The organism is Ruminococcus flavefaciens, from assembly GCF_900143025.1.
Lineage (GTDB): Bacteria > Bacillota > Clostridia > Oscillospirales > Ruminococcaceae > Ruminococcus > Ruminococcus flavefaciens_I.
Genome location: NZ_FRCT01000006.1, coordinates 1 through 57671 on the forward strand (window position 1 = coordinate 1; position 57671 = coordinate 57671).

Here is a 57671-nt window from a genome sequence, read left to right on the forward strand (position 1 = left end):
AACTGAAAGTTTTAGGGAGAGAGTTTGAGAGAAGCCCCTTTTTCAAAAGGGGTTCTCTCAATAAATACTACAAAACTGCTATATGGGTATCGAGGTTATGAGGGCTTTTTCCATGTTAACCTATATTTCGTCAATATTCCCGATATGTAATCTTATGTAACAGTTTTTTTACTTGACATATATTTCCTTTTGACTTATAATGATAACAGTATTACTTTTACCCTTAAAACTATACTACAGGAGGGATATTATGATCTGTAAAAAATGCGGAAGCGAGCTTCCCGAGGACGCTCTGTTCTGTACGGAGTGCGGAGCATCGCTTAAAGAAGAAGAAAACAACGACACCAACACCGAGAAAAACGAAATGACCATAGAGAATGAAGCTGTAAACACTGAGTCTGCCCAGACAGATAACGAAGCAACTTCCATTCTCCCACACCTTGAAAAAGTAATTGCCGACAATGAGGAGACTCTCAGTCTCACACAGGAGCAGGTGCAGATGCTCAATGACGAGCCAACAGAGATACTCAGCACTACCGAAAAGATCGAGATACCTGAGCCGTCACCAATTCCCGAGCCTTCGCCAATACCGCCTGTTGAGACAAGCTTTGAAAAGCCTGCTGACTTCCCGAAGCAGGAAGCTCCTGCACCTGAGGTGAACAGCTCCGAGAGCTTCAACGACAACAGCAATACGATAAAAATACCTGTACAGCCTGAGCCTGTAAATACAGACGCTAACACAGGCGAGCACAAGTACAGCATAAATGATACGCCTCAGCCGCCTGTGAACGATGTTCCGCAGCCACAGTATCAGCCTCAGCAGCCTGCTGCCGAGCCTGTACCTGCACCAATGCCTGTGCAGGAGGAACAGCCAAAGGTTCGCAAGAAGGTGGGCGGCGGACGTATTTTCGGAGCTTCTATAGTTTCTATATTTACGGTACTGTTCCTGCTGATATGCAGCCTGCTGGTAGCTGTAAAGTTAGGTGCTAACGGCAATGTCATAAGAAAGAGAGCTGCTAAGCTTGACGGCGAGACAGTACTTTCTGCTCAGTATGACGGCAAGGAGCTTTCAAGAGCTTTCTATAACTCAATGGGATTCAGGACAGCAACAAGAGGCAACGCCGATGAGGCAGGCTTCAAGAGATATATGCTCAATACCGATTTCCGCGAGTATATGGGAAGAATTGCCGATGATTACCTCGATTTCATCATTGACGGCGAGGGCGGCGACCCTTCACTTACCTCCGAGGACTTCGTTAACGACTTCATCAAGGTGAACAAGGGAGCAGCAGTAAAGGAATTCGATTACGACTTTACGGACGAGGATTACGAGCTTATCGCTAAGAACCTCGACAAGGACGATTTCACAGACTCTCTCAACATAAGAAAGTGGAACAGAAAATCGGGCTTCAGCATAGACAAGCTCAGCTATATCTTCTCATTCATAACAATAGGCACTATCGCTGCATTAGTTCTGCTTTTCCTCATCTGGATAGCTTCAATAGTTGACAGACGCGCAAAGCACGTTACAGGCTTCTTCGGATTTATCTTCACATTTACGGGAGCTCTCCTGACTCTTGGCGGACTTGCAATACTTATCGGTTCGGCAATCGGCTTCACATTCACTCATAAGGTAGGATATTACCTTGCAGAAAATCTGCTCCTGCCGTTCACTCTGCTTATCCTTATAATAGGTGTAGCACAGCTGCTTATAGGCTTTATTTTCAGAAAGACCTATCTGGGCATAAAGAGAAGAGCAAAGAAAGCCGCTGCCGCAGCAGCAGCCGAAAACGCAGCAAATACTGCTAACTGAAAATGTCAACAGGCGGATATGACAAAGTATCCGCCTGTTTTTTGTATATATTTACATGGGAGTCAGCCATTGACAGAAACGCCTGTATATGGTAAAATATGTTTATCTTAGACTGGGGGGTATAAGATAATGACAGCGGAAAGATATTTAGTTAATATATATATAAGTAAAATAACTAATTATGCCTTGTCAAAAATTTCATACTGTAAACCAGCGTATCACGCAGGATAACTATGTCCTGTGAGATGCGCTTTTTTTATTTAAAAATAAGGAGGATATGTATTATGAAACACACATGGAAGAAAGCAGCGGTTTTCACACTGGCTCTGGCTCTTGTAGCGGGTGGATTACCTGCAAACGTAGGAGGCGGAGGACTTTTCGGAGGAACGGCGATCGTGGCGAATGCGGTAGAAACTTCAGAAACGGTCACATTCTCCGAATTGGGCTATGACAATCAGGAGACAGTGGAATCTGTCGAAGCTCAGAACTGCACGATTACTTTTTCACGAGGTACGAACAGTAATCCTCCCAAATACTATAATACCGGCAGTGCGATCCGTGTTTATGGCGGGAATACCGTGACGATCTCGTCTACAAAGGATATTTCGGAGATTCGGCTTTCTTTTGGCTTAAGCGATGGTACGAATGATATCACAGTTGATACCGGTGAGTATGATTCCGGAGAAGCAACATGGACCGGAAATGCCAAAAGCGTTGAATTTACAGTTGGCGGAACAAAAGGTCATAGAAAAATTGCGTCTGTTACTGTAGTTTATAATGAGGCAGCGACTGTTTCAAAAACCAACATTTCAACCGCAACCGTTACTTTAGCCGCAGACAATTCAGTTTCTTCTATCACTGTCGGCGAAAATAATATAACAGACCTTTCGGGCTTTGATATCACATACGGTACTGACGATTCACATACAGCAGCAACACCTCCCACTGCCGCAGGCAAGTATTATGCCTATGTTACTCCTAATAGCACAAATACAGACTATGAGGGCACGGCTAAGAGTGCACAGTTTATCGTAAACGGTACGCTTGCCGACGGCAAATACGAGCAGTACGCAACAAAAGACGGAAAAAACTATACAAGATTTGTATTTGTGAAGCCAAAATCTGAGATAGCAGGCAAGAACAAGGGCGTTTTCAGCGCAACTCTCGGCGAAACTACTAAGACCTTTGACACAACTACATATTATACAGGTGTAACCTCAAACGGTATTCACTATACCGTCGCAGACGAGGACAGCGTTATGTTCGTTGTTACAGTTTCGAGCACCGGTTCGCTTGACGGGCTTACCTGCGAGCTTGATTTTGAATAATGGAGGATAAAATAATGGAAAAATACATAGCTCCCCGAACTGGAGATGATCGAATTTGACGCAGAGGACGTTATCACGACCTCACTTACAAGCGGCGGCGATGCTTCCGATTTCGGCGGAAACGGCGATATACAATTCTAAAAGAAAATGCGGCAGGTAAAACTGCCGTCTTTTTGTTATTTATAGCACAAAAAAACAATGAAAATTTGTATTAAACGATAGTTGATACTTAATGTGAAATATGCTATAATGATTTTTGAACGAATTATTAACGGAGGAATATTATGAAAGCGGGTATCATTGACAGTCCTAACAAATTTGATTTCTGGAACTCTTCCATAGGTGAAACTATTGATTTTGTGGTCGCTGCTGATATAAGCGAGCTTTCCGAGTGCGATGTTCTGCTGGTTTCGGAGGAATACTGCGGCGGTGCTATCGGCACGGTCATGGAAAATATCCGCGCGTCCGAAAAGCTTGGCAGGATACCTGCGGCTGCTGTGACCTATGAGCGCAGCTGCGAGGATCAGGAGATACTCTTCGGGCTGGGATTTGACGATATAATACTCCTTCCTGCCTGCCCTCAGCTTTTGCAGCGCAGGGTGTTCTCTCTTGCGAAAATGGCTTCGTCTTGCAGTTCCGACAGAATGATAACCCTTGACAGCCTTATGAGAATGAAGGACGGCGACTGCGGAGCTTACTACGTATGCACAGACGATTTCGAGAATATATACAGATTTGTGCTGAGGATACTGGAGCGCACTAAAAGGAGTGCGCAGGTGCTTGTGCTCACCCTCGAGGACAGCAGGAACTGTGATGCGCTTGCTTGCAGGAGCGAGATAGGCACTCTTTCCCATGCGGTCAAGCTTTGTCTCAGACGCGGCGATATGGCGACAGTCTGCGGCGATAACCGTATGCTGGTGCTGCTCATAGGAGCTGACGACGAGGGCGGACACCTTGTTGCAAACCGTATAGTCAGCAGCTTTTACAGCGAGTGCGATGACTCAGACCTGGAGCTTACATACGATATCCGCGCAGTAAGAACGTGATATTACCTATGTGTGGAATGCTGATAGCGACGTTCCATGTGAATTATTCTTGCGCAGAATAGTTAAATTGTAAGGGCTGACGCCCACATCAGCACGTATTGGTTTTATGCAGAATAAAGGCTTCCTTGATCGGAAGCTTTTCTTATGCTGATATTATGCTTGATATTTTTGAACCGTTGCTGTATAATGTAATATAGAACCATTCTGAACGGAAGTCAGGAGGAGTGTTATGAAAAAAATAAAGATATTTGCGGTATTGTCAGCGGCAGTTCTGTCTGCTTCATTTTTAGTAGGCTGCGGCGACAATAACAGCGACAGCTACAAGAAAAGTCCTAATGCCTCGGTAGTGACGACAGAAAAGGTCGTCACTGAGCAGACTACAAAAGCTCCCGAGACTACTACAACTACCGTAAAAAAGACCAAAAAGGACAAAACTACATCTACAACGGCTGAAAAGACCGAAAATGTAACTTCAAGGAATAAAAAGAAGGATAAGTCCGACAAAAAGACCCCATCTGCCGAGACTGAGAACGCAACTATCGAAACAGAGTCCGTATTTCAGGGCGATGACGGTACATACGTTGAGTACCATTTCCGCAGTGCGAAGCTCCTGAACCAGCATTTCGAGAAGCACGGCGCAGAGTTTGACGGTGATTTTAACTACGAGACCGCAAAGGACTACGAAAAAGGCGCAAGCGACGTTATCAATAACTCCGAGGCTCTCCACAAGACCGAAGCCGAGGACGGTGACGGCGTTTACTATATCGAAGCTACAAATGAATTTGTTATCCTTTCCACAGACGGATATATAAGAACATATTTCCGTCCAAACGGCGGGATAGATTACTATAACAGACAATAATTGAAGGGAGCGGCTTGAAATGAAAAAAGCGGCCATAGCAGCTTTTTCGATAATTATGGCAGGAATGATGTTTGGGTGCTCGGGAAAGAGCTCCAAAAGCAGGAGAGCCGATGCAAAGGAAAGACCTACATCATGGTCTGTGGAGCAGCGCAGCCTTGAGGATATAACTCCCCGTGACGGCGAAACACAGGTGTTTATCAAGCGTGACGAGGAGGACGAGGATATCATATACCTGATACAGGGTACTCTCAGTCCCGACCCCGTAAACAATGAAGAGGACGCTCTTGACGTTATAGCTTCATATTCCGAGGTCATGGGCTTTGATGATGTATATTCCGAGCTCCGTTTGCGCGACACTTTGACATATGACCGTGAGATAGACTATATTTTTGACCAGTATTGCGATAATATGAGGGCAGGCAAGGTAGAGCTTACTGTAAACATTTTAAACGGCAATAAGGCAGAGGTGCTCAAAAACGATTATATGGATCTCTGGGGCTTCAGCACAAAGCCGAAGGTAAGCGAGGCAGAGGCAATAAAGTGCGCAGAGGCAAAATACACTGTCAAAAAGGGCACAAAGGCTGAGCTTAAAATATTTGAGGGACCAAAGCTTGTTTGGGAAGTTCCCGTTGCTCATACCTATGTTACCGATGTTTATGTAGACGCAAATAACGGCGACATCGTGCATGAATGTGAGATAGTATACTGATATATAAAGAAAAAGGGGATACATTCCTTGCGGAACATATCCCTTTTGCTTTGTTATTGGTTTTTATCTTACTTAACAATAAACTTGTCGATCTCTTTAAGGAACTTGTCAGCATCATCTGTGTGCGCATTAAGCTGGATTGGCTTTGAGAGGTCGAGGCTGAAGATACCCATGATAGACTTAGCGTCTATAGCGTATCTACCGGAAACGAGGTCAATATCGAAATCATACTTCATAACGATATTAACGAATTCCTTTACGTCGTTGATTGCCTGAAGATTAACAGTTGTTTTAGTCATACTATACCTCCTGTTTTCAGATGTCTGGGTTTGTGATTTTTTCTTGTTTATTTCTTTTTCTGCGGCTTTTCCCTTCCGCAAATATATAATAGCACTAAAAAACGGCGGTGTCAAGCCATTTTCTGAATTTTCGTCATAATGGTGCAATAGATTGACACGGAAATAGCAATTTTTATTGATAGCAGATAACTATTAACAGTGCATAAAAACGCAAAGTAATAATTGTGCAAACTATACACACAGCAGAATGTGCGTTTTTTATTAACTATGGGTGAGATATGTATAAAGTATATTTTATAACTTTTGGCTGCAAGGTCAATCACTACGAGACCGAATGTATGAAGTCGCTTTTTCGTGAAGCTGACTTTGAAATAATTGAAGCTCCCGATAATGCAGACGCAGTTGTTATAAACTCCTGTACTGTCACTTCATCGGGTGACAGTCGTGCGCTGACAGCTCTGAGAAAGACAAGGGCTGCACTTCCCGATGCGGTCATAGCTCTTACGGGCTGCTATCCGCAGGCAAACAGGGAGGAAGCCGAGAAGCTCTCCGAGGCGGATATAATCGCAGGAACTAAGTTCCGAAGCCATATTGTGGGCATGGTGAAAAGCTGTCTCGAAACGCGCTCACATATTGTAAATATAGAGGATTACGGCTCGGACGATGTGTTCGAGCCCCTTAAATGCACTCGTTTCGACAATAATACAAGGGCTTTCGTGAAGATACAGGACGGCTGCAACCAGTTCTGCTCATACTGTATGATACCATACGCGAGGGGGCGCTGCCGCTCAAAATCTCCCGATATACTGCGTGATGAAGTGAGAGCTATTGCGGAAAGCGGCAAGAAGGAGATAGTCCTTTCGGGTATAAACCTTGCCTTTTACGGTAGGGAATGGGGACTTGACCTTGCTGATGCGGCGGAGATATGCGCTGCCGAAAAGGGCATAGAGCGCATAAGACTGGGCTCTTTGGAGCCTGAGATGATGTCGGAGGAGCTGCTCCTGCGCCTGAAGGCTCTGCCCCAGTTCTGTCCGCAGTTCCATTTGTCACTGCAAAGCGGCTGCGAGAGGACTCTCAAAGCCATGAACCGCAAGTATACTGCCGCGGAGTACCTTGCTCTTACTGAGCGTATCCGCAGTATTTTCCCCGACTGCTCCTTTACCACGGACGTAATGGTGGGATTTCCGCAGGAGACGGACCAAGACCACACAGAGTCGGTGGAGTTCATACGGAAAATAGGCTTTGCAAAGGTACACGTATTCCGTTATTCGCGGAGAAAGGGCACAAGAGCTGACAAAATGAGCGGACAGGTGCCCGAAAGCGTCAAGACTTTGCGCTGGCAGGAAATGACTGCCGCAGCCGAGGAAACGAGGGAAAAATATCTCAGCTCACTGGTAGGCAAAACAGTGCCTGTGCTGTTCGAGCGTGAAAATTCTACAGAATTTCACCGCGGATATGCACCTGATTATACACAAATAAAGATTTCTCGAAAAAATCCCGAAAAAAGTTTGCGTAATCAGATAATTAGTGTTATAATAGAAGAGTATGGTCACGACTGCTGCATTGGCAGTCCCATTGATGAACTTTAAATAAAATTCGGAATGCGGAATTAGGAATTAGGAATTGATGTATCGCCTTACGGCGATGAATTAAAAAAGATTAATTCCGAATTCCGAATTCCGAATTCCTAATTAAAATTGAAGGGAGACTGAATTATGTCCGTATTCAGAATTTACGTTGAAAAAAAGCCTGAATTTGCAGTTGAAGCTCAGTCTGTGCTCAGCGATATCAAGACCGCGCTCAGACTCAACATTTCAGGTGTGCGTATCCTTAACAGATACGATGCAGATAAGCTCAGTGAGGAGGATTTCAAGGCAGCTATAAGCACTGTTTTCTCAGAGCCTGCCGTTGACGTTGTATATGACGAGCTTCCTCAGATATCGGAGACAGACCGTATTTTTGCTGTTGAGTACCTCCCCGGACAGTTCGACCAGAGAGCCGACAGCTGTGAGCAGTGTATCCAGATACTTCGTCAGGGTGAGCGCTGCCGCGTAAGAAATGCGCGTATATACATTATTTCGGGTATCATCAGCGATGATGATTTCGCAAAGCTCAAGTCCTACATCATCAACCCTGTTGAGAGCCGCGAGGCTTCACTTGAAACAGTAAAGACTCTCGATACAAATTATGATATCCCTACAACAGTTGAGGAGCTTGAAGGTTTCATCAACCTCAATGCACTGGGACTTCATGCATTTGTTGACAAGTTCGGTCTTGCTATGGACTATGATGATATCAAGTTCTGTCAGGACTATTTCCGCAACGAGGAAAAGCGTAATCCTACTATCACAGAGATACGTATGATAGATACTTACTGGTCTGACCACTGCCGTCATACCACTTTCCTCACAAACGTTGAGAACGTAAAGATAAATACTCCTTATATAAAAGATACATATGATATGTATATCAATGTACGTGAAGAGCTGGGCAGAACGGACAAGCCCATTACTCTCATGGACCTCGGTACTCTTGCAGCAAAGAAGCTGAAGGCTGACGGAAAGCTTCCTGACCTTGACGAGAGCGAGGAGATAAATGCCTGCTCTGTAAAGATAAAGGTTGACATAGACGGCGAGCTCGAGGACTGGATACTCATGTTCAAGAACGAGACTCACAACCACCCTACTGAAATAGAGCCTTTCGGCGGCGCAGCTACCTGCCTCGGCGGTGCTATTCGTGATCCGCTTTCGGGACGTTCATATGTATATCAGGCTATGCGTGTAACAGGTGCAGCAAATCCGCTGGTACCTGTTGAAGATACTATCGCAGGCAAGCTCCCACAGAGAAAGATAACTCTCGGAGCTGCAAACGGCTACAGCTCATACGGCAACCAGATAGGTCTTGCTACAGGTCATGTTGCTGAGGTTTACCACCCCGGCTATGTTGCAAAGCGTATGGAGATAGGTGCTGTTCTCGGTGCTGCTCCTGCTGAGAATATCCGCAGAGAAAGACCTGTTCCGGGAGATATCGTTATCCTTCTCGGCGGCAAGACGGGACGCGACGGCTGCGGCGGTGCAACAGGTTCATCAAAGTCTCATACACTGGAGTCTCTCGAACACTGCGGTGCAGAGGTACAGAAGGGTAATCCGCCCGAGGAGAGAAAGCTCCAGAGACTGTTCCGCAATCCTGAGGTAACAAAGATGATTAAGCGCTGCAACGACTTCGGTGCAGGCGGCGTTTCAGTTGCTATCGGCGAGCTCACAGACGGTCTGGTTATCAACCTCAATGCAGTACCTAAGAAGTACGACGGTCTTGACGGTACTGAGATAGCTATTTCCGAGTCACAGGAGAGAATGGCTGTTGTCATCGCTCCCGAGGATAAGGAGAAGTTCATGGAGGAGGCTGCAAAGGAAAACCTCGAAGCTACTTTCGTTGCTGATGTTGTTGAAGAACCAAGACTCAAAATGGTTTGGAACGGCAATACTATCGTTGACCTTTCACGCGAGTTCCTCAATTCCAACGGTGCTCCTAAGTTCACAGATATCGAGGTAGAAGCTCCTCTCCCGCGTGCTGAGGAGGAAGTTGCAGACAAGGCTGAGTCATGGACACAGCTCATGTCTAACCTCAATGTATGTTCACAGAAGGGCCTTATCGAGAAGTTCGACTCTACTATCGGTGCAGGCACAGTCCTCATGCCTTTCGGCGGTGTATATCAGATGTCACCTTCACAGGCTATGGCTGCCAAGATACCTGTACTCAAGGGTGAAACAAATACCTGCTCACTCATGGGCTGGGGCTATAACCCTGATATATCCGAAAAATCGCCTTATCACGGCGCAATGCTTGCTGTTATCGAGTCTATCGCAAAGGTAGTTGCAGCTGGCGGTACATATAAGAAGTGCTGGCTCACATTCCAGGAATACTTCGAGAGAACACAGAACGACCCTCTCCGCTGGGGCAAGCCTATGGCTGCTCTTCTCGGTGCTTTCAAGGCACAGCTGGAGCTGGAGTGCGGTTCTATCGGCGGTAAGGACTCTATGTCAGGTACATTCGAGAATATTGACGTACCTCCTACACTTGTTTCCTTCGCTGTATCTACTGCTATGGCAGACAAGATAGTATCAACAGAATTCAAGGGCGCAGGAAATACAGTAATTTCCATAGTTCCCGAATATGACGAGAACGGTCTTCCTAAGTTCGACAGCATCAAGGCTTGCTTCGACAAGGTAGAAAAGATAATTGCCGACGACCGTGCAAACGCTGTATGGACAAACGGCTACGGCGGATTTGCAGAGGGTATCGCTAAGATGTGCTTCGGTAACAAGATAGGCTTTGAGTTTACATCACATCTCAGCAGCAATGAGCTCTTCAAGCCATGCTACGGCGCATTCATCATCGAGCTCAAGGGCGATGCAAAGGCTGACGAGAACGTTATCGGTAAGACTATCTCCGATTACAAGATAATCTGCCGCGATTATACACTCAGTCTCGACAACCTCCAGAGAATTTGGGAGGCTAAGCTGGAGCCTGTATTCCCATGCCGCATAAAGACTACAGATACAACTCCTCAGACCTATTCTTCACCTAACCGCATACAGCTTTCAGCTTCTACAAAGATAGCTAAGCCGAGAGTTCTTATCCCTGTATTCCCGGGTACTAACTGCGAATACGATACTGCAAGAGCTTTCGAGAAGGCAGGTGCAAAGCCTGAGGTAGTAGTTATACGCAACCTTTCCGCAGGCGATATCGAGGAGAGCGTAAGATACTTCGAGAACGCTGTAAGACGTTCTGAGATAATTATGATACCGGGCGGATTCAGCGGCGGTGACGAGCCTGAGGGAAGCGGTAAGTTCATTACTGCATTCTTCCGCAATCCTAAGATAAAGGACGCTGTTCACGACCTCTTAAAGAACCGTGACGGACTTATGCTGGGTATCTGCAACGGCTTCCAGGCACTTATCAAGCTGGGACTTGTTCCTTACGGCGAGATAATCGACATGGCTGACGATGCACCTACACTTACATTCAATACTATCAACCGCCACCAGTCCATGATGGTAAATACACGTATCGCTTCAAACAAGAGCCCGTGGCTCTATGGCTGTGAGGTAGGCGATATACACACAGTTGCTATCTCACACGGCGAGGGACGCTTCGTAGCTCCTGCAAGCCTTATCCAGCAGCTTGCAAAGAACGGTCAGATAGCTACACAGTACGTTGACCTTGACGGCAATCCTACAATGGATATCCGCTACAATCCGAACACTTCTATCGAGGCTATCGAGGGTATCACTTCACCCGATGGACGAGTATTCGGTAAAATGGGTCACTCGGAGCGTAAGGGCAGCTATATCTGCAAGAACGTTCAGGGCGAAAAGGATCAGAAAATCTTCGAGAGCGGTGTTAAATACTTCACATGATAAAAAAGCAGGCTTTTAGCCTGCTTTTTTGCCCTTAGCCCCTACCACTACTCACTAACCACTGTGCTGCCCTATTGACAAATGATATAAAGTGTGGTATTATTATAAAAATTTTATATTGGAGGTTTAACATGAAAATCAAAAAATTAACAGCATTGGTTATGGCGTTTACTGTTTCTTGTGGGGTAATAGAGACAGTAAATAACTATTCTCCCGTAAGCTTTACGGCTTCGGCAGAGGAACAGAATACTGCAACAGCGGTCTTTGACAGCAAAACGAGTACTCTTACTTTAAGCGGAAATGTTGTCAAGGCTGACGTACTGAAGTATCTGGAATCAGGTGTAAAGTCTGTAGTTGCCGAGGAGGGAACAGTTCTCCCTGAGAACTGCTCAGAAATGTTCCGACGCTTTCAGAGTGCTGAAACAATTGACCTCAGCAAAGCTGATACAAGCAAGGTAACTAATATGAGCGGAATGTTCAGCGAATGTATTGCTCTGAAAACTCTTGATGTGTCTGGATTTGATACTTCAAATGTTACTGATATGAGCTCTATGTTCAGTGAATGTTTAGTGCTTGAGAGCCTTGATGTATCCAGATTCAATACCTCAAAGGTAACTGATATGAGCACTATGTTCCTTGCGTGCAGAGCTCTGAAAACTATTGATGTTTCGGGCTTTGATACATCTGCTGTAAAGGATATGCAGGGAATGTTCGATGATTGTATGGAGCTTGCTTCTCTTGATCTGAGTAAATTCAATACTTCTAACGTAACAAATATGAGAAGTATGTTTTATGGCTGCAGGAGCCTGATTTCTCTTGATCTGTCTGCTTTTGATACATCAAATGCGGAGAATATGTGCGGAATGTTCGGCTACTGTGACAAACTTGAGTTCCTTAAGGTGTCCTCTTTTAATACGTCAAAGGTCAATGATATGGAAGGAATGTTCTATCAATGCAACTGCCTTAAAGCTCTTGACCTGCACTCTTTCGATACATCAAAGGTCAAGGGTATGAAATCGATGTTCAGCGAATGTACAAAGCTTTCAGAGCTTGATCTGTCTGCTTTTGATACGGCTAATGTGGAAGATATGACAAATATGTTCTGGGAATGTGATGCCCTGACAAACCTTGACCTGTCGGGCTTCGATACTTCCGGCGTAAAAAGTATGCGCAGAATGTTCGGTGAGAGCAATAGCCTTAAAAATCTTGATATTTCAGGTTTCAGCATTAAAAAGGACTGCGAAGTAGGAGCTATGTTCACAGGCTGTGCAAGTCTGGAAACAGTTTATGTCGGTGACGGCTGGAAAATTGAAAATATAGCAGATAAGGTCTCAATGTTTGACGGCTGTATCAGCATTGTCGGCGGCAACGGAACAGTATATGACGAAAACAAGCTTTCAAGCGATTATGCGCACATAGATGCTCCCGATGCTCCCGGATATTTTACCTCGGCAGAAGCTTCTCCCAGAAAAACAGCCGTTTACGATGAGGAAACAGGTACTCTTACTCTGAGAGGCAACGTAAATAAGAACGCTGTTAAAAGGTACAGAGATGCTGTAACGGTAATTGCAGAGGAGGGAGCTGTTCTTCCCGAGGATTGCTCATTCCTTTTCAATAATTTTTCGCGGGCAACGACTATCGACCTCACCAAAGCAGATACGAGCAAGATCATGGATATGGAGGCTATGTTCATGGGTTGCAGAAGCCTGAGGTCTATTGATCTTTCAAAATTCATTGTTCCAAATGCGAGCTGTATGAAGCAGATGTTTTATGAATGTGAAAAACTTGAGTCTATTGAACTGTCAGGTATTGATACATCTGATGTGAAGCTGATGACTTTCATGTTTGCAGGGTGCAGTAGTCTGGAAACTGTTGATATTTCGGGCTTTAATACCGTAAATGTTTACAGCTTCAGCAGAATGTTCTATAAATGCTCAAATCTGAAAACCGTATACGTTGGCGAAAAGTGGATAACTGATGGCGCAAAGGCAGATGATGACGGTTTGTTTGAGAAGTGTGAGCATCTTGTAGGCGGAAACGGTACAAAATACGATGCTGACAAAATCTCTATAGATTATGCCCGTGTAGATGTACCTGATGCTCCGGGATATTTTTCCGTACATGAAGGTGCTTCCTATGAAACACCTGCGGAGCTTAAAAGCACCCGAGTTACAGAGGGAAAGCTTACTTACAGAGTGTTTGCAGACCATGCAGAGGTTCTGGAATGTGATAAAAAAGCAGAAGGCGAGGTAGTCATTGCAGATAAGATAAATGGCGTACCTGTTACGAAAATAGCTCCTGCTGCGTTTGGCAGCTGCTTTAATGTTAAGTCTGTTGTTATGGCTGATACAGTTAAAGTAATAGGCGATGCTGCATTTATAGGCAGTTCTCTCGATAGCATCAAGCTTTCAGACAGCCTTGAGGTCATTGGTGATTCTGCATTTGTCGGCTGTAAATTAACGGGTATAGAATTCCCCGATACACTGAAAAGCATCGGTGCAGAGGCTTTTACATACTGTCCACTGAAGAAAGAGGTAGTTATCCCTGCTTCTGTTGAACAGATAAAGACATACGCTTTTGCAAAAAGCGGCATAAGTAATATAACTGTCTTAAATCCCGATTGTGAGATATCTAATGTTAAGGATACAATTGGCGATGTAAGATATATCAAAGGTCACAAGGGCTCGACAGCTCAGGCTTATGCAGACAGATACGATATCAAATTTATTGATATCGATGAAAAGCTCCCTGTATGGGGCGATGCGAACTGGGACGGTGGAGTTGATATGGCAGATATCGTACTCATAATGCAGAGCCTTGCAAACCCGAACAAATACGGTCTCGAAGGAACAGACGAGCATCATATAACCGTTGAGGGACAGACCTATGCTGATGTAAGCAGAGGTTCGCAGAATGAAGCCAACGGAATAACAGGTGAGGACGCATTGCTTATCCAGAGGTATCTCCTCGGCGAAATATCTTCAATAGTTCCCAAAATGCCATAAAAGCATATTTCATATCGGCACGGTTTTTACTGTGCCGATTTTTTATGCCCTTCTATAAAGGGGCTGAAAAATGACAAAAATCAACGGAAAACCATTGATTATTGAAAAAAATTTTTGAAAATCGGCTTAACATACAAAATTCTGCGAATACTATTGTTGATTATCACGGATTTCTGCTGGCTGTGCAATGTTCATATTTTTGTGTTGACTAATAACGTAAATTAGTATATAATAATAGGTAGATAATTCGTAATGCTTAATGCGTATTGCTTGGTTGAGGTATCGCATTGCGGCGATGGATTTAAATAGTCGTTTTTGATCAATTACGAATTACGCATTAATTATGAAAAGGAGATATGCTATGAACAATATTCTATTTGCCGCATCAGAGTGCGTTCCTTTTATAAAAACAGGCGGTCTTGCTGACGTTGTGGGAGCACTTCCGCAGTATATCGACAAAAATCAGTTCGATGTAAGAGTTATCATGCCATATTATACCTGTATACCCGATAAGTACAGGAATGAATTCAAATATGTTCACCACTTCTACATGGATTACGGTATGAGAAGTGAGGGCGTTCATGTCGGTATAATGGAGTATGAGTATAACGGCATCAAATATTATTTCGTTGATAATGAGTATTACTTCAAGTGCGATACTCCGTATTCTCCTGATCTGAAATGGGATATCGAGAGGTTTACCTTCTTCTGCAAGGCTGTACTGGCTATCCTGCCTGTTATAGGCTTCCGTCCCGATATTATCCATTGTCATGACTGGCAGGCATCGCTTATCCCTGTGTTCCTCCATTCTGCCTTTGCCACAAATCCGTTTTTCAGCTCAACAAAGACCATAATGACCATTCACAACCTGAAATTCCAGGGTGTATGGGATATTGATACATTCAAATACAATACGGCTCTGCCCGATTATATGTTTACCTCGGATAAGCTGGAGTTCCACAAGGACGCAAATATGCTCAAGGGCGGTCTTGTGTATTCGGACTATATCACCACAGTTTCCGAGACCTATGCTCAGGAGATAAAGTACCCGTTCTACGGCGAACAGCTTGACGGACTTCTCCGTGCAAGGTCTGCTTCACTGAGAGGTATACTCAACGGCATCGACTATAAGGTGTTCGACCCTGCAAACGATGACAAGATACCTGTAAAGTTCACTCACAAGAATTTCAAGACCAAGAAGGTTGAGAACAAGGAGAAATTGCAGGCTGAGCTTGGACTTCCCGTTGACAAGAGCAAGTATATGATAGGCATAATCTCCCGTCTTACCGACCAGAAGGGACTTGACCTGGTTAATTATGCTATGGAGCGTATCTGCGATGAGAACACACAGTTCGTCATCATCGGTACAGGCGACCCGAGATATGAGAATATGTTCAGACATTATCAGTGGAAGTACCCCGAGAGAGTTTCGGCTAATATCCTCTATGATGATACTCTGGCACATAAGCTCTATGCGGCAGCTGATGCTATACTCATGCCATCGCTGTTCGAGCCATGCGGACTTACTCAGCTTATCGCGCTGAGATATGGTACTCTGCCTATAGTTCGCGAAACAGGCGGACTCAAAGACACTGTACAGCCCTACAACGAGTTTGACGGAACAGGAAACGGCTTCTCGTTTGCAAACTACAACGGCGACGAGATGCTGGCTACTATAAATTACTCAAAGCACATATTCTTCAACCACCGCAAGCAGTGGGACAATATGGTGCAGAGAGCAATGGAGCAGGACTTCTCATGGAACAGCTCCGCTCGTCAGTATGAGGGTATGTATAACTGGATGATAAATTGGTAATAAGACAATAATATAGTGGAGTGAGGGCGGATATGTTCCGCCCTTGCTGATTAATTAGCCGTTAGCCTTTAGGGGCGGATAGCATTCGCTCGAAAGTTGAGAGTTAAGAGTTAAGGTGTCTGCCTGCGCAGACGGATTAAAATGCGGGGTACGGCGTCTTTGACGTTGCCACTACAAACTAATTACCAACTGTTTTACGGAATGCCGAGGGCGGCGTTCCCTACAAAACAACTACTAACAACTGGCGGGACGTCGAGGATGCCGTCCCCTACAAAAATCAAAAGGATAAGATACAATGTTAAAAGGTGCAATATTCGATATGGACGGTCTTATGATAGACACCGAAAAGCTCTATCTGAAATTCTGGATACTGGCGGCAAAGGACTACGGCTACGACATGAAGCCCGAGCACGTTTACGCTATCCGCAGTATGGCGAGAAAATTTTCCATACCCAAGATAAAGAGCTTTCTGGGCGAGGACTGTCCAACAGAGGAGATACGTGCTCACAGAACAGTGCTTATGAACGAGTACATAAAGGAGAACGGTCTGGAAGTAAAGAAGGGACTGTTCACACTGCTGGACTATCTCCGTGACCGCGGTATAAAAATGGCTGTAGCTACAGCAACTCCCAGCAACAGGACTAACGAATATCTGCGTACTATCGGTGCTTATGATTATTTTTCGGCTATGGTCTGCGGTGATATGATAACTAACGGCAAGCCTGCTCCCGATATATACCTTACGGCAGCTAAGGAGCTTGGACTCCCACCGCAGGAGTGTGCTGCCTTCGAGGACTCGCCCAACGGCATCACAGCGGCTCATGCGGCAGGCTGTCACGCAATAATGATACCCGATATGACTCAGCCCGATGAGGAGATAAAGCCGCTGCTTTCGGCAGTATATGACAGTCTCGATATGGCGGTGGAGTATTTTGAGAGGAGCATGGACTAATGAGCGTTTCGGAGATATTTGAGATACCAAAGTTCTATTACTTTGAGAGCGGCAATGATTTTTCGGGAAGCAAGGGCGATTTTGCCTATAAGATATGCAACGGCGAGAAGCTGAAGTGCATGACGTGGCACGGCAGACTATGCTCCATGAAGGCTGAGATAGAGCATGAGGCGGAGTTCGAGCGCACACAGGAAGGCTTCGATGAGATGATAAAATGGCTGGAGGAGCAGTATAGTTAGTAGTGATTAGTGAGTAGAAAGTAGTAGGGGCAGAGTGAGAGCCGTTAGCCATTAGCCTTTAAGGGCGAGTTTTGCTCGCCCACGGGCTCCCGAGACTAAATAGAAGCGGCTTGCGGGCGAACACTGTTCGCCCCTACAATCTTAGTTCTACTTACTACTTTCTATTCACTAACTTATAGGCGGTGAAATATCGGATAATGGGAAAAAGAGAATGTGCCGATGCGGAGTCGGCGGCGAAGCATCTGAATGAGCTTTTATCAGGTACAGATATACTGAAAGAGATATGCACCATTAGGAAAGGGCAGCATATAGCCACAGTAAATAAGCAGATAGAGGCTCACACTTTCAAATCTGTGAGTGACAACAACAGACTCCAGACAGGACAGCTCTGGCTGCTTACGGGCAGAAACGGAGATTCGATAAAAGCTCTGAACGCAGGGCAGAGCCTTGATATACGCTCCGAGATAGAGTATGATGTGGGAGTTATGTACGGAATAATAAGCGGTAAAAATGTAAAGTGTCCTTACAGAAAGCTCAGGGAGTCATATGAGGAGCTCACCTTCTATGAGGTGGATACAGACTGCTATCTTGAAAGAGTATTTGGCAGTATAGGCGAGTGTGACGGCATTGTGAGGATAATGTATGAAATGTCAAGAGAATACATGGCAGAAGCCTTGATCGCATATAAAACAGGAGCAGAATACTGGGATTTCAACAGGTCGGGCATGGACAAGAGGTCATATTACCGTATACTGGATATGCCTGATATACTGAAAAAGTAAAAATAGCCAATCGTAAGGCGTTTTTTTTCGGCTTTACACAAAGATATTTCTATTGACAAATCATCATGGCGGGATTATAATTATATTGAGTAAATGTATCTGCTCAACATATTACTTTTTATGGAGGAATTATGGACATTATAATTGTTGGCTGCGGCAAGGTTGGAAGTGCCCTTGCGCAAGTCCTCAGCGATGAACACAATGTTACTATTATAGATAAGAAAGAAACTCTTGTAGAAACTGCAATAAACGATTTCGATGTAATGGGAATATGCGGCAACTGCCTTCAGACCAATATTCTTGAAGAGGCTAATGTTGACAAAGCCAATATCTTTATTGCCGTAACTACTTCCGATGAAGTAAATGTACTGTCATGTCTTATTGCAAAGAAAATGGGTGCCCGTCACTGTATTGCCCGTGTGCGCAGCCCCGAATTCGACAAGCAGCTTGTATTCATGCGTGAGGAGCTTGGCATCAGCATGATGGTAAACCCCGATTATAATGCAGCTAACGAAATAGCTAAGGTGCTCAGATACCCCGAGGCTATAAATATAGAGTCTTTCGCAAAGGGCAGAGTCGACCTTGCGGAAATACGCATCACCAGCGGAAGCATACTTGACGGCGTTGCCCTCAGTCAGCTTTCGAGAAGAATGAGGCTCGATGTGCTTATCTGCGCTGTACAGCGCGGCGATGAGCTCACTATACCTAACGGAAACTACGTGTTGCGTGCAGGCGACAAGATACACATGACGGCTTCACATAGCAATATGGTCAAGTTCTTCAAGAGCATAAGTGCGGCTTACCGTGAAAAGCGCGTAAAATCGGCTGTACTCATAGGCGGCGGAAGAGTTGCTTATCATCTTGCACAGCAGCTCATCGAAATGGGCGTTAAGGTCAAGATAATCGAGATAGACCGCGAACGCTGTCTGGAGCTTTCCGACAGGCTCAACAAGGTGGATATCTCCTGTGCTGACGGTACAGACCACGATATCCTCGAGGAGGAGCGTGTTTACGACGCAGATGCTGTCGTTACCCTTACGGGCATAGACGAGGAGAATATCCTTCTCTCGCTCCTTGCAAAAAACAACGGCGTTGAAAAGGTGGTAACGAAGGTAAACAGAATGTCTCTTATGCAGCTTTCCGATACCCTCGACCTTGACAGTATCATCTCACCAAAGACTATAACCGTAAACCAGATACTTCAGTATGTCCGTGCAAAGCAGAATTCACTCGGCAACAGTGTTACCACACTGTACAGACTGGTGAATGACCGCCTTGAAGCTATCGAGTTCGTTGTGCGTGACAAGAAGGAATATGTGGACGTTCCGCTGAAAAAGCTGAAGCTCCGCAGCGGTATACTTATCGCAAGTATCGTAAGAGGAAACGAGCTTATTATCCCTAAGGGCGATGACTGTCTGAAGGTAAACGACAGTGTTGTTGTCGTTACCACAACAAAGGGTATGCACGACCTCAGCAATATTTTTGACTAAGGAGTGCGCCTGGCTTTATTATGAATTACAGAATGATATCTTACATTATGGGACAGATACTCAAGGTCGTGGGACTTTGTATGCTTCTGCCCATAGTAGTAGGTTTTATTTACGATGAGGACCATGTTGTTGCCTCATTCGGAATACCCTTTCTGATAACTATGGCTGTAGCTATCGGATTTACGATAAAAAAGCCGAAAAACAATTCGGTATACTCTATGGAGGGCTTTGTGAGCGTTGCGGCATCGTGGATAATGATGTCCTGCATAGGAGCTCTTCCCTTCATTATCTCGGGAGAGATAGACGATTACCCCAGTGCGCTGTTTGAGACCGTATCGGGCTTTACTACCACGGGTGCAACTATCCTCGATGATGTAGAGGCAATGTCAAAGTCGTGTCTTTTCTGGCGAGCCTTTACTCACTGGCTGGGCGGTATGGGCGTACTGATGTTCGTTATCGCCATTATGTCCAGCAACGATTCCCGTACCATGCATATGATGCGTGCAGAGTGCGCAGGTCCTAAGGTTGGACGACTTGTTTCAAAGTCGCGTTTTTCCGCACGTATACTTTACGGAATATACATAACTCTTACGGTATCTGAGGCGGTTCTGCTGCTTTGCGGCGGTATGCCGCTGTATGATGCCATTATCCACGCCTGCTCGTCGGCAGGTACAGGCGGCTTCTCCATATGGGGAGACAGCATCGGTCACTATGACAGCGTTTATATCGAAATGGTAGTTGCAACATTTATTATCCTTTTCGGTGTAAACTTCAACCTTTATTTCTATCTTATCATCAAGAAGTATTCTCTTGCCTTCAAAAACGAGGAGGTAAGGACTTATTTCGGCGTTATAATCGCAGCTACGGCTATTATAGCGATCAACGTCCACAAGCTCTATGACGGTGTGGGCGATACTCTGAGACATACCTTCTTTATGGTAGCCTCTACCATAACCTCGGCAGGCTTTTCGACTACGGATACTGCCAAATGGCCTGTATTCTCGCAGACGCTGCTGCTGATGCTCATGTTCGTGGGCTCCTGTGCAGGTTCTACGGGCGGCGGTATGAAGGTATCGAGAATAATGATACTCATAAAGACAGGTATCAAGGAGCTGAAATATATCACAAATCCCCGTGCCGTATCCTCTGTAAAAATGGACGGCAAGCCCGTTGAAAAGGACGTTGTGCGCGGTGTCAGCAATTACCTGATACTTTTTCTTATGCTTATGTGCATATCCGTACTTCTGGTAACTCTTAACGGCTTTTCTATTGAGGAGTCGGCTTCGGCAGTTATCACTTGTATGAATAATATCGGCTTCGGTGTGGGACGTTTCGGTCCTGCGGGAAATCTCAGCGGACTCAATGCATTTTCAAAGGTAGTTCTATGCTTTGATATGCTTCTTGGCAGACTTGAGATATATCCGCTCATTATGCTGTTCGTACCGAGAAGAAGATAAGCTTTTAAGCCTGCATATGCGTGGGGTGCTGTGCAGGTCTGAAATATAATATTAAAATGGGAGGAATAAAACATGAAGAAGGTCGTAGCGGCTGTTGTGTCGGCAGCGGTATGTTTATCGTCTATGGCAGCATTTCCCGCATTGGCGGCAGGAGTACAGCTTGAAAGCCTTGTTATCGAGGATAATGTGGGCGAATCTGGCAAGTGCGGAACAGATGCATACTGGGAGCTTGAAGGCGGAAAGCTTTCTATCACAGGCTCCGGAGCAATGGCGAGATGGACATCAGGTTCAAAGGTACCGTGGGCGCCTCTGGCATCACAGATCAATTCTGTTGAGATCGGAAAGGGCATCACAACTATCGGTCAGTATGCTTTTATCGGCTTCTCGAATCTGAGGACCGTAAGCTTCCCTGATACCTTAACGGATATCGGCATGGGGGCGTTTAATTCATGCACATCGCTTAACTCTGTGGATATCCCTGCAAGCGTTACAGTTATAAGCCGTGATGCGTTCAAGAACTGTTCTTCACTCAGTTCTGTGACTATCCGAAACAGGACTTGTAAGATAGTAGGCACAGGCGAGACTATCTGCAATTCTGTCTCAAACGATAAGGGCGTTTTCAATGGAACTATCATAGGTACTGACAATTCATGGGCGCAGTCCTTTGCGGAGTCAAATGGATATAATTTCAAGCTCCTCGGGGATCAGCCTGTACAGACTACGACCACTTCAAAAACAACGACAACTACTACAACAACCACAACCACTACAACAACTACTACCACAAAAGCAACCACAACAACAGCTAAACCAACTACTACCTCTACTGTTTCTACAACTGTTCCGGTAACGACTACAACACCCGGTCCTCACACTGAAGATTATATTTTAGGAGATGTGAACGGAGACAAGCTTATTGATTCTGTTGATGCAAGCAAGGTGCTTGCGGAATATGCTGCCGTATCATCAGGCAAGGAGCCTAAGTTCAGCGCATTGCAGCTGAAGGCTGCCGATGTTGACCTCAGCGGCAAGGCAGATTCTGTAGACGCTTCAAAGATACTGGCATACTATGCTTATTCATCTTCTGAAACAGGAAACGTAAAATCATTATCGGAATTCTTAAAGAAATAAGACAAACGCATAGATAGGGAGTGCATAGGGGAAATCAAAATAACACCCTTCGGAGGGGCGAAGGGTGCTTGAGAATGGAGAAATATGCATGAAAAAAATTGCAGCCGCTGCTATTGCGGCGATAATGAGCGTTTCATCAGCTTTCTGCTGCCCTCTGACAGTGTCTGAGGCAGCTGTTTCTCAGCTAATATCGCTTGAGGACAATAATGTCAATGAATCGGGTAAATGCGGAAATACTGCTTACTGGGAACTGAATGGCGGCAAGCTTACTATCACAGGCTCGGGAAAGCTCGTAAACTGGATGTCGTCCGATAAAGTCCCGTGGGCACCTTACAGGAGCCGTATCTCATCTGCTGAGATAGCAAGCGGGATAACCACCATAGGTTCATATGCGTTTATGAACTGTAACAGCCTTTCATCGGTGACTATCCCGAATACAGTTACCGATATAGGACTGGGCGCATTCAACACCTGTACGTCACTGGGCTCTGTTGAGGTGCCTGCAAGCGTTAACGTTATCGGCAGAGATGCCTTTAAATCCTGCTCATCGCTCAGAAGTATCACTATATACAATAAGAGCTGTAAGATAGCAGGTTCTTCCGAGACAATATGCAACAGCTCGTCGGGCAACGGCGGTTCATTCAACGGAGTTATCAAGGGCTACGACAACTCAACGGCTCAGGCGTATGCAAGTGGTAACAATTACCGTTTCCAGCAGCTGAGCGGTCAGCCTCCTGTGGCTACAACGACTACTGCAAAGCCGACGACTACAACTACTACCACAACATCAAGGACGACTACCACCACGACTACCACTACGACCACCACAACAACGACCACTACTACAGCGGCTTATGTTGTTAGCGTAAGTGCAAATGTGGAAATAGGAAGAAGTCCTTTCAAGACCACCTATACGATGGGCGAGACTCTTGACCTCAGCGGCGGTACTGTCCTGCGCTCGTACAGAGAGTTCTACAGCGACGGTACATACAAGGACAATACCCTTGAGCCTCTTGATATGAAGGAGGCTGCTTTCTGGAGAGACGGAGTATACATAAATACGGAAGGCTTCAACAGCAATGAAGCAGGCAGACACAAGATAAGCGTGGGCTATACCTATTCGGACTCTACAGCCTTCACAGAGTTTGAGGTCGAGGTAGAGCCGCCGAAAACAACTACTACCACCACTACAACTACCACCACTACCACTACAACTACGACGACCACCACATCAACGACTACTGAGACTACTACATCTGTATATGTTGTGAGCGTTGATCCTAAGATCGACATAGATCATCTGCCAAATAAGACCACATATACAATAGGTGAGGACCTGGATTTCAGCGGCGGTTCCGTAATACGCTGGTACACAGAGTATTACAGCGACGGTACACACGCCGACATCTTCCTTGAAAGTCTGGATATGGACGAGCTTTCCTTCTGGAGAGATTCGGTATATATCAATACTTCAGCCTATGATAAGAACCGTGAAGGAAAATACGTTATAAATGTGGGATACACGGTGCAGGGAAGCGTTGTGTATGCGGATTTTGAGGTTGAGGTCGTAAAGCCTGCCGAAACTACCACAACAACTACTTCGACCACTACTACCACCACAACAGAGACTACTACCACCACCACAGCCGTTTATGTGGAAAGGATTGCCGCAGGTCTCAAAATAGGCAATATGCCGCATAATACCACATTTACCGCAGGAGAAGAGCTTGATCTCAGGGGAGGTACTCTTATACGCTCCTACAGAGAGATATTCAGCGACGGCACATATGAAGATCATTTCTTCGATGCTGTTGATATGAATGACGTTTCTCCGAGAAAAAACGGCATACGTCTTGATGACATAGAATATGCGAACACAAATGAGGGGGACTGTAAAATAAGATTTACTTATGTTTATAAGGACTCCGAGGCGTTCGTAGAGCTGCCCATAAAGGTAATAGCTCCCGTAACAACAACGACAACTACCACTACCACCACCACAACAACTACTACAACTACCACCACCACAACGACTACCGTACCTACACCGCCTAAGCCTGTAAAGCCGTTCATTCGTATAGAAGCTCTGCCTGATGTGGTCGAGTATGAAATGTTTGAGAACTACGATCTCACGGGCGGCAAGGTAAGGATAGGTCATACAGATGCAAACGGAAAGGAAATGTCAGAGATCGTTCCTATGAGCGACCCGAGAATAGTCAAGAAAACCGACTATAGGAGCTGGGAAAGAGGAGAATACACCTTTATCCTCAGCTATACAGAAAACGGCATTACCGTAACGGATTCCTTTGCTATGACTGTCGGTCTGATAAAGCATACAACGACTTCAACAACAACAACTACTACCACAACGACCACTACGACCACCACTACAACTACCACCACCACAACGACTACTACAACAACCACGATCCCTGTGACTACTACTACTTCGGATCCGCGCTATACAGCCTCTGTTGAGATAGTCAGCTTCCCGCACAAAATGGAATACGAGGTCGGAGAGGCTCTTCAGCTTTCGGGACTTTATGTATCTGTTTATCACATAAAGGACAATATTGAGCAGAGAGTTTATAGAAATGACCGTGTTGGTTCACACCCTGAACGCTATGAGGTAAGCGGATTTGACAGCCTTACCCCGGGCGTAAAGCTCATAACGGTAACGTATAAGTCGTTCAACGAAGCTGCTGACGAATGGGTATATGCAACAGCAGATTTCAGTGTTGAGGTAAAGGAGAAGGAAACAACTACCACAACGACAACGACTACTACTACCACAACCACAACCACAACAACAAGTACAACGACTACCACTGTAACTACAACTCCTTCAGAGCCCGATATCGTCATCGGCGATGTGAACGGCGACGGCAAAATAGACTCTGTCGATGCCAGCAAGATACTTAAAGAGTATGCAAGCATTTCAACGGGACACGGCTCTGTGCTGGACGAAAAGCAGAAAAAGGCAGCCGATGTTGATGAGAGCGGAAGGATAGATTCTATCGACGCATCTAATGTACTGGCGTTCTATTCCTATATGTCAAGTGACGGAACGATCACCGATATTAGGGAATGGTTGAAATAATAGCTAAGTATATATGGCTAAATCCCATGTAATAATGGGAAAAATCACAAAAAATCATGAAAAAGGACGGCTTTTTGAGGATCACCCTTGACAAGCCGCCCTTTTTTGGGTATAATATATCAGTGCGCAGACTCTATACCTTTTTATGGAAGGTCTGACGCTGATATTATTGAAAAGGAGGAAAAATATGCCTACATTTAACCAGCTCGTTCGTAAGGGAAGAAAGGATCTTGAGACAAAGTCTACAGCTCCTGCACTTCAGAAGGGTTACAATGCAAAGAAGAAGACACAGATCAACCAGAGCTCACCTCAGAAGAGAGGCGTTTGCACTGCTGTAAGAACTGCTACACCTAAGAAGCCTAACTCAGCTATGAGAAAGATCGCCAGAGTTAAGCTCACAAACGGTTATGAAGTAACATCTTACATTCCTGGTATCGGTCACAACCTTCAGGAGCACAGCGTTGTTCTCATCAGAGGCGGACGTGTTAAGGATCTCCCTGGTGTGCGTTACCACATCATCAGAGGTACTCTCGATGCACAGGGCGTTGCTAACCGTAATCAGGCTCGTTCCAAGTACGGTGCTAAGAAGCCTAAGCAGAAGTAAGATACTTCTGAGCAGTCAGCGGCAGACTGCATGAGACAAGCCGCACATTATCAATTGAATAGGATAACTACTACCGCAGGGTAATGCGGAGATCATATAGATTTATTCGATAGATCCTCTGCATTGGCTCCTGACACACCGATCGGCGAAGCAATGCCGACGTACGGCAGTAACCGATCAGGTTTGAGTACCTATGAATTCATCAATCTATATGAAGGAGGGAAGCGAAAATGCCAAGAAGAGGTAAAATCGCAAAGCGTGATGTATTACAGGATCCTGTATACAATTCAAAGCTCGTTACACGTCTTATCAACAATATCATGTTAGACGGTAAGAAGGGCGTTGCGCAGAAAATAGTTTACGGTGCATTTGAGATCGTAGCTGAAAAGACAGGCAAGGACGCTCTTGAGGTGTTCGAGCAGGCTATGGAGAATATCATGCCTGAGCTCGAAGTAAAGGCTCGCCGTCTTGGTGGTGCTACTTATCAGGTTCCTATGGAGGTTCGTCCTGAGAGAAGACAGACTCTCGGTCTCCGTTGGATAACTAAGTACTCCAGAGAGAGAAACGAGAAGACTATGAAGGAAAGACTTGCCGGTGAGATCCTCGACGCACTTAACGGTACAGGCGGTGCTTGTAAGAAGCGCGACGATACACACAAGATGGCAGAGGCAAACAAGGCGTTTGCTCACTACCGCTGGTAAGCGTCATTGTAAAAGGAGTAAATTATGTCAAGAGATTGTTCACTTGAAAATACAAGAAATATCGGCATAATGGCCCACATTGACGCAGGTAAGACCACAACCACAGAGCGTATCCTTTTCTACACAGGTGTTAACCACAAGATCGGTGAAACACATGAAGGTTCCGCTACTATGGACTGGATGGAGCAGGAGCAGGAGAGAGGTATCACAATTACTTCCGCTGCTACTACTTGCTACTGGGCAGGCCACAGACTTAACATCATCGACACACCTGGTCACGTTGACTTTACAGTTGAGGTTGAGCGTTCACTTCGTGTACTTGACGGTTCTGTAACAGTTCTCTGTGCTAAGGGCGGCGTTGAGCCACAGTCAGAAACAGTTTGGAGACAGGCTGATAACTATAAGGTACCACGTATGGCTTATGTAAATAAGATGGACATTATGGGTGCCAACTTCTATCGTGTTATCGACATGATGAAGGACAGACTTAAATGTAATGCTGTTCCGATCCAGCTCCCTATCGGTGCTGAGGACGATTTCAGAGGTATCATCGACCTCGTTGAGATGAAGGCTTACATTTATACAAACGATCTCGGTACAGATATCAAGGTTGAAGATATCCCTGATGATATGAAGGAGATCGCTCAGAAGTATCATGATGAAATGGTTGAGCACGTTGCTGAGCAGGACGAAGCACTCATGGAGAAGTATTTCGAAGAGGGCGAGCTTACTCAGGATGAGATCAAGAGCTGCATCAGAAAGGCTACAATAGCTAACCACATGGTTCCTGTAACCTGCGGTACTTCATATAAGAACAAGGGCGTTCAGAAGCTCCTCGATGCAATCATCGACTATATGCCTTCACCGCTCGACGTTCCTGCTATCAAGGGTGTTAACCCTGATACAGAGCAGGAGGAGGAGAGACCTTCTTCTGACAACGAGCCATTCTCAGCTCTCGCATTCAAGATCGCTACTGACCCATTCGTTGGTAAGCTTGCGTTCTTCCGTGTATATTCAGGTGTTGTTAATCAGGGCGACTCAGTTCTCAACGCTACTAAGGATACTAAGGAGCGTTTTGGACGTATCGTTCAGATGCACGCTAACCACAGAAAAGATCTTACAACTGTTTACTCAGGCGATATCGCTGCAGCAGTAGGTCTTAAGAATACAACCACAGGTGATACACTCTGTGATGAAAAGCATCCTATCATTCTCGAGTCTATGGAATTCCCGGAGCCTGTTATCCAGCTCGCTATCGAGCCAAAGACAAAGGCTGGTCAGGAAAAGATGGGTATCGCTCTCGCAAAGCTTGCTGAAGAGGATCCTACTTTCAAGACATGGACAGATGAGGAAACAGGACAGACTATCATCGCCGGTATGGGTGAGCTTCACCTCGATATCATCGTTGACCGTCTCCTTCGTGAGTTCAAGGTAGAGGCTAACGTTGGTGCTCCTCAGGTTGCATATAAGGAAACAATCAAGGGCAGCGCAGACATCGACTACAAGTACAAGAAGCAGTCAGGTGGTTCAGGTCAGTACGGTCACGTTAAGATCAGAGTTACTCCTAACGAGTCAGGTAAGGGCTATGAATTCACAAATGCTGTTGTCGGCGGCTCTATTCCTAAGGAATATATCCCTGCTGTTGACGCAGGTATCCAGGGCGCAATGAAGGCCGGTATCCTTGCAGGCTACGAAGTAGTTGACGTTAAGGTTGAGCTTTACGATGGATCATACCACGAAGTTGACTCGTCAGAAATGGCATTCAAGATCGCTGGTTCTATCGCATTCAAGGAAGCTCTCAAGCAGGCTAACGCAGTTCTCATGGAGCCTGTTATGAAGGTTGCAGTTATCGTTCCTGATGAATATCTCGGAACAGTTATCGGTGACCTCAGCTCACGTCGTGGACAGATCCAGGGTCAGGAGTCAAGATCTGGTTCAATCCAGGTTGACGCTCTCGTACCACTTTCAGAAATGTTCGGTTACACAAGCGACCTCCGTTCAAATACACAGGGTCGTGGACAGTACACTATGGAACCACACAGCTATGAGGAAGTTCCAAAGAGCATTGCTGAAAAGATCATGGCTAACAGAGCTAAGAACTGATAGCGGCCATAAGGTACAAAAGTATGCCTGAATGGTTAATAAGATTATTATTCGGCAGCAGCGGCGGTGGAGCAAGTCACGGCTTCTGATGTTAAGCAATAATAAATAATTTTGCTCAAAAACATTTACAAAATATTGTGCTTCAGCGAACTTTTTTTACTGAAACACTTGAATTTACAGAAATAATCTGATATAATACTAATATACAGATTTCTGAAATCTATTCTAAGGAGGAATTTCCCAATGGCTAAGGCTAAATTTGAAAGAACCAAACCCCATGTAAACATTGGTACAATCGGACACGTTGACCACGGTAAGACAACTCTTACTGCTGCTATCACAAAGACTCTCGCTATGAAGGGTCAGGCTCAGTATGAGGCTTACGATATGATCGATAAGGCTCCAGAAGAGAGAGAGCGTGGTATCACAATCAATACAGCACACGTTGAGTACGAGACAGACAAGCGTCACTATGCTCACGTTGACTGCCCAGGTCACGCTGACTACGTAAAGAACATGATCACAGGTGCTGCTCAGATGGATGGTGCTATCCTCGTTGTTGCTGCTTCTGATGGTCCTATGGCTCAGACAAGAGAGCATATCCTTCTTGCTCGTCAGGTTGGTGTTCCTGCAATCGTTGTATTCATGAACAAGGCTGACCAGGTTGATGACGAAGAGCTCCTCGAGCTCGTAGAGATGGATATCCGTGATCTTCTCTCAAGCTATGATTTCCCTGGCGACGACACACCTATCATCAAGGGTTCAGCTCTTGCAGCTCTTAACGCTCCTGATGATCTTAACGATCCAGCTTACAAGCCAATCCTCGACCTCATGGACGCTGTTGATGAGTACATCCCAAGCCCTGAGAGAGACGATGCTAAGCCATTCCTTATGCCTATCGAGGATACAATGACTATTTCTGGTCGTGGTACTGTTGTTACAGGTAGAGTAGAGCGTGGAAAGCTCAACGTAAACGAGCCTGTTGAGATCGTTGGTCTTTCTGACGAGAAGCTCAACACAGTTGTTACAGGTCTTGAAATGTTCAGAAAGACTCTTGACTTCTGTGAGGCTGGTGATAACGTTGGTGCACTTCTCCGTGGTATCACAAGAGATCAGGTTGAGCGTGGACAGGTTCTTTGTAAGCCAGGCTCAATTCACCCACACACAAAGTTCAGCGGTCAGGTTTACGTACTGAAGAAGGAAGAGGGCGGCCGTCATACTCCTTTCTTCAACAACTACAGACCTCAGTTCTACTTCAGAACAACTGACGTTACTGGTGTTGTAACTCTTCCTGCTGATAAGGAAATGTGTATGCCTGGCGATAACGTTGCTATGGACGTTGAGCTCATCACTCCTATCGCTATCGAAGAAGGACTCCGTTTCGCTATCCGTGAGGGTGGTAGAACAGTTGGTTCAGGCGTTGTTACAAAGATCAACGAATAATTTAATTACTGATCATATATAATAACGACTTTAGGCGGTCGTGCTTTAAGCATGGCCGCCTTTTTACGTAAAAAAACATTGTTATAAAATAGTCAAAGGCAGGTCGATATTATGGAATACATTCTACAGACCCAGCAGCTATGCAAAAAATACGGTAAATTCAATGCACTTACCAATCTTACTATAAATGTTCCAAAGGGTGCTATATATGGTATGGTCGGAAGAAACGGCGCAGGTAAAACTACACTAATACGTATTATAACGGGTCTTAACAATCCTACATCGGGTGAATATACACTTTTCGGTGTAAAGAACAGCGATAAAAAGCTCCTTGAAGCAAAGAGGAAGATGGGTGCTGTTGTTGAAACTCCTTCACTTCACCCTGAAATGAGTGCAAGGGATAATCTTATCCAGCAGACAAAGGCTATGGGTATATCAAACGACAATGTGGATAACCTTTTAAAGCTTGTAGGTCTTGCAAATACAGGCAAGAAAAAGGCTAAGGACTTCTCTCTCGGTATGCGTCAGAGACTCGGCATCGCTTTCTCACTTGTCGGCGACCCTGAGTTCCTTGTCCTTGACGAGCCTATAAATGGTCTCGACCCACAGGGTATCATCGAGGTACGTGAGACTATTATCCGCCTTAATCAGGAAAAGGGCATTACTATCCTTATTTCAAGCCATATCCTCGATGAGCTTGCTCGTCTTGCTACACATTACGGCTTTGTAGAGCGTGGTCAAGTCATCAAGGAAATGAGCGCTGAGGAGCTTGAAAGAGCTTCGCGCAGATATGTGCATATCAACGTTAATGATACAGCCGCTCTTGCTGATGTACTCAAAGGTATGGGTGCTGAATTCAACATTATATCAGCAAATGAAGCCGATATTTATACACCTGTGCAGGTAACTCCTCTTGTACTTGCTCTCAATGAGAAGAATTGCTTTGTTAATACGATCACCGAGAATCACGAAAGTCTCGAAAGCTACTTCATGGGTCTTGTAGGAGGTGCTCAGAATGTGTAATTTACTCGCAGAAGGTTTCAGACGACTCTTTAAAAGTAAGCGTTTCTATATCGTTCTTATTTGTGTAGTGGGTATCCCTGCAGCTATAACAATATTCGCCAGCATCATAAAAAATGATGCAAAGGGTGTTGCTGATCTGATGTTGTTTTTTATGACAGGCAGTATGACAATGTTCATAAGCATTACATCAGGTCTGTTCATAATACACGATTTTAAGAACAACACCATACGAAATAAAATAATCATCGGCCATTCAAGAACTAATATTTATTTTGCAAATCTGATAGTTTCCCTGTTTGTAGCCTTAGTATATCAGGTGGCATACTGGCTCACACTTGTTGGATTTGGAAAATTGCTTGATGAATTTGAATTTTTCCCATGTACAGAAATATTTAAGAATATGCTTCTTACAATTTTTATTGTATTTGCATTTACAAGTGCTTTTGTATTTTTATGTACAACAATGAGAAACAACGGCGGTTTTGCGATCTGTCTTATGCTTGATACAATAGTAACTACTGTCGTAAGCTTGGTATTAATGTTCTTAAAAAGCGAAACTGCGGAGGATATTGCAGTTGTCGCTATCCCGAGCGTACAGAGGAACTTGTTCAGAGCTGATCCGATAATAGTTCCTGATGATATGGGCTTGATGATACTTGTTGATATCGGTATATGCGTTGTTACAACAATTGCAGGTATCGCAGTATTCAAAAAAGCAGATCTTAAATAATAATTCGGAAGCTCCCGCGCAGGGAGCTTCTTTTTTGTTTATTTAAGCCTTATATCAAACCTTTCAAGCCAGTAATTGAGCTGAATGAAAAAGGCGATAGTCTGTGGCAGGTTCATAAGCTGACCGTACCACTGTATATGCTCCTCATGCCGCAGAAGCTTTTCAAGCTCCTCACGCTTCACAAGCTGAGTGAGCCGCTCACCACCGTTGTCAAGGATATTCCGTAGCTTTGCGGTAACTCCATCAAGGAACGCAGGATTATGAGTCTTGGGGTAGGGACTTTTCTTCCGCCACAGCACCTTATCAGGCAGCCATTCCTTCATGGCTTCGCGGAGAAGCCCTTTCTCTCTGCCCATGTAGTCCTTGTACTCCCACGGAACATTGTAAAGATACTCTGCTATGCGGTAGTCGCAGAAGGGCACGCGCACTTCCAGACCACTGTACATGGACATTCTGTCCTTGCGGTCAAGGAGAGTCTGCATGAACCAGTGAAAATTCAGCTGAGTCATCTCACGCATACGGTATTCAAGGGGACTGTCCTCGGGGAGCTTTTCTGCATAGTCGGCAGTTTTGCGGTACGCGCTGTAGACGTAGTCCTCGGCATTGAGCTTTTCAGCGTAGTCATCACAGATAAAGCGTTTGCGGTAGGCGGTGCTCTGAGCCCACGGGAAGCCGTCGGTCATTCGGATATCCTTATCCCTGTACCACGGATAGCCGCCGAATATCTCGTCTGCGCACTCTCCCGACAGAGCAACAGTCCCGAACTTCTTTATCTCACGGCAGAAAAGCAGCAGAGATGCGTCCACATCAGCCATACCGGGGAGTCCCCGTGCTTCAGTGGCTTCATCGAGAGCATCTATAAGCTCTGGAGTGTCAACAACTGTCCAATGATGGTCGGTTTGCAGGTAATCAGCCATGCAGGAGATGTATTCGGGGTCACTGTCGGGTTGAAAATGGCTGCTTTGGAAGTATTTATCGTTGTCGCGGTAGTCAACGGAAAAGGTGGAGAGCGTCCTGCCCTGCTTTTTCAGCTCTGCGGCTGCAACTGAGGATATAAGGCTTGAGTCAAGTCCACCCGAAAGGAAGGTACAAACGGGCACATCTGAGACAAGCTGCCTGCGTATGGAGTCAAGGACAAGCTCACGGACGTGCTCGGCGGTCTGTTCAAAGCTCTCATGCAGTTCGCAGACTTTGAGCCGCCAGTATTCCCACAACCTAAGTCCCTCTGCGCTGTAATACCCGCACCAGCCTGCGTTCACTTCCTTGACTCCGCGTATCACGCCGCAGCCCATAGTTCGTCCCGGAGCTATGAGGAGAAGCTCCGCAGCACCCTGCTCGTTTATTTCATGGGGGATATCGGGGTGTTCAAGGAGAGCAGGGAGCTCCGAGGCGAAAATGAGCTTGCTGCCCGTATCGTAGTAAAAAAGTGGCTTTACGCCTATCCTGTCACGGGCGAGGAACACCTTGTGCTCCTGCTCATCATATACCGCAAAGGCGAAGATGCCGTTGAATTTATCAACACAGGAGCTGCCCCATTTTATGTAGCTTTTCAGGACTACCTCCGTATCGGAATGGGTATCGAATGAAAAGTCCTCTGAAAGCTCCCTGCGAAGCTCGGCTGTGTTGTAGAGCTCGCCGTTGTAGATGATAGTGTATTTCCCGAAGCACATAGGCTGCCTGCCGCCGTCAATGTCAATGACCGCAAGCCGCGTGTGGATAAGAGCAGCTTCACGGGTAAGTGTCATGCCGCGCTGGTCGGGACCGCGGCGCAGAAGCGCACGCTGCATTTTCTCGTATATCTTCATCTCCTCGCGCATATCCTCAATAAAGCTTATAGCTCCTGCAATTCCGCACATAATATCCCTCCACCGCTTTACAGCATACGGCACGCTGATCTTAGCCGTTAGCCATTAGCCGTTAGTCAATCGTAGGGGCTGATGCCTACATCAGCCCGATAAAAATACAGGGCGATGTGGGCATCGCCCCCCTACAGGCTAAAGGCTAAAGGCTGTAGCATAATGTCTTATGATACAAGACATTGCTACATAATATGAAAAAGACCCCTGATGTGTGTCAGAGGTCTGAGAGATATTATTTTTGTTTGCGGAGTCCCGAACGTATGCCGTCCATGATGATATCACGGGCTTTTATGGCTTCTTCCTTAGTTAGCGGCGGAGTATCGCCCAGAGGATAATCAAGTCCAAGCTCGGCATATTTAGACTTCGCCATGTTGTGATACGGCAGAACATCGAGGGCTTTCAGGTTGCTGAGCGTGGAAAGATACTCACCCAATGCAAAAAGTTCCTCATACTTATCGGTTATCCCCGGGACAACAACGTGTCGGATCCAGACAGGTATGCCCATATCGCGGATATGCTCGGCAAAAGCAAGTATATTGCGGTTTCCCTTGCCTGTGAGCTCCTTATGGCAGTCGTTGTCGATATGTTTTATGTCAAGCATGACAAGGTCGGTATATTTAAGGGCTTCATCTATCTTTTCGTGGTGAGCAGGGTCGTAAACTCCTGCCGATGTATCGAGACAGGTGTGGACTCCCTTGCTTTTTGCAAGTTTGAAAAGCTCTGCAAGGAACTCGGGCTGTGCAAGAGGTTCGCCGCCTGTTGCGGTGATACCGCCTGATTTGAGAAACTCCTTATATGAGTCATACTCCTTCATAAGCTCCTCGGCAGTGGTCTCCTTACCGCCTGAAAAGTCCCACGTATCGGGGTTGTGGCAGTATTTGCATCTGAGGGGACAGCCCTGAAAAAACACAACAAAGCGTACTCCGGGACCGTCGACTGTTCCGAAGCTCTCTGTGGAATGTATCCTTCCTGTCATTGTCTGCACCTCTGTTCTGCGTATTTTAGTATCTCGGTTCTGTTATTGTCAAGCGTACCTTCAATGACCAGCCCGAGTATTTCGTGGAGAAGTCCGCCTATTTCTGCGCCCTTGAAGCCAAGTGCGGCAAGGTCTGTGCCTTTTACGGCGAGTCCGCGGATATTTCTGCACTCGTTATTGCTGATTATTTCGTGTCCCATAGCAATGAGCTTGTCAAAAAAGACGTTCTCAGCAAGGACAAATTCATTTTTAGCCGAATTATCGCACTTTTTCATCACCATAAGGCTGAAAAAAAGCTCGTCACCTATATTGGACATCATTTTCTTTACGTCTGCGCGGTCCCGTATCTTTTTGCTGTGATTGGCAATAAGAGTCGAAACATCGGCAATTGACCTGTTATCGTATTTAAGCTGTCTCATAAGCTCCCGAGTCATTTCGGCACCAACGTTGTCGTGCTTTTTGAAGTGTCCTCGTCCGTTCTCGTCAAGGGTCATGCAGGCAGGCTTGCCTATATCGTGGAAGAAAAGGGCTCTGCGGAGGAGGATATCCTCACAGGGAGCGGAATCCAGTGAGCGGACGATATGCTCCCACACCGTATACTTATGGTAAGGGGAACGCTGGTCAAGTCCGATACACGGTTGAAATTCGGGAATGACAGCGGTTATCACATCGCTGTATCCAAGCAGCACATCAATGCAGTTTTTACCGCAGATAAGCTTGTCAAGCTCCTCGCGTATGCGCTCGCGTGATATCTTTTTAAGATCGTCCTTCATGCGGTGGACTGCTGCTGCGGTATTCTCATCTATCTCAAACCCGAGCTGTGAAGAAAAGCGCACGGCACGCATTATTCTGAGAGCGTCCTCAGTGAAACGCTTTTCGGGTTCGCCTACGCATCTTATGATACCTGCTTCAATGTCATTTTTGCCGCCGAAGGGGTCAATTATGCTGCCGTTTTTGTCCATAGCAATAGCGTTTACGGTGAAGTCGCGGCGTGCAAGGTCTGCGGTGATATCAGATGTGAACTCCACCTTATCGGGACGGCGGTGGTCTGTGTATTCGCCGTCAATGCGGTAGGTGGTTATCTCAAAGGGGACACCGCCGCACAGTACGGTAACAGTCCCGTGTTTTATTCCTGTGGGTATCACCCTGTAGTCGCGGAAGACCTCCAACATCTGCTGGGGGAGAGCATTTGTGGTTATATCAATATCATGGCACTCTCTGCCCATAATGCCGTCACGGACACAGCCGCCGACCATATAAGCTTCAAAGCCGCAGCTTTCAAGCTCGGAAAGTATCTGTTCAGTATTTGCGTCTATATTCACAGTGGCTGCCTCCCCTCATAATTATCTGAGCTGTTGACCTTTAGTGATCAGCTTTTCAGGGCTGACAGCTAACGGTCGGTTGCGTTATATTTATTATACTGCAAAAACTGATTTTTTGCAAGTCACTGTGGGAACTGCTTCTGATTAAGCAATATATCTAAAGCGATAATAATATTTTTGTATCGTTTGCTTAATTGATTAAAAGCATTAAAAAGTGTATAATTAATATTACAGGAAATATTGGGGGACATATTATTTTACACCCATTAAAAGGTAAACTTAATTGTACTTTAAGTCAATTTTAAGATTATTTCAAGGTGAGACCGTTATAATCTGACTATAGTCAATGCATGGTTGGCTTTTGTGGGTGATATTAAAAGGAGATTGATGTTTATGAACAGAAGCAGCTTAAAGAAGCTCCTTGCAGGACTTTCCGCTGTATGTATGACTGCTGTAGCATTACCCTCTCTCAGCTATGCAGCTGATACGGCAGTCTCAACAATGGTGGGCGACGCAAACAGCGACGGACAGGTAGACCTTTCCGACGCAGTAATGATCATGCAGGCACTTGCTAATCCAAACAAGTATGGTGTGGGCGGTACAGATGCTCACGCTATAACCGAGCAGGGCTGGAAAAATGCAGACTGTAACGGTGCAGCTGACGGCGTATCCACCAATGACGCACTGGCTGTCCAGATGTTCCTTTTAGGCAAGGGAGAGCTCAGCGACGGCAAATCCACTCCTGTTGCAGATGCTACAAAGATACACCTTAAGAATACTTCTATCGAGGTAGAGGGTGAAAATGCAACAGTAGACGGTACAACAGTCACTATCACTCATTCAGGTGAATTCTACGTTGACGGTACTCTTGATGACGGACAGATCAACGTAAAAATTGCCGATGAAAAGGCAGATGCCGAGACAGTAAAGATATTCCTCAACAATGCGAATATCGCAGGCAAGACAGCTCCTGCTATTTTCGTTACTAATGCGGAGAACACCTCTATAAACATTGTTGACGGTACAACTAATACTATCACAGACGGCGATACTGCTTATGCAGGTGATAATGCCAAGCTTGCTGTTATCGAAGCCAAGGACGATATTACTATCAAGGGCGGCGAAAAGGGCGACGGTGTTCTTGAGATCACAGCAAATACTCAGGACGCTGTTTCATGCAACAATGACATAAAGTTCAACGGCGGTGAAGTCAAGATCTCAGCGCTGAACTCAAAAGATAAAGCAGATGCCGTAAAGGGCAAGAAGTCCGTTACTATCAAGGACGGAAAGCTGAAGATCGAAGCTGAGGGCGACGGTATCAAGTCTACTAAGGGTGCTGTCACCATTTCAGGCGGAAACACCAAGATAAAGGCAGGAAACGACGCTATACAGTCTGAAACTACTATAGATATCAGCGGCGGCAAGCTCATTGCAGGCGGTGACAGAGGTCTTACAGCTGTAAGCGGCATCAATATCACAGGCGGTACAGTAATTGCTACCGCAACCGATAATCAGGCAGATGACAAGCTTATGTCAGGAACTACACAGACTACTGTGCTTCTCAATTGTATCTATAATGCCGAGAACGAAAAGGACGGTACATGGAGCAAGGATAACGCAATAGTTACTGATGGTCTTGATATAAAGTATCAGAAGAAGTACAGATATGTTCTTATCAGCGATAAGACTATCAACGGTGCGAAGTCATGCGGCTTCAAGAACCTTGCAACAGGTGCAAAGGTAACTCATACAGACGGCAAGCAGACACAGTTCCAGCTCAGTCTTGTAACTGTATTCGACAAGGTTGATCCTGCCGGAATTGCTCCTGATGGAGAAATTGAAAAGCCTGCTGCTGAGGAATCTAAATAAAGATCATGTGTAAATACCGACTGCTCCGCTGACGGTAATCGGCGGAGCAGCACGTTAAGCTGAATTGCAGCTATATTGCAAATAAAGGTGGAGTTACAGAGCTCCCGCTATTTTCCGCAGGTCGATCCGACTTCAGCTTGCAAAGAGCAAGTCGTTTTCGATAAATGATATTCTTTACAATTTATCATAAAAGCCACAGCGATAGCTGTGGCTTTTATGATTTCAGAGGTTTATACCGTACAATAAAGCCGCAGTAGGTATTTACTGCGGCTTAAAAGCATTATTGTGGATTTTCTCCGCCCTCGTTGCCCTGCTCAACAGGCTGTTGTTCAACAGGCTCTGGAGGATTTGTAACAGGCTCGGGTGGATTTGTTACAGGCTCACGCGGATTAGTAGGCGGCTGAGTTACAACAGGAGCCTGTGTTGTTACAACAGGAGCCTGAGTAGTTACGACTGCCGTAGTCTGAGGAGGAGCAGCAGTAGTGTACTGCGGTGCTGCTGAAGTCTCAGAAACGAAGTATACTGTAAGCTTCTTGCCTTCCTTGTTGCTGAAGAAATCGTTAGGCTTAACGGGCTTGCCGTCCACCTGTATCTCAACAACGGTATTTGCCTTGCCGTAGGAATTCTTTGACTCAACGAACTGATAATTGAAATCGGAAATACCGGCCTTGTCAAGTGCATTCTTGTACTGATCCACGGTCAAGCCGTTATAATCAGGGATATAAGCTGAGGACTTGCCCTTGCTTACTTTAACCTTGACTACCTGTCCCTGTGAAAGCATTTCACCTGCCTTGATACTCTGCTCAAAGATCATATCGTTTTCGTAATCATCATTGTACGAATAATCCGCATCGAGAACGAAGTGCTCCTTCCAGAGCTCCTTGGAGTGTTCATAGAATTTTCCAACCAGATCAGGCATTTCTGTATCCGCAGCCTTAGTAGTATCGGGTTCATCTATGACATTCTCGGTAACAGAAGGACGCTTTGGCTTTACAGTCTCGCTTTCCTCCTGCTCAGGATTTGAGAACATATGGATTATTATGACTGCAAGAGTCATAAGAATTGCCAGAAGAAGCAGACCTATGATTATAGGTACCTTTATACGGTCAACGGTATTGACCTTTTCATAGCTGTAGTTGTCATTGCGGCGCTGACTGCGCTGGTGTATCACATTCTGAGGTTCAGGCTGCTGATACTGAGGCTGTTCATATGCAGGCTGCTCGTAAACGGGCTGCTGATACTGCGGCTGCTGCTCATAAGAGGACTGAACAGGATCGGGAAGCACAGTTGTACTTTCAAGCTCCTCCTCTTCCTCCTCGGTGGGCTGCTCGAACAGCTTTGTAACAAGCTCTGTGATAGTCTGTATACGGTCTCTGCCGTTTAAATTCATACCCTCCATGATAACTCTTGATACATGGCGCGGTATGCGTGAATCAAGCTCATGGGGCTCATGCAGGTCATCGTGTTTCAGACGGCTGAGCGAGTCAACGGGCATACAGCCTGTAAGTGCTCTGTAGAGGAGAGCACAGACTCCGTAAACGTCAGTCCATGAACCCTGACGGCTGCTGCTGTTTGCAGAATACTGCTCAGGGGCAGCATAGCCCTTGAAAAGCTCGTATTCAAGACCTGCATTTGCAGTTCTTACAGCTGATACACAGAAGCCTGAGAGCTTCAGCTCGCCCTTGTCTGTGATATACACAGTATCGGGGCTTATAGCGCGGTGAGTTATACCTGCATTGTGGAGTATGCCGATAGTAGTAAAGAGTGGCGGGAATATCTTTGATACCTGTTCCCAGCTCAGCTCACCTGCATTTTCCTTGAGGTAGTCCAGCATTTTCACGCCTTCGATGTACTCAAAGATAGTGTAGGTCGTATTATTCTCGGCAAACATATCAAGGATAGGCGGGATATTGGTATTGTTCCTGAGTCTTGCAAGAGACTTGTTAAGCTCGGTATATTCCGCCATAAAAGCCTTGTATTTAGCAAGGTTGTTATAGTTTACACTGATAGTTGGTTTGTTTTTTACACGGGTGCAGAGGTTTATAGGGACATATTCCCTGATATGCACTTTCTTTCCTGTTGAAATGTCAGTTCCTATATATGTAGCACCCTCGCCGTTGTATTCCAGAAGAATACCGCAGAGGTACTTGCCGTGGAGTATTGTACCGGGTGGGACATACATGGGTTCGTGCGTATCGCTTTCAACAAATCCGCAAGCGGGACAAACATGAAGCGATGCATCATACTGTTCCATGCATCTGTAGCAAAATTTACTGTCTCCCAAAGCAGCTCCTCCTCCTAAAGATAATAGATGCTATAAAGGCATCATATCTATTTTATCAGCAAAAAAGCAAAATGTCAACCGTTTAGAGCCTTATATTCCCAATTCTTTTGAATTTGTATTTTTTTTGTAATAATTTCGCGGAGTTTTTTTCTTAATTGTAATAATTGAGTCTAAACAAAGAGGTCCGAAATTGCTTCCGGACCTCATTATTCTTATATATTTCCGTTATTTACAGAAATTATCTTCATAGAGCTGAATTTGAATGTACCGTCGTCCTTTTCGGTAAGGCGGAATTCAACTTTTTTGGACACATTCTTTTCCATCCACTGTGGCAGCTCGTCAACATAGTCAACATTGAGAGTATAGGTATTGCCGTTCTTGACGATAGATTTTATCTCAGGTGAATATGTATGAGTAATTGGCTTGAGTCTGACGTTGTATACGCCGTCAGCGTAGTAGAAGCGCGACTCCAGCGGACCTACGGTAGCGTGCTCGAAAGCAGGGAGATTTTCGCCGAAAAGCTCGACTGCATACTTCTCAACGTCTACATCAGGGATAGAAACCGTATCAAGAGTAGGCTCATACTTTGATATTTTGCTGTCGTCCATGATTATAGACCATATAGTAGCCGTGATTATCTGCTCGGAGGTGAGCTGTGACGGGTCTGAGAATGGCTCTATATCCATGATAGCGGCAGGGTATATCATCTGTGTGAAGCTGTCCTTCTTAGCTTCACCCGAGGTAAAGCTGCGGAAGAATCCCACACACTTGATTATTGTAGCTATTATACCGATAACAGCAAAAATAGTGAATATTACGCCGAGAATGGTATAAAGGCGCTTTTTCTTGTAGGGATTGCCTGCTATTGCATCATCTGACTCGGTATTTTCCTTGCGCTGAGCGATAAGCTCGTCAGGATCCTCATCGAGTATGCGGCCGAGAGCAGAGGTTATCTTACCCTTTGGCTTTTTAGCGGCAAAATCCGATAGATCGTCAGCTTTTTCAGCTTCATCTACAGCCTTTTCTACGATCTCCTCATCAGTTTTTGCTTCGTCAGCTTCTACAGCTTCGTTCTCTGCAACAGGCTCGTCATCTGCGGCGAATACATCTTCCGCAGGCTCGTCCTCAGAGACTAAAGAAGGTGCAACTGCGCCCATCTGTGCCCTTCTCATTTCGATGACCTGCTGCTGCTTATCGGCAGAAAGCTCGTCGAAACGCTCCTTTAATTCTGGAGAAAGCCCTGCGATTATATCCTCGTCGGAGAGTATAAGCGGCTCGTTGGGAGCTTCAGCGGCTTCTTCCTTAGGCGTATCCATATCTGCAATGGCTTCTGCTGCGTCCTCGCGGATATTGTCCAGCATATCGCCTACAGGGTCGGAGTCTGACACGCTGTCTTCGGGGTGGTTTATAGCAGCAATAGCCGCATCTATAAGCTCTGTTGCGGAAGGAGAATTATCCTCTTCAAAGAGACCTTCCTCCGGAGCGGGCTCTGTATCTGTATCGGGCTTGGCTTCTTCCTTGCCCTTGTTTATAAGCTTCTTGAAAAATCCCAGCTTCTTTGGCTTTTCGGAGCTTTCCTCCTGTGTCTCGGGAACTGCTTCTGAAATAGCTTCTTCCGCAGCCTCGCCCAGAGATTCGATAGCTCTGTCGACCTCATTTTCAGACGAAGAATTTACGATGATCTCCTCGTCCATAGTAACAGCAGCAGGTGAAGATGACTCTATAGCCTCGGCAAGGCGCTTCATTTCCTCGATCTGGCGGAGCTTTTCGGCTTCAATGACCATTTTGCGCTGCTCGGCTTCTTCCTCAGCGATACGCTGTCTTTCAGCCTCCTCAGCAAGTTTCTGGCGTTCAGCTTCTTCCTCAGCGATACGCTGTCTTTCAGCCTCCTCAGCAAGTCTCTGACGCTCAGCTTCTTCCTCAGCGATACGCTGTCTTTCAGCCTCCTCAGCAAGTCTCTGGCGTTCAGCTTCTTCTTCCTCAAGGCGGCGTCTTTCGGCAGCTTCCTCTGCAAGACGTCTTTTCTCAGCCGCAGCTTCTGCGATCCTGCGCGAGCGTTCAGCCTCCTCGGCAATACGCTGTCTTTCGGCTTCTTCTGCAAGTCTTTGGCGTTCAGCCTCTTCTCTTGCAAGTCTGCGCTGCTCGGCTTCTTCCATTAAACGCTGTCTTTCGGCAGCAGCCTCGGCAGCTCTTCTTGCTCTTTCAGCAGCAGCTTCGTTTGCAAGCTGTGCCTGTCTTTCTTTTTCAGCTTCTTCGCGGCGGAGCGCTTCATAATCTGGAAGCTCTCCTGTGATGACTATTTTCTTTTTCTTCGCAGGCTTAGGGATCTCCTGATCCATAGGGATAGTATCGAATACTCTTGTCATTTCAGCCGAAGCCTCGGTGTGCATGACCTCTGATATGATATTCGGTACTTCTTCCTCTTCATCCTGCGGCTCAGGCTCAGAAGCTTTTTCTGTCGGCGGTGCGAACTCCCATACAGAAGGCGGTGTATCCTCGTGGTACTCCTCAACGGGAGCTTCTTCATAGGAATGTTTTCTTTCGTCCTCCAGTGCGTGGAGCAGATCGTCGACCGACATATCGTCGAATTTGCTCTTTCTTACGGAACGGGGGGTATTGTGGCTGCGGGCAGGAGTACTTCCTCCGCCGCCGCCGTCCATAAGACTGTTGAGCATATCGTCAAGATCTTTTCTAATAGCCATTTCGACCTCCAAAAATCAAATAAAAACTGGATATATAACTAAGACAGTTATCTTATCTGACCGTTTCCGTTTATCAGATATTTTACTGTTGTAAGTTCGGTAAGTCCCATAGGACCTCTTGCGTGGAGCTTCTGTGTGGAAATGCCTATTTCTGCGCCGAAGCCGAATTCTCCGCCGTCTGTGAAGCGTGTGGAAGCGTTTACGTAAACAGCAGCAGCGTCTACCTGCTTCTGGAATTTCTGTGCGCTTTCAAGTGAACTTGTAACGATGCACTCGGAATGACGTGTGCTATACTTTCTTATATGAGCGATAGCCTCATCTATGGTATCAACTACCTTTACAGCGATGATGAAATCGTTGAATTCTGTAGCATATTCGGTCTCTGTAGCCTTTTCGACGCTGTTGCCGAGGATAGCTATAGTTCTGTCACAGCCGTATATCTTTACGTTGTGTGCCTTGAAGCGTTCAGCGATGAGGGGCAGGAACTTGTCTGCGATATCCTTGTGAACGAGAAGGCTCTCGATAGCGTTGCAAACGGAAGGACGCTGAGTCTTGGCGTTGTCGGTTATTTCCACAGCCATATCAAGGTCAGCAGAAGCGTCAACGTAAACGTGGCAGTTTCCTGCGCCTGTTTCGATAACAGGAACGGTAGCGTTCTTTACTACAGCCTGAATGAGATTTGCGCCGCCGCGTGGGATAATAACGTCAACGTAGCCGTTAAGGCGCATAAGCTCGGTAGTTGTTTCGCGGTCGGTATTCTCTACCACCTGTATCATATCAGCAGGGAGTCCTGCCTCCTCGATAGCCTTTCTCATAATATTGCCCAGGCACACATTGGAGTTTATAGCCTCCTTGCCGCCCTTGAGGATAACGACGTTACCTGTTTTGAGACAAAGTGCGGCAGCGTCAACGGTCACATTCGGTCTTGACTCGAAGATGATGCCGATAACGCCAAGCGGTACACGGGTCTTGATTATCTGCAAGCCGTTTGGACGATTTCCGCCGCCGATGACCTCGCCGATAGGGTCTGCAAGATTGATTATCTCGTCAACGCCCTTTGCTATGCCCTTGATACGCTTTTCGTCCAGCATGAGTCTGTCCTGCTTTGCTTCGGTCATGCCGTTAGCCTTTGCATTGGCGATATCCTTTGCATTTTCAGCGATTATAAGGTCTTTGTTTGCCAAAAGAGCCTTTGATATAGCTGCGAGAGCCTTGTTCTTCAGCGATGTGGAAACACCTGCCGCAGCAGCCTCGGCAGCCTTTGCTCTTTTGCCCAGTTCCTCTGTATAACTCATAATTACACCTCTTGTATTTATGTTTTTGTACTATTCAGCCTTGTACCATTCCAGCTCGGTTGCCGGAATTACGGTAAAGTCGTTTGCATTGTCGCTCTGACGGAGGTAAACATTTCTGATGCCTGCCTGTATGATATGCCTTGCACACAAGGGACAGGGCTTTGCTTTGTGTACCGAGCCGTCCTCGGGATTTACGCCTGTAAGGTAAAGGTCTGCACCCACTGTCTGCTCACGGGAGCAGTTGAGCAGGGCATTTGCCTCTGCGTGTACAGCCTTGCACATGGCGTAGCCGTCACCCTGATGCATATTGCGGACTATCCTCGGGCATTCTCCTGTGTCGCAGCAGTTCTCCATACCTCTCGGCGAACCGTTGTAGCCTGTAGATATGACCACATCGTTTTTCACGATGACTGCGCCGTATTTGCGTTTGAGGCAGGTGCTTCGGTATGCGAATACCTCGGCACAGTTGAGATAGGTATCTGTTTTTGATACTCTGTCCTTGCCTTTAGATATGACCATAATTACACCTCTGACAGCTTACTGAGCCTTGAAAAGCGTACCTATCTCCTTGTCCTCGAAGAGGTCATAGAGCTTTTCGGGGTCTTTTCCGTTCATTATTATCATGTCAATGCCTGCTCTTGTGGCGATTTTAGCGGCATTTATCTTGGTTGACATACCGCCTGTGCCCAGACTTGTTCCTGCACCGCCTGCAACTGCCTCTATTTCGGGAGTTATCTTTTCCACCACTGGAATAGGCTTAGCGTCGGGATTTGAACGGGGGTCATCGTCATAGAGAGCGTCTATATCCGAAAGTATCAGCAGCAGATCGGCTCCCGAAAGCTCTGCAACAAGAGCGGAAAGAGAGTCGTTCTCGCCTATTTCAAGCTCCAGCTCGTCAATAGCGATAGTATCGTTTTCGTTTACTATAGGGATAACGTCCATACCTACCAGCTTCTCCACGGTATTCATGAAGTTCTCGCAGTGATTGGGGTTATTGATGATAGTCTTTGTGAGAAGTATCTGTGCCACAGTTACGCTGTACTTAGCGAACATATCGTCGTATACGTGCATGAGCTCGCACTGTCCGATAGCGGCTACAGCCTGTTTGGTCTTGGTATCCTTGGGCTTTTCGGGAAGTCCCAGCTTTCCTGCGCCGAGACCAACAGCACCCGAGGAGACCATGATTATCTCACGACCCGAGTTGTGAAGATCGGAAATAACGCGCACAAGGTTTGTCATTCTGCGGATATTCAGCTTGCCTGTCTTGTGGGCGAGAGTAGAAGTACCCAGCTTTATGACGATACGCTTTTTTTCTGATATATTTCTCATAGGATCAGCTTCCTTTAGTTGACTTTATTCTGCGGACAGCCGTTCTGCCACGCTTTTATATTGCTGCATACTATGTCTACAAGGCGTTCTCTTGTTTCAAGAGGAGCCCATGCGGTATGTGGAGTTATCACGCAGTTTTTCGCACCTTTGAGAGGTGTATCGGGTGACATTGGCTCCTTTACCAGTACATCGAGGTAAGCAGCAGCTATCTTACCGCTGTTAAGTGCGTCGGCAAGGTCTTTTTCGTTTACAACGCCGCCGCGTGAAGTGTTTATCAGCATAGCTGTGGGCTTCATATGTGATATTAGCTTGCTGTTGATGATGCCTGCTGTCTTGTCGGTAAGAGGACAGTGGAAGGTGAGTACATCAGCCTTTTCTGCGGCTGTGTAAAGGTCTGTGACCTCATACGGACAGTCCTTTGGCTGAGTTCTTGTGCTTACGACTATATTCATTCCGAAGGCAGAGCCTATCTGAGCTACCTTGCGTCCGATAGAGCCGAAGCCCACAATGGAAAGAGTTTTTCCAGCAAGCTCCGCAGTAGGAACGGGAAAGTACGAAAAAGCGGGAGAGCGCTCCCATTCTCCGTTCTTTACAGCGATATCGTAATCTCTGATACGGCTGTAGCGGTCGAGAATATATGCGAAGGTTTGCTGTGCAACAGCGTCAGTGGAATACTGACCTGCATTGCAGACAGTGATGCCTTTTTCTGCGGCGTAAGCTATATCCACATTGTTGAAGCCTGTGGCGAAAAGTCCCACATACTTGATATTCGGACAAGCGTCCATGACCTCTTTGGTTATGAGCACCTTATTGCAGAGCACGATATCTGCGTCTCCGATATTTGCGGCAGTCTCCTCGGGGGGAGTAAGTGGGATTATCCTTACGTCGCCCAGCTCCTCCAGCTGAGAGGTGGGGATATCGCCGCTGATATTTACTGTATACCAGTCAAGGACTGCAATTTTCACAGCTCAGTCCTCCTTCTTGTCGGAAGAAGCTTTTTCCTCGGCTGTCTTAGGCTTGACGAATATGGAAGTAAACAGTGCTGTGACAATGAGTATGAGCTCGATTATACCTACAGTGTAGAAAAGAGTTTTATTATTTGATACCCATAAGAGAAGTGAAAGCGGAACAGCTATAGCGAAAATAAGCTGGAAAGGCTTTTTCTGTACAGCAAATCTATAGCTGAAAAAGATCACAGAAATTACAGCAAGTGCGAGATGAAGCTGGAAAGGAAATGGGAAAATAGTCGGATTTTCTGCGTCTGATATCTGTGCTAAATTAACGAGCATATTTGTAAGGTTCATATTATCTCCTGACCTCCGCCGTCTTTAGTATATCTGAAATGCGGCGGAATTTATAAATTTGCAAAAGTCTGCACATTACAGTATAACATAAACAGCGCAGAAATTCAACTATTTTTTAAAAAATACACAAAAAATTTATGACGCATTTCTGCGGATTTTCGGATATTTTAACAGGGACTTGAATTTTTTTCCGAACAGACGTATAATATATTCAGTAGGGGCGGCGTTCCGCCTAAGATCGTAGGGGCGAACAGTGTTCGCCTGAGAGCAACGATGCAAGTATAAATGACACACTGTAGGGGACGGTGACTCCCTGTAGTACAGGGAGATGTCCAAAGGACAGAGGGTCGCGGCTCCTGTTTGGAGTCCTCGACGTCCCACAAGTGGATTGTAGGGGAGCCCGCCCTCGGGCTCCCGCAAGTGATTAGTGAATAGAACTAAGAGCTAAGATTGTAGGGGACGGCGTCCTCGACGGCCCGCAAGTTATGACAGCAATGTAGGGGCTGCCTTTGGCAGTCCGCCAGTCTATAATCAACTGTAGGGGCGGATATTATCCGCCCGCGAATAAATGCACCGTAAGCGAAGTACAAGAAACGATTTTGAATAATGTGAGCGAGTTTACGAGCATCAACGTGGCAAGGGTGCAGAGTCACGCTGCTGTAGGGAACGCCGCCTCGGCGTTCCGCAAGCCGTTATTCCTTAGGGCTAAGGGCTAAAGGCAAAAGGCTGATTTCAAAAGGCTAAAAACGAATGGAAGGCGATAATATGATATATATGCTTGAAGATGAGGCAGGAATAAGAAATTTCGTGATATACGCCCTTGAAAGCTCGGGTATGACGGCTAAGGGATTTGAAACGCCTTCTGCTCTCAGAGAGGCTATGGCGCAGGAGCTGCCTGACCTGCTGCTGCTCGACCGTATGCTCCCCGAGGAGGACGGACTCTCTGTACTGAAAAAGCTGCGCAGTGACCCCGATACGCAGAAGCTCCCCGTTATTATGCTGACAGCAAAGGATTCGGAGCTCGATAAGGTGGAGGGACTTGACAGCGGCGCAGATGATTATATCGCAAAGCCCTTCGGTACACTGGAGCTTATCTCCAGAATAAAGGCACTTCTCCGCCGCACCGGCGATAATCTTGCTGAAAAGCTGGAAATAGGCAGACTTACTGTATATCCGTCAAAGCATGAGGTTTTTGCGGACGGCAGCAAGGTAACGCTTACCCTTAAAGAATACGACCTGCTCATTATGCTTATGAAGCATAGGGGTGAGGTCTTTTCACGCGATGACCTGCTCAAGGAGATATGGGGCTATGATTTTGCAGGTGAGAGTCGTACAGTCGATGTGCATATAAGGACGCTCCGCCAGAAGCTTGGAAGCTGCGGCGATTTCATAGAGACCATACGCGGTGTGGGATATAAGGCAGGTGACGGGACTATTGACTAAAAAAATATTCATAGGCATCATTACTATCTGCGCTGTTGCAGTTATATCGGCAATAATCCTTGTTACTGCCCTCATGTACGACAAGTCTGTAGAGTCGGCGGAAAAGGAAGTAAAAACAGATGCGCATATAGTATCGTCGGCGGTGGAAAGACTGGGCGAGGAATTTCTCGACAGCAGCGATTTCGGCGATGATATACGCATTACATGGATAGATAAAGACGGTCAGGTGGTCTACGATACGGAGGAAGCTCCTGCGGCTCTGGAAAATCATTCCGACAGAAAAGAGATATCGGAAGCCTTCAGAAACGGCGAAGGAAGTTCGTCACGCTATTCAAAGACTATTATGCAAAAGACCATAAACTACGCAGTAAGGCTGAATGACGGCTCTGTAATAAGAGTTTCCAGCGTACATATGTCATTTGAAGCGCAGCTACTGAGAGTATTGAACCCTATGCTGCTCATTCTTGTGGCAGTTGTCGTGTTCTCGGTGCTTGCGGCAACAAGGGTATCCCATAATATCGTTAAACCTATCAACAATATCGACCTTGCTCACCCCGATACGAAAAAAAGCTATAAGGAGCTTGCTCCGCTGCTGGAAAAGCTCCGCAGCCAGAACAGCAAGGTAAGCCGTCAGATGGACGAGATACAGAGCAGCCGTGAGCAGTTCGGGCTTATGACAGAATCTATGGACGAGGGTCTTATAATCACAGACCCTAAGCTCAATGTGCTCACCTGCAATACCAGTGCGAAAAAACTTCTCGGAGCAGGTGCGTTTTCGGAGGGACAGAGCATATATGCCCTCAATAATTCAGAGGTGTTCAGAAGATGCCTTATGAATGCTCTCGGCGGCAGGCGTTCGGAGTGTATACTGCGTACAGGCGGCGGTCAGAGAGAGGTCATCGCAAGTCCTGCAAACAGTATAGACATGGTCTGCGGACTTGTGGTATTTATCATGGACGTTACGGAAAAGCAGGAGCTTGAAACTATGCGCCGCGAATTTACGTCAAATGTGTCCCACGAGCTGAAAACTCCGCTCACTACTATCTACGGCATCTCCGATATGCTTGCAAACGGTATGGTCAAGCAGGAGGATGTTGTTCAGTTCGGCGGAAATATAAGGAGCGAAGCCGAAAGACTCATAAACCTTATCAACGATATAGTTTCGCTTTCAAAGCTGGACGAGGACTCTGCTCCCCGTGAGAATGAGAGCGTTGAGCTCTACAGCCTTGCTGAGGAGATACTTGACAGACTAAGGCTCAGTGCAGAGGAAAAGGGCGTTAATTCCGAGCTTACGGGCGAAAAGGTGTCACTTATTGGAAACCGCACCATACTCAGCGAGGTGCTGTACAATCTCTGCGATAACGCTATAAAGTACAACGTAAGCGGCGGAAAGCTAAGTGTTAAGATATCCCATATACCGCAGAGGGCTATAATCACCGTAAGCGATACGGGTATGGGAATACCACAGCAGCATATAGGACGTATTTTCGAGCGCTTTTACCGCGTTGACAAAAGCCGCTCGCGGAAGATAAAGGGCACAGGTCTGGGACTTTCTATCGTTAAGCACGGTGTTATGTACCATAACGGCACGGTAAGAGTGGAAAGCGAGGCAGGAAAGGGAACTGTTTTTACAGTTGAGCTGCCCATAGAGAAAAAACAGTGAGGTGTTTCAATGAATAAGGGCATTACTGCTGCAGAGCTGGAAAAGCTCGATATTTCGGAATATAAGATAATAGACATACGTGACGGCTCCGCATTTGAATACGGTCATATAGACGGAGCTGTCAATATACCGCAGGGAGATGTGCTTGATGCGGAGCTGCCTGCGGATAAAAAGCTTATAATATGCTGCCGAAGCGGTATAATCAGCGGTGATATTGCCGATAAGCTCTGCGAAAAGGGCTATGATGCCTATAACCTTGAGGGAGGCTATGTCGACTGGCTCCGCGTGAAAATGGAGAACAGAGAGGTAACTGAGGCTGTCGAGCTCAGTATCAGGAAGAAGTTCAAGAAGTCCATATGGTGCAAGTTCACAAAGGCTATAAACGAGTACGAGCTGGTAAAGCCCAATGACAGGATAGCTGTCTGTATTTCGGGCGGTAAGGACTCAATGCTCATGGCTAAGCTCTTTCAGGAGCTGAAACGCCATGATAAATTTCCCTTTGAGCTGGTATTTCTTGTTATGGACCCTGGTTACAGTCCCGAAAACCGCCGTGTTATCGAGGAAAATGCGCGTTCAATGTCAATACCCGTGCATATCTTTGAGTCGGATATATTCGACTCTGTATACAATATCGAGAAAAATCCCTGCTACATATGCGCACGTATGCGCCGCGGCTATCTCTACAGCCACGCAAAGGCACTTGGCTGCAATAAGATAGCGCTGGGACATCATTTCGACGACGTTATAGAGACTATCCTCATGGGTATGCTCTACGGCGGACAGGTGCAGACCATGATGCCTAAGCTCCACAGCACCAATTTTGAGGGAATGGAGCTTATACGACCCCTTTACCTTGTGAGAGAGGACGAGATAAAGCACTGGCGCGACTACAATGACCTGCACTTTATACAGTGTGCCTGCAAATTCACCGATACCTGCACTACCTGCGACCCCGACAGCCGTTCCGTATCAAAGCGTCTGGAGATAAAAAATCTCATTGCGGAGCTTAAAAAGGTAAATCCGCAGGTGGAGAAGAATATATTCCGCAGCGTGGAAAATGTCAATTTGAATACGGTCATTGCCTATAAGGACAATGTTGGAGTTCACCGTTTCCTTGATAAGTATGACGATGTGAAGGAATAATGCCCTTCTGTAAAGGGGCTGAAAAAGAGTGAAATTCAATGGAAAAACGTTGTTTATTGAAAATATTATTTTTGAAATCTACGTTTTGAACGAAATCGAAGTCAATGTTTTGTTTAAAATGGCGAATGAGTGGAACGCTGAGGGTGACTCCCTGTAGTACAGGGAGATGTCCGAAGGACAGAGGGGCGCGGCTCCTGTTGGGGGGCGTTCACTACATTCTGCCATTCATACATATGTAATATCATGCGGGCGAACACTGTTCGCACCTACGATCTTAGATCTATTCATTAATCACTTGCGGGAGCCCGAGGGCGGGCTCCCCTACAATCCACTTGTGGGACGTCGAGGACGCCGTCCCCTACAAATGACTGTCGTTGCATGATTGGCAGGCGGCGAAACGCCGCCGCATACAATATATTTTAGTTTTCGGCAATAAAAAGGGGCTGAGTTTATTGAACTCAGTCCCTTTTGTTATTATTTCCAGAATATAACTGCATCTTCAAGAATATCAATAAGTCTTGGGAAGCGTTTCATTATCGTTCCTTCGCCCCAGTTGAAGAGCTGTCCGAAGATGAATACCATTGTCACTGCCATTGATACGCCCGAAAGCACATATCTGCTCTTGTGTGCGGAGATATCTGTACAGCCGCGGAATATGCCTATCATTGCTGCAAATGTCATAAGCGGCATAAGGTCGAATACATAGTGTGTGATGAAGCCGCCGAGACAGAAGTCAGCCCATGCAAGAAGTACTGACATACCGAAGCATATAGTCAGGAACCATCTTCTGTAGCGGTCCTTTATCTCCTTTGACTTTGGTCCGTAAGCCTGTGGCTGGAGAAGTGTACCAAAGAGGATAACAGGGAGAGTAAGTGCTCCGAAGCCTACTACTGTGTACACATATGAGCCGTAGTTTTCAAGTCCGTTGAAGCCTGTTTCGAAGAACGGGAACGAGGTCTTTGACTTTGGTGCCTGTAGGAAGTAATGGTATATAGCTGACGGCAGATTTGAAAGTCTTATAGTATTTGCGTGGATATCGCTTACTGTGAGCTGATATACTGCGCCGAATTCCAGCGGTGAGCCAAATCTTGCGGCGTTGTACTTCATTATAAGTGCTGCGCCTGCAATGAGAGGAGCTACGAAGCTTGCTGCAAGTCCGAGGCGGTATGCGAGCTTTTCCTTCTTGTCAAGGAGTATGCCGATGAAGAATGGCACAAGAACTGCGCCGCAGAGTGCAACTGTAGGACGGGAAGCAACGGAAAGTGCAAGGGCAGTTCCGCTTGCGAGAAGCAGTACTGGCTTTATCTTCTTCTTTGTGATGTTGCAGGCTGTCATGCCTGTGTAAAGGCTTATCATAAGGAAGCAGAGTCCCGATACAGTTGGCAGAGTGTAGCGGTCTACTTCGTTTCCAAGCGTCCAGAAGCCCATTGTTGCCGTTGCTGTGGGGAGCATAAGCAACAGGAGCAGGAGCTTTGGCTTTAAGTCAAGAAGCTTTACAGCTGCAAGAATTGTAAGGCACATGAAGATTATGCCTATTACTGTGTAGAAGTTGTTGGACATTGCAGGTGTGGGGAGCTTGCCTGTTAATTTGTAATACGGATAGTAGAAGGTGAGCACGGGTGCTACACCGAAATAGCTGTAGAATTTGCCGTTGTAGTATGCGTAATCCCAGTATCCTACGCCGCCGCGGACTCCCGAATCATATGGGTTTGCCATTTCTTCAAGGGCAGGATCAACATTAACGTCAAGGTATACCTGATCCTTTTCAAAGGCATCAAGTGTCATTGCGGCAGGGTCGTCCAGATACTGCTCTGAACCTGTGTAGGGCCTTGCCTTCTGATCGGGTACGCGGAGACAGAGTCCCGAAACTGTGCATAATACTATCACAGCGGTAACGGCAATAAGGTGAGAACGTTTCTTTCTGTCGTAGTCCACAGCGTAGAAACGGAAGGACTTTATTGCAAGACAGCCGATAAATATTACATAGAGCAGGAAAAATCTAAGGTCTGAGAATGAATAGGGGATAGCACTTAAAGCGCGGATACTATGGATAGTTACGGGCTTTGTCATGCCTGTAAAAGAAAGTGTAAGAGTATCGAGCTTGCCGTAGGGCTCAAAGCAGAGAGAAAGATTGCTTTTTCTGCCGCAGGTGCGCTTATGCTGAACAACTATATCCATAGTTGAGAAGTTTTCGTCTGTCATTAGAAGCTTTACGTCAAAGGGTGATGACGAACCACCCTCAGCGTCAAGGTTTACAAGGAGCACCTTTGCGCCCTCGGGGATACTGTGCATTTTTATGTCTGTATCTGAAGGAACCGATATTTCCTTGTCGGTTATGGCGGTAGCTGTTGCTCCGAGATCTATACTTGAGGTGGATAGAGTCTCGTCTATCTTCTCTGAGGTGAAGCTCTTTCCGTTGAATATGAGCACCTCAGCAGCAAGTATGGCTACTGCGCATATTGCACTCTTTTTCAGAAAAGATTTTATACGGGGCGCTTCATAGCGCTTTGCAAGGACTGCTCCGAATACGGCGGCACTTGTAAGTGCAGCGCCTAACAGCGATATACCGCTGTTTCCGTCTATCATACCAGCTGATGTTACCGCGCTGAGCAGCGTCATTCCGCAGATAAGACAGCCAAGAGCAAAGCCGAGATTTTTCATGGTGGTTTTTGATGCGTCTTTTTTCTTTTTGTCATTGAATTTTTTGTCGCAGATATTCATTATCGACAGCGAAATAAAGAATATAATTGGCGGTATGATTATTGACCAAAGCATTTCATATAGCTCCTTATATATTAAATTTCTTTTATAAGATATTAAAAGCGTTTTTCTACTGTATTACAGCTGAAAAATTGATTTTTCGCATATAATATGAAGAAATACATACATATTTATATTATACTATCAAAGCAGTGGCAAATGCAAGAGAAAAAGCAAGAGAAAAGAGCTTTTTGTGGATTTTCGTCATATTGTACATATTTTCCCATGTTATAAATGGAGTTAGCGCGGCTATAATACTATCACGGCATCAATAATCAATTCTTTAAGGAGATAATGATAATGAGTAATAACAACAGCAATAACAACGGTGAAATGACACAGAAGGGCAGAGAAACTCTTGAAAGATTCAAGATGGAGTCTGCTAACGAGCTCGGTATCGACCTCAAGAAGGGCTATAATGGCGATCTTACTTCCCGTGAAGCCGGTTCTATCGGCGGTAACATGGTCAAGAAGATGATCGACTCTTACAAGATGCAGTAACTTCTGAATAAACTGCAAATATAGATATTTACGGTTGTGTATCGGGCAAAGGCTTTAAAAAAGCTACTGCTCTAAACCAAATATTCAAAAAAGGAGCTGCTTACTGACGTAGGCAGTTCCTTTTGTTATTACTGTTTGTTTGAAAGAACCATATATCAACGAAATATAAAATTATCAACAAAAATTCAAAAAACTATTGACAAACAGCAATAGTATATGCTATAATATAATATATATATGTTAACATTATATGTAAAAAATTATCACTACAAACACAATGGAGGTCATAACATGAAAAGAAAAATTGCATCTATTCTGGCAGCAGCACTTATCGCAACACCGGTTTTATCAGCAAATCTGAGCACAGCTAATGCCGCATATACGCCTTATTCGATCACAAGCGTGAGCAATACTGTCAACTTGGCAAAATATGATGACGGTATTCTGATCGATCATGTTGTATATTACCCAAAGGATATGACTGCATCTAACAAGAAGTATCCTGTAGTTGTATGGGGAAACGGTACATTTGGTAATTGGAATAATTATAAGGAACTTCTCAGCCAGATCGCAGCAGGAGGATATATCGTTGTAGCAAATAATGATAGCTTCTGCGGCTCGGGTGTAACAGAGTCTGCATCAGTTAACTTTATTATCAATGAAGGTAAAGATAAGAATAGTATGTTCTACAATAAGGTAGACGCAGAGCACGTTGGAGCAGGCGGACATTCTCAGGGCGGAATGAGCGCTGTTAATTCTTCAAGACTCAACTCAAAGATAGACTGTGTATTTGATGTACAGGGCTGTCAGCTTCAGTCTGAAGCAAGCAAGCTTAAAGTTCCGACTTTCTTTGTAACATCTACACAGGATTCCATCGTGTCATCTTCATGGGTAAAGAATTCTTACAATGCTTGCAATGTACCTGCTGTATATGCAAGTGTGAAGAATGTTACTCATTTTGGTCCTGTAGATGGAAATCAGGCTTCAATCTTCGCTGAATATGCTGTTAAGTGGTTCGACGCATTCCTCAAGAACGACAGCAGTGCTAAGGCTGCTTTCCTCAATGGCGGAAAGCTTTCAAAGGACAGCAGATGGGTAAATTATACTTCAAAGAATTTCTGAGAAATAATTTTTTAACTGAAAAATATTCGGCTCCTGTGTATCAATACCGCAGGAGCCGATTTTTTATGATATGAATTTTTAGCGCTTACTTATTCATAAAATATGCGATAGCAGCGCATATTGTCAGTGCTATCAAAGCTGATATTACGCCGTACATAAACTTCATGGCATTTTTGTTGGCAGTTTTAAGGCGGTCGGCTGATATCTCGTCAAGAGGCTTGCCCTCCATGAAGGCACTGATCTCTTTGTAGGTCTGGATATTGTTTGCCTTTTTCATTTTCTCGACCTTGAACGCCGTAAATATGGCAACTGCGGCAATAGCTCCCCAGATAGCTCCGCCTATCCAGCCGAGGTACTTTATCAGCGGAAGGGGCGATACTACCATTATAATATACATTACAGCAAGCACCCACGCCATTGAATTGAATTTTTTTACTTCTTCCTTGTTGATCTCATTTTTCATAGTTTCAACATCTCCTTTTACTAATTCGTCAAGAGATATATTGAAAAGCTTTCCGAGAATGAGGAGACTGTGGATATCGGGGTAGCTCTTGCCGTTCTCCCAGTTAGAAATAGTCTGGCGGCTGACATATGCTTTTTCTGCAAGGAGCTCCTGAGACCATTTTAATTTGCCTCTGTGTTTTTTGATCTGATTTCCGATTTCCATTTTTTCCTCCTTAGGAACTTTTCTCTTGACTGACACCAGTATATCATTCAGCAGAAAAAAATGCTACCAAGCTGTTTTTACAAGTGCTGAAAAATTGAAAAAAGATGCTTACAAATGCGTGAAAAACCATGTAAAAGCTCTTTTACATAACGAAATACAGGCAAATTCCGACAATCAAAAAAGACGGAGCCAAAGCCCTGCCTTTTCTGAAAAATATTACTTGTTCTTTCTTCTTATGACTACTGCCACAAGCTCGGGACCGATATTTGCAGATACGACTGCGCCGATGTTGCCGAACATCTCAGCCTTTCTGCCTGTCTTTTTAGCGATCTCCTTCTCGACTTCCTTGGCAAGAGTGTCGTCCTTGCCGTGTATCATTATGTATGGAGTCTGAGGAGTCATATTCTTCTCGACTATCTCCACAAGCTTTGGAACGATATTTTTTTCGCCTCTTATCTTGTCAACGGTAGTTGTCGTACCGTCGGCAAAGAGTATAACGGGCTTTAGTCCGAGAAGCTCTCCGGCAAAAGCCTTTGCAGCGGAGATACGTCCCGATTTCTTAGCGTATTTAAGGTTGTATGGCACTGCATATATGCCGCATACGTTGAACCAATCTTCGAGATATGCGATTATCTCCTCAACATCTGCACCGCGGCGTATCTTCTTTGCAGCTTCCATTACAGGATAGCCGTAGTAAAGAGTATAGCACTTTGAGTCGATATTGAAGATGCGGAGTTTATCCTTAGCTTCGGGATTGTTTTCAAAAAAGTCGTTTTTGCCGATTATAGAGTTATTATATGTACCCGAGCCCCGTGAGTTTATGGAAACACTGATTATATCTGTGTATCCCTTATCGTAGAGCTCCTTGTAGGTCTCTTCAAAGGTTATGGGAGATATCTGAGAGTGCTTTGGTATCTCATCTGTATTATCGAAAATCTCATAAACTTCCTTTGTGGACTTGTCATATATCTCTCTGAAGCTTTCACCGCCTACAGTAAGGGTGAAGGGGATCACCTTTATTCCCAGTTCATCGATGATCTCCTTTGGAAGGTCGCAGCATGAATCTGTAAGTAATGCGATCTTTGACATTTTTTGTATCTCCTTTACCATTCGTATTTTGTCAGTTTTCCCTCACGGGAAAGGTCGGGATAATCCCATTGTCTCAGCACCTCATACACGGCTATCGCCACGGAATTCGAGAGATTGAGACTGCGCAGTTCATTGCGCATAGGTATTCTTACGCAGCTGTCGGGATTTTCGTGAAGAAGCTCCTCGGGGAGCCCTTTGTCCTCTCTTCCGAAAACAAGGTAGGCATTGTCGGGATATTCCGCTTCACTGTGAACATGAAGTCCCTTTGTAGTGAAGTAGAAGAAGTGACC

The 57671-nt window shown here is 45.7% G+C and carries 43 protein-coding genes (1 of these 43 running past the window's edge); 28 read left to right on the top strand and 15 right to left on the bottom strand.

Going from position 1 to position 57671, the window contains the following annotated elements:
* The first annotated feature begins 250 nt into the window (after positions 1–250).
* The 5 genes from BUB28_RS07690 to BUB28_RS07710 all read left to right on the top strand — a co-directional run bounded on the left by BUB28_RS07690 (position 251) and on the right by BUB28_RS07710 (position 5758).
* Entirely contained in the window at positions 251–1813 is a 1563-nt protein-coding gene (locus BUB28_RS07690) for a zinc ribbon domain-containing protein (RefSeq protein ID WP_072950369.1), read from the top strand.
* Positions 1814–2097: 284 nt separating this feature from the next.
* Positions 2098–3141, top strand: coding sequence for a hypothetical protein (locus BUB28_RS07695; protein WP_072950370.1), 1044 nt, complete (start codon positions 2098–2100; stop codon positions 3139–3141).
* A gap of 284 nt (positions 3142–3425) precedes the next feature.
* Positions 3426–4187 (top strand): hypothetical protein, encoded by a 762-nt coding sequence (locus BUB28_RS07700; protein WP_072950372.1) that lies wholly within the window; start codon positions 3426–3428, stop codon positions 4185–4187.
* A 229-nt stretch (positions 4188–4416) separates the two neighbouring features.
* Complete coding sequence (locus BUB28_RS07705; RefSeq protein WP_072950373.1) at positions 4417–5049, top strand: hypothetical protein; 633 nt, start codon at positions 4417–4419, stop codon at positions 5047–5049.
* Positions 5050–5068: 19 nt separating this feature from the next.
* On the top strand, positions 5069–5758 hold the full coding sequence (locus BUB28_RS07710; protein ID WP_072950375.1) for a PepSY domain-containing protein: 690 nt from the start codon (positions 5069–5071) through the stop codon (positions 5756–5758).
* Between the two features lie 68 nt (positions 5759–5826).
* On the opposite strand, the gene BUB28_RS07715 is transcribed toward BUB28_RS07710, so the two are convergent.
* Entirely contained in the window at positions 5827–6057 is a 231-nt protein-coding gene (locus tag BUB28_RS07715; RefSeq protein ID WP_019680953.1) for an HPr family phosphocarrier protein, read from the bottom strand.
* A gap of 278 nt (positions 6058–6335) precedes the next feature.
* On the opposite strand from BUB28_RS07715, the gene mtaB reads away from it, so the two are divergent.
* The 17 genes from mtaB to BUB28_RS07800 all read left to right on the top strand — a co-directional run bounded on the left by mtaB (position 6336) and on the right by BUB28_RS07800 (position 32053).
* Positions 6336–7646, top strand: a complete 1311-nt coding sequence (gene mtaB, locus BUB28_RS07720; RefSeq protein WP_072950376.1) for a tRNA (N(6)-L-threonylcarbamoyladenosine(37)-C(2))-methylthiotransferase MtaB — start codon at positions 6336–6338, stop codon at positions 7644–7646.
* A gap of 126 nt (positions 7647–7772) precedes the next feature.
* A complete protein-coding gene (locus BUB28_RS07725; RefSeq protein WP_072950378.1) occupies positions 7773–11477 on the top strand; it encodes a phosphoribosylformylglycinamidine synthase in 3705 nt (1234 codons plus the stop codon).
* Between the two features lie 131 nt (positions 11478–11608).
* Positions 11609–14482 (top strand): BspA family leucine-rich repeat surface protein, encoded by a 2874-nt coding sequence (locus tag BUB28_RS07730; protein ID WP_072950380.1) that lies wholly within the window; start codon positions 11609–11611, stop codon positions 14480–14482.
* 361 nt (positions 14483–14843) lie between these two features.
* On the top strand, positions 14844–16298 hold the full coding sequence (glgA, locus tag BUB28_RS07735) for a glycogen synthase GlgA (RefSeq protein WP_072950381.1): 1455 nt from the start codon (positions 14844–14846) through the stop codon (positions 16296–16298).
* Between the two features lie 295 nt (positions 16299–16593).
* Positions 16594–17250 carry an HAD family hydrolase gene (locus BUB28_RS07740; protein WP_072950383.1) on the top strand — a complete coding sequence of 219 codons (657 nt, stop codon included), beginning with the start codon at positions 16594–16596 and terminating at the stop codon, positions 17248–17250.
* Entirely contained in the window at positions 17250–17489 is a 240-nt protein-coding gene (locus BUB28_RS07745) for a hypothetical protein (RefSeq protein ID WP_072950385.1), read from the top strand. Before BUB28_RS07740 ends, BUB28_RS07745 begins: the two co-directional genes overlap by 1 nt.
* Positions 17490–17686: 197 nt before the next feature.
* Positions 17687–18271 carry a hypothetical protein gene (locus BUB28_RS07750; RefSeq protein WP_072950386.1) on the top strand — a complete coding sequence of 195 codons (585 nt, stop codon included), beginning with the start codon at positions 17687–17689 and terminating at the stop codon, positions 18269–18271.
* A 131-nt stretch (positions 18272–18402) separates the two neighbouring features.
* Entirely contained in the window at positions 18403–19761 is a 1359-nt protein-coding gene (gene trkA / locus BUB28_RS07755) for a Trk system potassium transporter TrkA (protein WP_072950388.1), read from the top strand.
* Positions 19762–19781: 20 nt separating this feature from the next.
* Positions 19782–21218: a TrkH family potassium uptake protein gene (locus BUB28_RS07760; RefSeq protein WP_072950389.1), complete on the top strand. Its 1437-nt coding sequence runs from the start codon at positions 19782–19784 to the stop codon at positions 21216–21218.
* 72 nt (positions 21219–21290) lie between these two features.
* Complete coding sequence (locus BUB28_RS07765; protein ID WP_072950391.1) at positions 21291–22349, top strand: leucine-rich repeat protein; 1059 nt, start codon at positions 21291–21293, stop codon at positions 22347–22349.
* Between the two features lie 88 nt (positions 22350–22437).
* The gene (locus tag BUB28_RS17245; protein WP_139277529.1) at positions 22438–25449 is read left to right on the top strand and encodes a leucine-rich repeat protein; all 3012 of its coding nucleotides are present in this window, start codon (positions 22438–22440) and stop codon (positions 25447–25449) included.
* Positions 25450–25636: 187 nt separating this feature from the next.
* Entirely contained in the window at positions 25637–26053 is a 417-nt protein-coding gene (gene rpsL, locus BUB28_RS07775) for a 30S ribosomal protein S12 (protein ID WP_028516762.1), read from the top strand.
* A 230-nt stretch (positions 26054–26283) separates the two neighbouring features.
* Positions 26284–26754, top strand: a complete 471-nt coding sequence (gene rpsG, locus BUB28_RS07780; RefSeq protein WP_009983569.1) for a 30S ribosomal protein S7 — start codon at positions 26284–26286, stop codon at positions 26752–26754.
* A 24-nt stretch (positions 26755–26778) separates the two neighbouring features.
* Positions 26779–28857 (top strand): elongation factor G, encoded by a 2079-nt coding sequence (fusA, locus tag BUB28_RS07785; protein WP_072950393.1) that lies wholly within the window; start codon positions 26779–26781, stop codon positions 28855–28857.
* Between the two features lie 243 nt (positions 28858–29100).
* On the top strand, positions 29101–30300 hold the full coding sequence (gene tuf / locus BUB28_RS07790; protein ID WP_072950395.1) for an elongation factor Tu: 1200 nt from the start codon (positions 29101–29103) through the stop codon (positions 30298–30300).
* 111 nt (positions 30301–30411) lie between these two features.
* Positions 30412–31323: an ATP-binding cassette domain-containing protein gene (locus BUB28_RS07795; protein ID WP_072950397.1), complete on the top strand. Its 912-nt coding sequence runs from the start codon at positions 30412–30414 to the stop codon at positions 31321–31323.
* The gene (locus tag BUB28_RS07800; protein ID WP_072950398.1) at positions 31316–32053 is read left to right on the top strand and encodes an ABC-2 family transporter permease; all 738 of its coding nucleotides are present in this window, start codon (positions 31316–31318) and stop codon (positions 32051–32053) included. The genes BUB28_RS07795 and BUB28_RS07800 overlap by 8 nt, the downstream gene beginning before the upstream one ends.
* A gap of 38 nt (positions 32054–32091) precedes the next feature.
* On the opposite strand, the gene asnB is transcribed toward BUB28_RS07800, so the two are convergent.
* From asnB to BUB28_RS07815, 3 genes are all read right to left on the bottom strand, one after another.
* Positions 32092–33909, bottom strand: a complete 1818-nt coding sequence (gene asnB, locus BUB28_RS07805) for an asparagine synthase (glutamine-hydrolyzing) (RefSeq protein ID WP_072950400.1) — start codon at positions 33907–33909, stop codon at positions 32092–32094.
* Between the two features lie 235 nt (positions 33910–34144).
* Complete coding sequence (pflA, locus tag BUB28_RS07810) at positions 34145–34888, bottom strand: pyruvate formate-lyase-activating protein (protein WP_072950401.1); 744 nt, start codon at positions 34886–34888, stop codon at positions 34145–34147.
* Complete coding sequence (locus BUB28_RS07815; protein WP_072950406.1) at positions 34885–36210, bottom strand: CCA tRNA nucleotidyltransferase; 1326 nt, start codon at positions 36208–36210, stop codon at positions 34885–34887. Before BUB28_RS07815 ends, pflA begins: the two co-directional genes overlap by 4 nt.
* 393 nt (positions 36211–36603) lie before the next feature.
* Here BUB28_RS07815 and BUB28_RS07820 point away from each other — a divergent pair, with 393 nt between their 5' ends.
* Positions 36604–38079 (top strand): carbohydrate-binding domain-containing protein, encoded by a 1476-nt coding sequence (locus BUB28_RS07820; protein WP_072950416.1) that lies wholly within the window; start codon positions 36604–36606, stop codon positions 38077–38079.
* Positions 38080–38359: 280 nt separating this feature from the next.
* Here BUB28_RS07820 and BUB28_RS07825 read toward each other — a convergent pair whose 3' ends face one another.
* The 7 genes from BUB28_RS07825 to BUB28_RS07855 all read right to left on the bottom strand — a co-directional run bounded on the left by BUB28_RS07825 (position 38360) and on the right by BUB28_RS07855 (position 46993).
* A complete protein-coding gene (locus tag BUB28_RS07825) occupies positions 38360–40363 on the bottom strand; it encodes a protein kinase domain-containing protein (protein WP_072950418.1) in 2004 nt (667 codons plus the stop codon).
* 212 nt (positions 40364–40575) lie between these two features.
* Positions 40576–43065, bottom strand: coding sequence for a coiled-coil domain-containing protein (locus tag BUB28_RS07830; protein WP_072950419.1), 2490 nt, complete (start codon positions 43063–43065; stop codon positions 40576–40578).
* Between the two features lie 47 nt (positions 43066–43112).
* On the bottom strand, positions 43113–44360 hold the full coding sequence (locus BUB28_RS07835) for a glutamate-5-semialdehyde dehydrogenase (protein WP_072950421.1): 1248 nt from the start codon (positions 44358–44360) through the stop codon (positions 43113–43115).
* Between the two features lie 30 nt (positions 44361–44390).
* Positions 44391–44879, bottom strand: a complete 489-nt coding sequence (locus BUB28_RS07840) for a deoxycytidylate deaminase (protein WP_072950422.1) — start codon at positions 44877–44879, stop codon at positions 44391–44393.
* A gap of 18 nt (positions 44880–44897) precedes the next feature.
* Positions 44898–45689 (bottom strand): glutamate 5-kinase, encoded by a 792-nt coding sequence (gene proB / locus BUB28_RS07845; RefSeq protein WP_072950424.1) that lies wholly within the window; start codon positions 45687–45689, stop codon positions 44898–44900.
* A 14-nt stretch (positions 45690–45703) separates the two neighbouring features.
* The gene (locus BUB28_RS07850; RefSeq protein WP_072950425.1) at positions 45704–46654 is read right to left on the bottom strand and encodes a D-2-hydroxyacid dehydrogenase; all 951 of its coding nucleotides are present in this window, start codon (positions 46652–46654) and stop codon (positions 45704–45706) included.
* 3 nt (positions 46655–46657) lie between these two features.
* Positions 46658–46993 carry a hypothetical protein gene (locus tag BUB28_RS07855; RefSeq protein ID WP_072950427.1) on the bottom strand — a complete coding sequence of 112 codons (336 nt, stop codon included), beginning with the start codon at positions 46991–46993 and terminating at the stop codon, positions 46658–46660.
* A gap of 765 nt (positions 46994–47758) precedes the next feature.
* Between BUB28_RS07855 and BUB28_RS07860 the strand changes: the two genes are divergently transcribed.
* Genes BUB28_RS07860 through BUB28_RS07870 form a run of 3 tightly spaced genes read left to right on the top strand, consistent with a single transcriptional unit; the run spans position 47759 to position 51242 of the window.
* Complete coding sequence (locus BUB28_RS07860; RefSeq protein ID WP_072950704.1) at positions 47759–48436, top strand: response regulator transcription factor; 678 nt, start codon at positions 47759–47761, stop codon at positions 48434–48436.
* Positions 48429–50099 (top strand): ATP-binding protein, encoded by a 1671-nt coding sequence (locus tag BUB28_RS07865; RefSeq protein ID WP_072950428.1) that lies wholly within the window; start codon positions 48429–48431, stop codon positions 50097–50099. Before BUB28_RS07860 ends, BUB28_RS07865 begins: the two co-directional genes overlap by 8 nt.
* A gap of 9 nt (positions 50100–50108) precedes the next feature.
* Positions 50109–51242: a PP-loop family protein gene (locus BUB28_RS07870; RefSeq protein ID WP_072950430.1), complete on the top strand. Its 1134-nt coding sequence runs from the start codon at positions 50109–50111 to the stop codon at positions 51240–51242.
* A gap of 474 nt (positions 51243–51716) precedes the next feature.
* Here the strand turns inward: BUB28_RS07870 and BUB28_RS07875 are convergent, their stop codons facing one another.
* Entirely contained in the window at positions 51717–54017 is a 2301-nt protein-coding gene (locus BUB28_RS07875) for a hypothetical protein (protein WP_072950431.1), read from the bottom strand.
* Positions 54018–54302: 285 nt separating this feature from the next.
* Between BUB28_RS07875 and BUB28_RS07880 the strand changes: the two genes are divergently transcribed.
* Complete coding sequence (locus BUB28_RS07880) at positions 54303–54503, top strand: alpha/beta-type small acid-soluble spore protein (protein WP_072950433.1); 201 nt, start codon at positions 54303–54305, stop codon at positions 54501–54503.
* Between the two features lie 291 nt (positions 54504–54794).
* A complete protein-coding gene (locus tag BUB28_RS07885; RefSeq protein ID WP_072950434.1) occupies positions 54795–55625 on the top strand; it encodes a poly(ethylene terephthalate) hydrolase family protein in 831 nt (276 codons plus the stop codon).
* An 85-nt stretch (positions 55626–55710) separates the two neighbouring features.
* On the opposite strand, the gene BUB28_RS07890 is transcribed toward BUB28_RS07885, so the two are convergent.
* The 3 genes from BUB28_RS07890 to trmL all read right to left on the bottom strand — a co-directional run.
* A complete protein-coding gene (locus BUB28_RS07890; protein WP_072950436.1) occupies positions 55711–56292 on the bottom strand; it encodes a helix-turn-helix domain-containing protein in 582 nt (193 codons plus the stop codon).
* A 216-nt stretch (positions 56293–56508) separates the two neighbouring features.
* Positions 56509–57381, bottom strand: coding sequence for a DegV family protein (locus BUB28_RS07895; RefSeq protein WP_072950437.1), 873 nt, complete (start codon positions 57379–57381; stop codon positions 56509–56511).
* Between the two features lie 14 nt (positions 57382–57395).
* Positions 57396–57671 carry the 3' portion of a tRNA (uridine(34)/cytosine(34)/5-carboxymethylaminomethyluridine(34)-2'-O)-methyltransferase TrmL gene (trmL, locus tag BUB28_RS07900; protein WP_072950439.1) on the bottom strand. 222 nt of this gene lie beyond the right edge of the window, so the window shows 276 of its 498 coding nt (coding positions 223–498); its start codon lies beyond the right edge, outside the window; the stop codon is at positions 57396–57398.

Excerpts from the sequence above, each read along its gene's own strand:
- BUB28_RS07690 (WP_072950369.1), top strand. The coding sequence starts at position 251 with ATGATCTGTAAAAAATGCGGAAGCGAGCTTCCCGAGGACGCTCTGTTC.
- BUB28_RS07695 (WP_072950370.1), top strand. The coding sequence starts at position 2,098 with ATGAAACACACATGGAAGAAAGCAGCGGTTTTCACACTGGCTCTGGCT.
- BUB28_RS07700 (WP_072950372.1), top strand. The coding sequence starts at position 3,426 with ATGAAAGCGGGTATCATTGACAGTCCTAACAAATTTGATTTCTGGAAC.
- BUB28_RS07705 (WP_072950373.1), top strand. The coding sequence starts at position 4,417 with ATGAAAAAAATAAAGATATTTGCGGTATTGTCAGCGGCAGTTCTGTCT.
- BUB28_RS07710 (WP_072950375.1), top strand. The coding sequence starts at position 5,069 with ATGAAAAAAGCGGCCATAGCAGCTTTTTCGATAATTATGGCAGGAATG.
- BUB28_RS07715 (WP_019680953.1), bottom strand. The coding sequence starts at position 6,057 with ATGACTAAAACAACTGTTAATCTTCAGGCAATCAACGACGTAAAGGAA.
- mtaB (WP_072950376.1), top strand. The coding sequence starts at position 6,336 with ATGTATAAAGTATATTTTATAACTTTTGGCTGCAAGGTCAATCACTAC.
- BUB28_RS07725 (WP_072950378.1), top strand. The coding sequence starts at position 7,773 with ATGTCCGTATTCAGAATTTACGTTGAAAAAAAGCCTGAATTTGCAGTT.
- BUB28_RS07730 (WP_072950380.1), top strand. The coding sequence starts at position 11,609 with ATGAAAATCAAAAAATTAACAGCATTGGTTATGGCGTTTACTGTTTCT.
- glgA (WP_072950381.1), top strand. The coding sequence starts at position 14,844 with ATGAACAATATTCTATTTGCCGCATCAGAGTGCGTTCCTTTTATAAAA.
- BUB28_RS07740 (WP_072950383.1), top strand. The coding sequence starts at position 16,594 with ATGTTAAAAGGTGCAATATTCGATATGGACGGTCTTATGATAGACACC.
- BUB28_RS07745 (WP_072950385.1), top strand. The coding sequence starts at position 17,250 with ATGAGCGTTTCGGAGATATTTGAGATACCAAAGTTCTATTACTTTGAG.
- BUB28_RS07750 (WP_072950386.1), top strand. The coding sequence starts at position 17,687 with ATGGGAAAAAGAGAATGTGCCGATGCGGAGTCGGCGGCGAAGCATCTG.
- trkA (WP_072950388.1), top strand. The coding sequence starts at position 18,403 with ATGGACATTATAATTGTTGGCTGCGGCAAGGTTGGAAGTGCCCTTGCG.
- BUB28_RS07760 (WP_072950389.1), top strand. The coding sequence starts at position 19,782 with ATGAATTACAGAATGATATCTTACATTATGGGACAGATACTCAAGGTC.
- BUB28_RS07765 (WP_072950391.1), top strand. The coding sequence starts at position 21,291 with ATGAAGAAGGTCGTAGCGGCTGTTGTGTCGGCAGCGGTATGTTTATCG.
- BUB28_RS17245 (WP_139277529.1), top strand. The coding sequence starts at position 22,438 with ATGAAAAAAATTGCAGCCGCTGCTATTGCGGCGATAATGAGCGTTTCA.
- rpsL (WP_028516762.1), top strand. The coding sequence starts at position 25,637 with ATGCCTACATTTAACCAGCTCGTTCGTAAGGGAAGAAAGGATCTTGAG.
- rpsG (WP_009983569.1), top strand. The coding sequence starts at position 26,284 with ATGCCAAGAAGAGGTAAAATCGCAAAGCGTGATGTATTACAGGATCCT.
- fusA (WP_072950393.1), top strand. The coding sequence starts at position 26,779 with ATGTCAAGAGATTGTTCACTTGAAAATACAAGAAATATCGGCATAATG.
- tuf (WP_072950395.1), top strand. The coding sequence starts at position 29,101 with ATGGCTAAGGCTAAATTTGAAAGAACCAAACCCCATGTAAACATTGGT.
- BUB28_RS07795 (WP_072950397.1), top strand. The coding sequence starts at position 30,412 with ATGGAATACATTCTACAGACCCAGCAGCTATGCAAAAAATACGGTAAA.
- BUB28_RS07800 (WP_072950398.1), top strand. The coding sequence starts at position 31,316 with ATGTGTAATTTACTCGCAGAAGGTTTCAGACGACTCTTTAAAAGTAAG.
- asnB (WP_072950400.1), bottom strand. The coding sequence starts at position 33,909 with ATGTGCGGAATTGCAGGAGCTATAAGCTTTATTGAGGATATGCGCGAG.
- pflA (WP_072950401.1), bottom strand. The coding sequence starts at position 34,888 with ATGACAGGAAGGATACATTCCACAGAGAGCTTCGGAACAGTCGACGGT.
- BUB28_RS07820 (WP_072950416.1), top strand. The coding sequence starts at position 36,604 with ATGAACAGAAGCAGCTTAAAGAAGCTCCTTGCAGGACTTTCCGCTGTA.
- BUB28_RS07830 (WP_072950419.1), bottom strand. The coding sequence starts at position 43,065 with ATGGCTATTAGAAAAGATCTTGACGATATGCTCAACAGTCTTATGGAC.
- BUB28_RS07835 (WP_072950421.1), bottom strand. The coding sequence starts at position 44,360 with ATGAGTTATACAGAGGAACTGGGCAAAAGAGCAAAGGCTGCCGAGGCT.
- BUB28_RS07840 (WP_072950422.1), bottom strand. The coding sequence starts at position 44,879 with ATGGTCATATCTAAAGGCAAGGACAGAGTATCAAAAACAGATACCTAT.
- proB (WP_072950424.1), bottom strand. The coding sequence starts at position 45,689 with ATGAGAAATATATCAGAAAAAAAGCGTATCGTCATAAAGCTGGGTACT.
- BUB28_RS07855 (WP_072950427.1), bottom strand. The coding sequence starts at position 46,993 with ATGAACCTTACAAATATGCTCGTTAATTTAGCACAGATATCAGACGCA.
- BUB28_RS07860 (WP_072950704.1), top strand. The coding sequence starts at position 47,759 with ATGATATATATGCTTGAAGATGAGGCAGGAATAAGAAATTTCGTGATA.
- BUB28_RS07870 (WP_072950430.1), top strand. The coding sequence starts at position 50,109 with ATGAATAAGGGCATTACTGCTGCAGAGCTGGAAAAGCTCGATATTTCG.
- BUB28_RS07875 (WP_072950431.1), bottom strand. The coding sequence starts at position 54,017 with ATGCTTTGGTCAATAATCATACCGCCAATTATATTCTTTATTTCGCTG.
- BUB28_RS07880 (WP_072950433.1), top strand. The coding sequence starts at position 54,303 with ATGAGTAATAACAACAGCAATAACAACGGTGAAATGACACAGAAGGGC.
- BUB28_RS07885 (WP_072950434.1), top strand. The coding sequence starts at position 54,795 with ATGAAAAGAAAAATTGCATCTATTCTGGCAGCAGCACTTATCGCAACA.
- BUB28_RS07890 (WP_072950436.1), bottom strand. The coding sequence starts at position 56,292 with ATGGAAATCGGAAATCAGATCAAAAAACACAGAGGCAAATTAAAATGG.
- BUB28_RS07895 (WP_072950437.1), bottom strand. The coding sequence starts at position 57,381 with ATGTCAAAGATCGCATTACTTACAGATTCATGCTGCGACCTTCCAAAG.